The 56,538-nt window shown below is 61.0% G+C and carries 52 protein-coding genes, 4 tRNA genes and 1 pseudogene (1 of these 57 only partly in view); 33 read left to right on the top strand and 24 right to left on the bottom strand.

The window, feature by feature from the left end; translation table 11 throughout:
- The 6 genes and pseudogenes from IFT99_RS16960 to IFT99_RS16935 all read right to left on the bottom strand — a co-directional run.
- Positions 1-185, bottom strand: the start of a protein-coding gene (locus IFT99_RS16960) for a DUF2931 family protein (protein WP_192133733.1). It extends 502 nt beyond the left edge of the window; only the first 185 of its 687 coding nucleotides appear in the window; the start codon lies at positions 183-185; its stop codon lies off the left edge, out of view.
- On the bottom strand, positions 172-840 hold the full coding sequence (locus tag IFT99_RS16955) for a DUF2931 family protein (RefSeq protein WP_192133731.1): 669 nt from the start codon (positions 838-840) through the stop codon (positions 172-174). Before IFT99_RS16955 ends, IFT99_RS16960 begins: the two co-directional genes overlap by 14 nt.
- A complete protein-coding gene (locus IFT99_RS16950) occupies positions 827-2,689 on the bottom strand; it encodes a PAAR domain-containing protein (RefSeq protein ID WP_192133729.1) in 1,863 nt (620 codons plus the stop codon). Before IFT99_RS16950 ends, IFT99_RS16955 begins: the two co-directional genes overlap by 14 nt.
- A gap of 108 nt (positions 2,690-2,797) precedes the next feature.
- Complete coding sequence (locus IFT99_RS16945) at positions 2,798-3,295, bottom strand: hypothetical protein (protein ID WP_192133727.1); 498 nt, start codon at positions 3,293-3,295, stop codon at positions 2,798-2,800.
- A 244-nt stretch (positions 3,296-3,539) separates the two neighbouring features.
- A pseudogene (locus tag IFT99_RS16940) lies at positions 3,540-3,648 on the bottom strand (organic hydroperoxide resistance protein); the annotation flags it as partial.
- A gap of 86 nt (positions 3,649-3,734) precedes the next feature.
- Positions 3,735-4,208 (bottom strand): MarR family winged helix-turn-helix transcriptional regulator, encoded by a 474-nt coding sequence (locus IFT99_RS16935; protein ID WP_192133725.1) that lies wholly within the window; start codon positions 4,206-4,208, stop codon positions 3,735-3,737.
- A 239-nt stretch (positions 4,209-4,447) separates the two neighbouring features.
- Here IFT99_RS16935 and IFT99_RS16930 point away from each other — a divergent pair, with 239 nt between their 5' ends.
- Positions 4,448-5,179, top strand: coding sequence for a sulfite exporter TauE/SafE family protein (locus tag IFT99_RS16930; protein WP_197986022.1), 732 nt, complete (start codon positions 4,448-4,450; stop codon positions 5,177-5,179).
- A gap of 19 nt (positions 5,180-5,198) precedes the next feature.
- Here the strand turns inward: IFT99_RS16930 and IFT99_RS16925 are convergent, their stop codons facing one another.
- The gene (locus IFT99_RS16925) at positions 5,199-6,053 is read right to left on the bottom strand and encodes a LysR substrate-binding domain-containing protein (RefSeq protein WP_192133723.1); all 855 of its coding nucleotides are present in this window, start codon (positions 6,051-6,053) and stop codon (positions 5,199-5,201) included.
- A 96-nt stretch (positions 6,054-6,149) separates the two neighbouring features.
- Between IFT99_RS16925 and IFT99_RS16920 the strand changes: the two genes are divergently transcribed.
- Both IFT99_RS16920 and IFT99_RS16915 read left to right on the top strand, forming a co-directional pair.
- Positions 6,150-6,383 carry a DUF1127 domain-containing protein gene (locus tag IFT99_RS16920; RefSeq protein WP_244657006.1) on the top strand — a complete coding sequence of 78 codons (234 nt, stop codon included), beginning with the start codon at positions 6,150-6,152 and terminating at the stop codon, positions 6,381-6,383.
- 49 nt (positions 6,384-6,432) lie between these two features.
- Positions 6,433-7,680, top strand: coding sequence for a winged helix-turn-helix domain-containing protein (locus IFT99_RS16915; RefSeq protein ID WP_192133719.1), 1,248 nt, complete (start codon positions 6,433-6,435; stop codon positions 7,678-7,680).
- Between the two features lie 169 nt (positions 7,681-7,849).
- Here the strand turns inward: IFT99_RS16915 and IFT99_RS16910 are convergent, their stop codons facing one another.
- Positions 7,850-9,196 carry a class II 3-deoxy-7-phosphoheptulonate synthase gene (locus IFT99_RS16910; protein ID WP_065993057.1) on the bottom strand — a complete coding sequence of 449 codons (1,347 nt, stop codon included), beginning with the start codon at positions 9,194-9,196 and terminating at the stop codon, positions 7,850-7,852.
- Positions 9,197-9,424: 228 nt separating this feature from the next.
- Between IFT99_RS16910 and IFT99_RS16905 the strand changes: the two genes are divergently transcribed.
- Positions 9,425-10,180 (top strand): spermidine synthase, encoded by a 756-nt coding sequence (locus IFT99_RS16905; RefSeq protein WP_065993059.1) that lies wholly within the window; start codon positions 9,425-9,427, stop codon positions 10,178-10,180.
- Between the two features lie 40 nt (positions 10,181-10,220).
- Here IFT99_RS16905 and IFT99_RS16900 read toward each other — a convergent pair whose 3' ends face one another.
- Complete coding sequence (locus tag IFT99_RS16900) at positions 10,221-11,012, bottom strand: crotonase/enoyl-CoA hydratase family protein (protein WP_192133718.1); 792 nt, start codon at positions 11,010-11,012, stop codon at positions 10,221-10,223.
- Positions 11,013-11,427: 415 nt separating this feature from the next.
- Between IFT99_RS16900 and IFT99_RS16895 the strand changes: the two genes are divergently transcribed.
- Positions 11,428-13,104, top strand: coding sequence for a DEAD/DEAH box helicase (locus tag IFT99_RS16895; protein ID WP_065993064.1), 1,677 nt, complete (start codon positions 11,428-11,430; stop codon positions 13,102-13,104).
- Positions 13,105-13,552: 448 nt separating this feature from the next.
- On the opposite strand, the gene IFT99_RS16890 is transcribed toward IFT99_RS16895, so the two are convergent.
- Positions 13,553-14,320: a DODA-type extradiol aromatic ring-opening family dioxygenase gene (locus IFT99_RS16890; protein ID WP_192133716.1), complete on the bottom strand. Its 768-nt coding sequence runs from the start codon at positions 14,318-14,320 to the stop codon at positions 13,553-13,555.
- Positions 14,321-14,425: 105 nt separating this feature from the next.
- Here IFT99_RS16890 and IFT99_RS16885 point away from each other — a divergent pair, with 105 nt between their 5' ends.
- Positions 14,426-15,082, top strand: coding sequence for a thiopurine S-methyltransferase (locus IFT99_RS16885; protein ID WP_192133714.1), 657 nt, complete (start codon positions 14,426-14,428; stop codon positions 15,080-15,082).
- A gap of 74 nt (positions 15,083-15,156) precedes the next feature.
- Here IFT99_RS16885 and htpX read toward each other — a convergent pair whose 3' ends face one another.
- Both htpX and IFT99_RS16875 read right to left on the bottom strand, forming a co-directional pair.
- Entirely contained in the window at positions 15,157-16,044 is an 888-nt protein-coding gene (gene htpX, locus IFT99_RS16880; protein ID WP_037011815.1) for a protease HtpX, read from the bottom strand.
- 268 nt (positions 16,045-16,312) lie between these two features.
- A complete protein-coding gene (locus IFT99_RS16875; RefSeq protein ID WP_192133712.1) occupies positions 16,313-17,524 on the bottom strand; it encodes a pyridoxal phosphate-dependent aminotransferase in 1,212 nt (403 codons plus the stop codon).
- 192 nt (positions 17,525-17,716) lie between these two features.
- Here IFT99_RS16875 and msrB point away from each other — a divergent pair, with 192 nt between their 5' ends.
- Together msrB and IFT99_RS16865 are read left to right on the top strand one after the other, a co-directional pair.
- A complete protein-coding gene (gene msrB, locus IFT99_RS16870; RefSeq protein ID WP_192133709.1) occupies positions 17,717-18,115 on the top strand; it encodes a peptide-methionine (R)-S-oxide reductase MsrB in 399 nt (132 codons plus the stop codon).
- Between the two features lie 84 nt (positions 18,116-18,199).
- Positions 18,200-18,700, top strand: coding sequence for a glutathione peroxidase (locus tag IFT99_RS16865; RefSeq protein WP_192133707.1), 501 nt, complete (start codon positions 18,200-18,202; stop codon positions 18,698-18,700).
- A gap of 12 nt (positions 18,701-18,712) precedes the next feature.
- On the opposite strand, the gene IFT99_RS16860 is transcribed toward IFT99_RS16865, so the two are convergent.
- Positions 18,713-21,031, bottom strand: coding sequence for a hybrid sensor histidine kinase/response regulator (locus tag IFT99_RS16860; protein WP_192133706.1), 2,319 nt, complete (start codon positions 21,029-21,031; stop codon positions 18,713-18,715).
- Between the two features lie 87 nt (positions 21,032-21,118).
- On the opposite strand from IFT99_RS16860, the gene IFT99_RS16855 reads away from it, so the two are divergent.
- The gene (locus IFT99_RS16855; RefSeq protein WP_192133704.1) at positions 21,119-22,012 is read left to right on the top strand and encodes an ATP-binding protein; all 894 of its coding nucleotides are present in this window, start codon (positions 21,119-21,121) and stop codon (positions 22,010-22,012) included.
- The gene (locus tag IFT99_RS16850) at positions 22,009-22,491 is read left to right on the top strand and encodes a GAF domain-containing protein (protein ID WP_192133702.1); all 483 of its coding nucleotides are present in this window, start codon (positions 22,009-22,011) and stop codon (positions 22,489-22,491) included. Before IFT99_RS16855 ends, IFT99_RS16850 begins: the two co-directional genes overlap by 4 nt.
- A gap of 48 nt (positions 22,492-22,539) precedes the next feature.
- On the opposite strand, the gene IFT99_RS16845 is transcribed toward IFT99_RS16850, so the two are convergent.
- Positions 22,540-23,313 (bottom strand): hypothetical protein, encoded by a 774-nt coding sequence (locus tag IFT99_RS16845; protein WP_065993078.1) that lies wholly within the window; start codon positions 23,311-23,313, stop codon positions 22,540-22,542.
- 264 nt (positions 23,314-23,577) lie between these two features.
- Here IFT99_RS16845 and IFT99_RS16840 point away from each other — a divergent pair.
- The 4 genes from IFT99_RS16840 (at position 23,578) to IFT99_RS16825 (ending at position 23,988) form a co-directional block, all read left to right on the top strand.
- A tRNA-Glu gene (locus IFT99_RS16840) sits at positions 23,578-23,653 on the top strand.
- A gap of 2 nt (positions 23,654-23,655) precedes the next feature.
- Positions 23,656-23,731, top strand: a tRNA-Gly gene (locus tag IFT99_RS16835).
- Between the two features lie 103 nt (positions 23,732-23,834).
- Positions 23,835-23,910: transfer RNA gene (locus IFT99_RS16830), tRNA-Glu, on the top strand.
- 2 nt (positions 23,911-23,912) lie between these two features.
- A tRNA-Gly gene (locus tag IFT99_RS16825) sits at positions 23,913-23,988 on the top strand.
- Positions 23,989-24,109: 121 nt separating this feature from the next.
- Here the strand turns inward: IFT99_RS16825 and IFT99_RS16820 are convergent.
- The 3 genes from IFT99_RS16820 to IFT99_RS16810 form a co-directional block, all read right to left on the bottom strand.
- Positions 24,110-25,132 (bottom strand): ABC transporter substrate-binding protein, encoded by a 1,023-nt coding sequence (locus IFT99_RS16820; RefSeq protein ID WP_192133700.1) that lies wholly within the window; start codon positions 25,130-25,132, stop codon positions 24,110-24,112.
- Positions 25,133-25,436: 304 nt separating this feature from the next.
- Positions 25,437-27,017: a rhodanese-related sulfurtransferase gene (locus tag IFT99_RS16815; RefSeq protein WP_192133698.1), complete on the bottom strand. Its 1,581-nt coding sequence runs from the start codon at positions 27,015-27,017 to the stop codon at positions 25,437-25,439.
- Complete coding sequence (locus tag IFT99_RS16810) at positions 27,014-27,622, bottom strand: cysteine dioxygenase family protein (protein ID WP_192133696.1); 609 nt, start codon at positions 27,620-27,622, stop codon at positions 27,014-27,016. Before IFT99_RS16810 ends, IFT99_RS16815 begins: the two co-directional genes overlap by 4 nt.
- A 211-nt stretch (positions 27,623-27,833) precedes the next feature.
- Here IFT99_RS16810 and IFT99_RS16805 point away from each other — a divergent pair, with 211 nt between their 5' ends.
- Positions 27,834-28,739 carry a LysR family transcriptional regulator gene (locus tag IFT99_RS16805; RefSeq protein WP_192133694.1) on the top strand — a complete coding sequence of 302 codons (906 nt, stop codon included), beginning with the start codon at positions 27,834-27,836 and terminating at the stop codon, positions 28,737-28,739.
- Positions 28,740-28,771: 32 nt separating this feature from the next.
- On the opposite strand, the gene IFT99_RS16800 is transcribed toward IFT99_RS16805, so the two are convergent.
- A complete protein-coding gene (locus IFT99_RS16800) occupies positions 28,772-29,671 on the bottom strand; it encodes a LysR family transcriptional regulator (protein ID WP_192134041.1) in 900 nt (299 codons plus the stop codon).
- Between the two features lie 110 nt (positions 29,672-29,781).
- Between IFT99_RS16800 and IFT99_RS16795 the strand changes: the two genes are divergently transcribed.
- The 4 genes from IFT99_RS16795 (at position 29,782) to IFT99_RS26490 (ending at position 33,783) form a co-directional block, all read left to right on the top strand.
- On the top strand, positions 29,782-30,957 hold the full coding sequence (locus IFT99_RS16795) for a saccharopine dehydrogenase family protein (RefSeq protein ID WP_192133692.1): 1,176 nt from the start codon (positions 29,782-29,784) through the stop codon (positions 30,955-30,957).
- A 96-nt stretch (positions 30,958-31,053) separates the two neighbouring features.
- Entirely contained in the window at positions 31,054-32,052 is a 999-nt protein-coding gene (locus IFT99_RS16790) for an NAD(P)H-quinone oxidoreductase (RefSeq protein WP_192133690.1), read from the top strand.
- A 273-nt stretch (positions 32,053-32,325) separates the two neighbouring features.
- Positions 32,326-32,487 (top strand): hypothetical protein, encoded by a 162-nt coding sequence (locus tag IFT99_RS16785; RefSeq protein ID WP_192133688.1) that lies wholly within the window; start codon positions 32,326-32,328, stop codon positions 32,485-32,487.
- 147 nt (positions 32,488-32,634) lie between these two features.
- A complete protein-coding gene (locus IFT99_RS26490; protein WP_192133686.1) occupies positions 32,635-33,783 on the top strand; it encodes a calcium-binding protein in 1,149 nt (382 codons plus the stop codon).
- 115 nt (positions 33,784-33,898) lie between these two features.
- Here the strand turns inward: IFT99_RS26490 and IFT99_RS16775 are convergent, their stop codons facing one another.
- The 4 genes from IFT99_RS16775 to IFT99_RS16760 form a co-directional block, all read right to left on the bottom strand.
- Complete coding sequence (locus IFT99_RS16775; RefSeq protein ID WP_192133684.1) at positions 33,899-34,987, bottom strand: LLM class flavin-dependent oxidoreductase; 1,089 nt, start codon at positions 34,985-34,987, stop codon at positions 33,899-33,901.
- Positions 34,988-35,654: 667 nt separating this feature from the next.
- On the bottom strand, positions 35,655-36,065 hold the full coding sequence (locus tag IFT99_RS16770) for a PA2817 family protein (protein ID WP_065993096.1): 411 nt from the start codon (positions 36,063-36,065) through the stop codon (positions 35,655-35,657).
- 64 nt (positions 36,066-36,129) lie between these two features.
- Positions 36,130-36,333: a hypothetical protein gene (locus tag IFT99_RS16765; protein ID WP_074888180.1), complete on the bottom strand. Its 204-nt coding sequence runs from the start codon at positions 36,331-36,333 to the stop codon at positions 36,130-36,132.
- Positions 36,334-36,532: 199 nt separating this feature from the next.
- Complete coding sequence (locus tag IFT99_RS16760) at positions 36,533-38,977, bottom strand: acyl-CoA dehydrogenase (RefSeq protein WP_192133683.1); 2,445 nt, start codon at positions 38,975-38,977, stop codon at positions 36,533-36,535.
- Between the two features lie 213 nt (positions 38,978-39,190).
- Between IFT99_RS16760 and IFT99_RS16755 the strand changes: the two genes are divergently transcribed.
- The 3 genes from IFT99_RS16755 to IFT99_RS16745 all read left to right on the top strand — a co-directional run bounded on the left by IFT99_RS16755 (position 39,191) and on the right by IFT99_RS16745 (position 41,752).
- On the top strand, positions 39,191-39,814 hold the full coding sequence (locus IFT99_RS16755; RefSeq protein ID WP_192133681.1) for a glutathione S-transferase family protein: 624 nt from the start codon (positions 39,191-39,193) through the stop codon (positions 39,812-39,814).
- A 229-nt stretch (positions 39,815-40,043) separates the two neighbouring features.
- On the top strand, positions 40,044-40,976 hold the full coding sequence (locus IFT99_RS16750; RefSeq protein WP_192133679.1) for an ABC transporter ATP-binding protein: 933 nt from the start codon (positions 40,044-40,046) through the stop codon (positions 40,974-40,976).
- Positions 40,973-41,752 carry an ABC transporter permease gene (locus IFT99_RS16745; RefSeq protein ID WP_065993104.1) on the top strand — a complete coding sequence of 260 codons (780 nt, stop codon included), beginning with the start codon at positions 40,973-40,975 and terminating at the stop codon, positions 41,750-41,752. Before IFT99_RS16750 ends, IFT99_RS16745 begins: the two co-directional genes overlap by 4 nt.
- Before the next feature lie 126 nt (positions 41,753-41,878).
- On the opposite strand, the gene IFT99_RS16740 is transcribed toward IFT99_RS16745, so the two are convergent.
- Positions 41,879-42,400 carry a DUF2062 domain-containing protein gene (locus tag IFT99_RS16740; protein WP_065993106.1) on the bottom strand — a complete coding sequence of 174 codons (522 nt, stop codon included), beginning with the start codon at positions 42,398-42,400 and terminating at the stop codon, positions 41,879-41,881.
- Between the two features lie 153 nt (positions 42,401-42,553).
- Here IFT99_RS16740 and IFT99_RS16735 point away from each other — a divergent pair, with 153 nt between their 5' ends.
- The 8 genes from IFT99_RS16735 to IFT99_RS16700 all read left to right on the top strand — a co-directional run bounded on the left by IFT99_RS16735 (position 42,554) and on the right by IFT99_RS16700 (position 49,638).
- Complete coding sequence (locus IFT99_RS16735; RefSeq protein WP_192133677.1) at positions 42,554-44,770, top strand: DNA internalization-related competence protein ComEC/Rec2; 2,217 nt, start codon at positions 42,554-42,556, stop codon at positions 44,768-44,770.
- A gap of 84 nt (positions 44,771-44,854) precedes the next feature.
- The gene (locus IFT99_RS16730; RefSeq protein WP_192133675.1) at positions 44,855-45,529 is read left to right on the top strand and encodes a MotA/TolQ/ExbB proton channel family protein; all 675 of its coding nucleotides are present in this window, start codon (positions 44,855-44,857) and stop codon (positions 45,527-45,529) included.
- Positions 45,526-45,957: a biopolymer transporter ExbD gene (locus IFT99_RS16725; RefSeq protein ID WP_192133673.1), complete on the top strand. Its 432-nt coding sequence runs from the start codon at positions 45,526-45,528 to the stop codon at positions 45,955-45,957. Before IFT99_RS16730 ends, IFT99_RS16725 begins: the two co-directional genes overlap by 4 nt.
- Positions 45,957-46,952: a tetraacyldisaccharide 4'-kinase gene (lpxK, locus tag IFT99_RS16720; protein ID WP_192133671.1), complete on the top strand. Its 996-nt coding sequence runs from the start codon at positions 45,957-45,959 to the stop codon at positions 46,950-46,952. Before IFT99_RS16725 ends, lpxK begins: the two co-directional genes overlap by 1 nt.
- A 17-nt stretch (positions 46,953-46,969) precedes the next feature.
- Positions 46,970-47,155: a Trm112 family protein gene (locus IFT99_RS16715; RefSeq protein ID WP_003174668.1), complete on the top strand. Its 186-nt coding sequence runs from the start codon at positions 46,970-46,972 to the stop codon at positions 47,153-47,155.
- The gene (kdsB, locus tag IFT99_RS16710; RefSeq protein WP_192133670.1) at positions 47,152-47,916 is read left to right on the top strand and encodes a 3-deoxy-manno-octulosonate cytidylyltransferase; all 765 of its coding nucleotides are present in this window, start codon (positions 47,152-47,154) and stop codon (positions 47,914-47,916) included. The genes IFT99_RS16715 and kdsB overlap by 4 nt, the downstream gene beginning before the upstream one ends.
- 46 nt (positions 47,917-47,962) lie before the next feature.
- A complete protein-coding gene (gene murB, locus IFT99_RS16705; RefSeq protein WP_192133668.1) occupies positions 47,963-48,982 on the top strand; it encodes a UDP-N-acetylmuramate dehydrogenase in 1,020 nt (339 codons plus the stop codon).
- Between the two features lie 59 nt (positions 48,983-49,041).
- A complete protein-coding gene (locus tag IFT99_RS16700) occupies positions 49,042-49,638 on the top strand; it encodes a nucleotidyltransferase family protein (RefSeq protein ID WP_192133665.1) in 597 nt (198 codons plus the stop codon).
- 100 nt (positions 49,639-49,738) lie between these two features.
- On the opposite strand, the gene rne is transcribed toward IFT99_RS16700, so the two are convergent.
- Positions 49,739-53,068, bottom strand: a complete 3,330-nt coding sequence (gene rne, locus IFT99_RS16695) for a ribonuclease E (RefSeq protein WP_192133663.1) — start codon at positions 53,066-53,068, stop codon at positions 49,739-49,741.
- Positions 53,069-53,790: 722 nt separating this feature from the next.
- Here rne and rluC point away from each other — a divergent pair.
- Genes rluC through sppA form a run of 3 tightly spaced genes read left to right on the top strand, consistent with a single transcriptional unit; the run spans position 53,791 to position 56,420 of the window.
- Entirely contained in the window at positions 53,791-54,750 is a 960-nt protein-coding gene (rluC, locus tag IFT99_RS16690) for a 23S rRNA pseudouridine(955/2504/2580) synthase RluC (protein ID WP_065993118.1), read from the top strand.
- A complete protein-coding gene (locus IFT99_RS16685; RefSeq protein WP_065993119.1) occupies positions 54,740-55,420 on the top strand; it encodes an HAD-IIIA family hydrolase in 681 nt (226 codons plus the stop codon). The genes rluC and IFT99_RS16685 overlap by 11 nt, the downstream gene beginning before the upstream one ends.
- Positions 55,421-55,427: 7 nt before the next feature.
- Complete coding sequence (gene sppA / locus IFT99_RS16680) at positions 55,428-56,420, top strand: signal peptide peptidase SppA (RefSeq protein WP_192133661.1); 993 nt, start codon at positions 55,428-55,430, stop codon at positions 56,418-56,420.
- The last annotated feature ends 118 nt before the right edge of the window (positions 56,421-56,538 follow it).

Raw genomic sequence — 56,538 nt, 5'->3', positions numbered from 1 at the left:
TCGACGACATTGGCTGTCTCAATCCAGACTTCCATGTAGTTGGGAGCAAAGAAGCCCAGTCGCCATGCGTCATAAGGCAGCTCCACCCCGTAGTCGTTAGCGCTACTGCATCCGCTCAGGATCAGGCCCAATACGCATCCGAACAGGACGTTGATGTTTTCTGATCGGCCTTCACCAAGAGTCATAAGGGATGCCGAACTTGTCGATGTAGGCCTGCGATGCCTCATTGGGAGGGCGATAGTAATGACCGTTTGAATGGCCTTCATGAGGACCTTTCTCGACTATGTGACCCTGCACGCGGCTGACTTCAATTGCATTTAGGCAGCCTCCCTGAATCCAGGTCTTAGTCACGCCTCCCGGAGCCAAGCCCACTGTAATCAGGTCTCTATAATCGTTGATCCATTTGTTATCTGCCCTGCAATATGCGCGCTCACCTTTCAGCATGGCTTTGCGAATGCCCTCAGGTAGTTCTATGTAGGCTTGATAGGTCTTCGGTTCGGCCAGAGATTGCCAACGCACGTATATAAAGCGAGGAAGATTAGCACCCGAGACTTGTTTTCCAGCGCCTGCTCCCGGATGTTTTGGCCAGCCCTTCGGATTGCCCGTTAAATTAGGAGGCGTCTGCACGGCTGCTACGCCACTCATTGCCCGCTTGAACCATCTGTCGTTGATATCCACAGCGTCAGCGGTTTCGATCCAGACCTCCATATAGTTGGGAGCAAAGAAGCCCAATCGCCAAGAGTCGTAAGGAAGTTCTACGTCGTCATAAATTGTGCTGCACCCGCTGAAGATCAGACCCAAAACGCATCCAAGCTGCGCTTTGAACTTAACGATTGTCATGAGCGATCCGCTGGTAGTCATCGGTTGGCCGGTTGATAAACATTGGTCCGATGCTTGTTCTATTCCTGTCTTTCACCGCATTCCAACCGGCTGAAAGATGTATGTACCGTAGTAACAACAAATCCTCTTCAGCGGTGGTCAGATCAAGCGTTGTTCTCCTGCCTGTTGCATACCCCAGAATCTTCGCTGAAATGGTGGCGAGATCAGTCGGCAAGGAAAGGCGCTGGTCGTGCTCGTTGATAACATCGAGCGGGGCGCCGTGCTGTACTGCCATCTCACGCATCACCCGCAGATAAATCTTCGACAAATCTCCCTCCACCTCACGATCAAGTGTGGTGATGACGTAAACCTGCTTGTGAAGGGGGATTTGATTTTCCTGCGTGCGCTCTTCGTCTTCGGAGCGGCAATGTATATCCACCTCAAGCCCCTGATCGACCAGGCGTTTGACCAAAGGACCGACGCTTTGAATGGATTGTGAAAAGGCAAGGGACTGTTCATTAGGCGTGGTCTTTCGTTCACGACTACTTGCCGGTTTCGCGACCAGCAGCCGTTCACGCATACGAGGCCGGTAGCCGCCGCCAATGTCTGAGTGCGAGCCGGGCAGAGCGATATCGTTCTCGGTGCGGATCAGGGCGAAGTTCAATCGATGCTCATCCCGCGCCACGAACTGCACCACTTTGCGAGCGGCACCGGTTGGAAGTCCCAGGTTGAGCACCCCGTTGCGGTCATTGCCGGGGCTGAAATCCAGCATTAACGGTGTGACAATGGCCGGCACGGTATCGAAGAGGCCAATAAAGTTCAGTTGAATGTCGTGCTGAACTCGCCAGCAGAAACTCTTGGCAAATAAAGGTGAGTCCGCAGGTAATACTTTCGCTATAAGGCTGTCAGCCCCTTTGCGCAGGTCATTGGCAAAGTGACGAGCAGCAGCGGCCCCGCGACTGAAACCGAAAATATCCACTTCGATCCGTGAGATAAGTACATCCGGGTTGCTCCGGATAAACGGCCTTAAGTTCTTTAGAATTAGTTCAGAGCTCCGTTCAACCCGCGCAATAACCCCGTTTTTACCTCTCCCAGTTGCTTGCCCCCACAGATCATCCTCACCACCGCTGACAGTCCCAATACCTTCCAGATAAACCTTTAATGCCGCTTCTTCAGCATCCGGCTCGATCGAGACGTCGGAATGGTCCATGTACAAATCATAAAGCCGCGCCACATTCGAGGTGTCATTCCCAAAGCTGTTGTCTGGCGCACTCCCGTCAATCCCATAGCCAAACTCGGCACAGAACTTCTGAATTTCTTCGGCTTCATTTTCCAGCCCGACATCCCGCGCCATGCAACCTGCAACCGTTTCGCTGTTGGCCTGGTTGTTCCCGGTGCCATCAAAGAACACGCCAAGGCGCAGAGTGATCAGTTGCTCTTGCTCGACTTCTTCTTCCCCTTCTTCGAGGTCCTGCTCCATCTCCGCGTTGGCAGTACGTGCGCTGAGTGGCATCGACGTAGTTGCAACGGCAGCACCCTGCCTGTAACCAGCGGCGGAAAAAGGCCTGCCGGCTACTGCCGCCGAACTCTCCTCGTTCTCGTAGGTGGCACAGAACAGCGACGGCTCCAACCGGGCTTTACAGGGGCAACCGCTGACACTGTCCAGGGTGCCGGCCAGGCGAATGCCGTCACTGGTCATGTGGGAAATTCCGCCGCTGATACGATACGTTTTACCGTCGACACCGCACTTCACCGCGTCGCCCTCTCGCGACTGTTCAATGCCGTGCAACACCATGCGGGAGGTTGCTTGCGTGACGAATCCGCCACAGCTGGTCTTGTCGTTCAGTCGGATGTAATAACCGGTAGCCATCAGTGCTCGTTCCCTGTTCAGGTGTCGCGTCCATGCGAAAGAGTGGAGATGTGGGGAATCCACGCGAAAGCCTGATGGGCAGGTCGCGCAATGGAACCAAGTGGGGTGTTATTCGGCGTTAGCGCTGCCAACGGCAGGCAGGAAGTCGGCAGCCAAAGGGACGCCCTGGCGGGCTACGAACGGTCTGTGGGGCTGTGGCGTGTTGATGATCTCGTCGCCGTTGCACAAGCGGCTCCCCACCAACGCGACGTGACCATTGCTGTGGCCTGCGCCTGTGATGATGTGGGCGGTGGAACCATCCGGATAAAGAACGCAGTCTCCCTTGTGCGCTAAGCGCACTTGCTCGCCGTTCTCCAGGATGCAAGTGATGGTCGACTGCGTTTTTTGAACAATGCCGCCGTTGCGGGTCTGGCTGCCTTCAGTGGCAAGCCGGTAGATGCCGATGGGCGGATGGGTTAGGCAATAGGCTTCGTTTCTGCGAATAACCGCCACGGCGTCTTCGTGAAATTCAGCCATTTGCTCAGAGGTGAAGGTGGGCGCGTCGAGTGACTGAAGAAATTCGCCTGTCACTTCATTGGTGTACATCGGAGCGAGTGAGGTCGTCATGCCCAGGTCCTGAGTCGTGATCATTCTGAGAGAGGCCGTATCAATCAATGCGGAATGATTGAGCGGGTCGGACAGAAATGATGATCAGGGTCAAAGCCGGAAACCGAAGCGTCTTGCCTGCGATGATGTAGGACGGAAATGAAAAGCGCGTCGTCCATTTCTTGCAGAAAGTGTCTATTCGTACTCAGCAAAAAGCCCCTGACTCTTGCGAGTTCAGGGGCTTCACTGTGCGTGTGGGCGAGTGTCAGACAGTCATGTGCAGACGGACATCGACGTTGCCGCGCGTGGCATTGGAGTTAGGGCACTTGGCGGGCTGCATCGACCGGCGCCTGGGCTTCGGCTTGTTCAAAGCCAGCAGACTGATGTGCAGTACTGCGCTACTGCTGAGTGCGCACATTAAATTTTGAGCTTTTTGAGAATTGCCGATTACGGCAGCCGATCAGAGGCTCTCGTGCAGATTTCCACGCAGGGCGAGCAGGTCTTTCTGCAGGGCCTTGAGCTGTTCAAGGTTGATGCCGCTGGCGGCCAGAATGCATTGCGGAACGCTCTGGGCCTTTGTGTGCAACGCCTTTCCTTGGTCGGTCAGGGTCAGCAGCACGACGCGTTCATCTTCCTTGCTGCGGGTCCGGCGAATCAGGCCTTCAGCTTCCAGTCGTTTCAGCAGCGGCGTCAGCGAGCCCGGATCGGTCAGCAGGCGCGTGCTCACCTCTCCGACGGTCAGGCCGTCGCGCTCCCACAACACCAGCATCGCCAGGTATTGCGGGTAGGTCAGGTTCAGCGCCTGCAGCAGCGGCTTGTACACCTTGGTCATCATCAGCGACGTCGAGTACAGGGCGAAACACAGCTGGTTGTCCAGCAGCAGCGCGTCGCAGCTGCCAGCGCCAGCCTTTTGGGATGGCTCGTTGGCGTTCATGGGTGTCCCTCGCTCGGTCAGTAGTGGTCGGTAATTTAGTACCCAGATGTTTAATGCACCAGATAATTTCGGTAATGGCTGGGCGTGTAGCTTTCTATCGATCGGCGGCAGGCGCCGACAATGCTGTGAATCGGTGGTACACCCTGGAATCGTCAACGCGGATTTCCTCGACGGCGCTGACTGCGTAGCATGCGCGCTGAAATCGGATCAGAGGAACGCCCGTGATTGTCGACGTATTGATGTACCTGCTGCTGGGCGCCGCCATGGGCACACTGGGTGGACTGTTCGGCATTGGCGGCGGGCTGGTCGCCATTCCCGCGCTGGGCGTGTTGTTCGGGCTCGATCAGCAACTGGCCCAGGGCACGGCGTTGTTGATGGTGCTGCCCAACGTGCTGCTGGCGCTGTGGCGTTACAACCAGCGCAATCGGGTGTCGGTGCGCCATGCGCTGGCGCTCATCGTGCCCAGTTTCACGATGTCCTGGCTGACCTCACTGTGGGCGGTGCGCGTTGACCCGCAAAGCATGCGCCTGGGCTTCGTCGGGTTTCTCATCGTGCTGACGCTGTTCAACCTGATCCAGATGGTCTGGCGCAAGGGCACTGCAGGCGCCCAATTGCGCCACACCCGATGGTTGTGGCTGCTGGGCGTGGGCTCGGGCGTCACCGCCGGGCTGTTCGGCGTCGGCGGCGGGGTGATCGCGACACCCATTCTGACCGGCCTGTTTGGCGCAACGCAGGTGACGGCTCAGGGCCTGGCGCTGGCACTGGCGGCGCCGAGCACCACGATTACCCTGGCCACTTACGCCTTGCACGGGCACGTCGACTGGCTGATGGGCATTCCCCTGGCCATCGGCGGGCTGGCCAGCATCAGCTGGGGCGTCGCCTTGGCGCACAGTTTGCCGGAGCGTACGTTGCGCTCGCTGTTCTGCGGCTTTCTGGTGATCTGCGCGATCATGCTGTGCTTCAAGCTGTGATCTAACAGCCTGAGTCTTTTTACAGCCTGAACCCCTCGGCAATGTGATCGGCCAGGCACTCGGTGATCGGCGACGGGTTGTTGGGGTTGCGCAGCAGCACGATGCTCGCCGACGGCAATTGCGGCAGCCCGTGCTGTTCCCCCAGCACTTCGAGGTCCGAGGTGATCAGGCTTTGCAGCTGTGCCGTCACCGCCAGCCCGGCGCTGACCACCGCCATGATCGCTGACAGGCTCGCGCTGGTGTAGGCCACCCGGAACTCGCGGCCGGACGCCTGTAGCGCGTTGATTGCCCACTGCCGGCAAAAGCAGTCGGTGTTGAACATCGCCAGCGGCATCGGCGTTTGCTCCTGTGGGCAAAAGCCTGCGCCGACGGCCCAGACGAACCGCTCCTGGCGCAGGATCTGGCCGATTTCCTTGCCGGGCTCGCGGGTGACAATGCTCAGGTCCAGGTCCTGGCGTTGCAGCAACTGCGACGAAGACTCGCAATGCACTTCCACCTGCACCAGCGGATAGGCCTGGGCAAAACGCTGCAAAATCCCCGGCAGAAAGCGCATCACGTAATCGTCCGGCGTGCCGATCTTCACCGTGCCGACCATGTGCGGCTCGCGCAGGGTGTTGAACACTTCGCTGTGCAGTTTCAGAATCCGCCGCGCGTAGCCCAGCAGCACTTGGCCTTCCGCCGTGAAGCTGATGGTGCGGCCGTCTTTCAGAAACAACGGGCGCCGCACCACGTCCTCCTCCAGCCGTTTCATTTGCATGCTGACGGCCGACTGCGTGCGATTCACCACCTCGCCCGCCTTGGTGTAACCGCCCTCGTCGGCGATCGCGACATAGGTGCGCAGCAGTTCGCTGTCGATACTCGGGTAGGTGGTCATGCATCAATCTCCCAGATGCAGTGCATAAGAAACATTCGTTGGATTGATCTTAGGCCCGGCGAGAGAATCTGCCCATCCCCACTGGAGGGCAGGACGATGAAAGGTCAAAAAGGTTATGTACTGGTCGCAAAGCCTCTGTCGCGGGCATTCGCGCTGAAACATTGGTGGAAAGGATTTGTGGCGCAGGTTGCTCGCTGGCGCAAGCTGCATCAGCAGCGCGTCGAACTGGCCATGCTGAGCGATGATGCGCTGAAGGATCTGGGCCTGAGTCGGGCGGATGTCTACGAAGAAATGCAGCGTCCTTTCTGGGATGACCCGATGAAGCGCTGACAGGGCAGCGGATGATCGGTTAGCGTTGGGCACCGCCATGGAGGTTGCAATGCCCGCCGAACTGCCGATCCACCCGCCACTTTCCCTCAAGCACGCGCGCCGGCTGGCGCTGGCCGCCCAGGGCTTCAGCAGTCGCCAGCCGCCTGCGACGATCAAGGCAGCCCACGTCACACAGCTGATCGAACGGCTCGGCGTGCTGCAGATCGATTCGGTGAACGCGCTGGTGCGATCGCACTACTTGCCGCTCTTTTCCCGGCTCGGCCCTTACCCGCGCACGTTGCTGGAACAGGCGGCATGGGGCCAGGGTCGGCAGCGCAAGCTGTTCGAATACTGGGGCCACGAGGCGTCGTTGCTGCCCCTCGAACTGTATCCGATGATGCGCTGGCGAATGCAGCGCGCGGCCCAGGGAGAGGGCATTTATCAGCAACTGGCCAAGTTCGGCCGCGAGCAGCAAACCACCATCGCCCGGGTGTTACAGACCGTTCGCGAGCAGGGCGCGTTGGGTGCGGGCAGTATCAGCACCCGACAGGATCGCGCCGGGCCGTGGTGGGACTGGAGCGCCGAAAAGCATGCGCTGGAGTGGCTCTTTGCAGCGGGTGAGGTCACGGTCGCCGGCCGTCGCGGTTTCGAGCGGTTGTACGATTTGCCCGAGCGCGTTCTGCCGCCGGCGATCGTCTGTCACCCCGATATTGGCGAATCCGACGCACAGCGCGGCTTGCTGCTGCATGCGGTCAAAGCGCTGGGCGTCGCTACCGAAAAGGACGTGCGCGATTATTTCCGGCAGGACCCGGCCCCGGCGAAGCGCGGGTTGGCAGAGCTGGTGGAGGAGGGCGCGGTTCAGCGGGTTCAGGTGCAGGGCTGGAAGCAACCGGCGTATACGCTTCCTGGCCTGACGGTGCCGCGCAAGGTGGCGGCCAGCGCGTTGCTGTCGCCTTTCGATTCCTTGATCTGGGAGCGGGCGCGGACCGAGCGGCTGTTCGATTTCCACTACCGTCTGGAGATCTACACCCCGGCGCACAAGCGGATTTACGGCTATTACGTGCTGCCGTTTCTGCACAACGAACGCATCGCCGCGCGCATCGACCTGCGTGCTGAACGGGCGGCAGGGCGTCTGGCGGTCCATGGGGTTCACGAAGAGCAACCCGGACTGGATGACGAAGGCATGCACGCCCTGGCGATGCACCTGCGGCAACTGGCAAGCTGGCTGGAACTGCCGCACGTGCTGATCAACTGCCAGCGCGCCAGTGCGGCGCGCTTGCGGGAGGCGTTTGTGGCCAGCGGCTTCGATCACCTGTAATGAAACGTAGGACCGGGTATAGCCTGGAATGGGCCCGCGCTGGCACCCTCAATTCCAGGGTGTGACATCCGACGCTTTCCCGGCTAAAGCCAGTCCTGCAGAAAACAGCGCGCCGTTAGTAGGACCGGCTTCAGCCGGGAAGGGGCCATGGCAGTCAGACGCAGCCCCCCTACCGACGCACCTGCTTCAACGTCTCGGCGATCAAAAACGCCAGCTCCAGCGACTGATCGGCATTCATCCGCGGATCACAGTGGGTGTGGTAACGGTCCGACAAGCCATCTTCGGTAATCGGACGCGCGCCGCCGATGCATTCGGTGACGTTCTGTCCGGTCATCTCGATGTGGATGCCCCCGGCGTAGGTCCCTTCGGCCTGATGCACCTGGAAGAACTGCTTCACTTCCGCAAGGATCTGGGCGAAGTCGCGGGTCTTGTAACCGCTGCTGGCCTTGATCGTGTTGCCATGCATCGGGTCCGAACTCCACAGCACCTTCTTGCCTTCGCGCTCCACTGCACGGATCAGCCCCGGCAAATGGTCGCCGACCTTGTTGGCGCCCATGCGCGCAATCAGGTTCAAGCGTCCCGGGTCGTTGTCCGGGTTGAGGATGTCGATCAGGCGGATCAGGTCGTCGGTGTTCATGCTCGGCCCGACCTTGACGCCGATCGGGTTCTTCACGCCGCGCAGGAATTCCACATGGGCGCCGTCCAGCTGCCGTGTGCGGTCGCCGATCCACAGCATGTGTGCCGAGCAATCGTAGAAATCATTCGTCAGGCTGTCGCGACGGACGAAGGCTTCTTCGAAATTCAGCAGCAGCGCTTCGTGGGCGGTGAAGAAACTGGTTTCGCGCAATTGCGGCGAGGTGTCCATGCCGCAGGCGCGCATGAAGGCCAGGGTCTCGTCGATGCGATCGGCGAGCTGGCTGTATTTGTCCGACAGCGCCGAGTTGGCGATGAAATCCAGGTTCCACTTGTGCACTTGATGCAGGTCGGCAAAACCGCCCTGGGCGAAAGCGCGCAGCAGATTGAGGGTCGCGGTGGACTGGTGATACGCCTGCAGCAGGCGATCAGGGTCGGGCACGCGGCTCTTCTCGTCGAAGCCGATGCCGTTGACGATGTCGCCGCGGTACGCCGGCAAGGTCACGCCATCTATCGTCTCGTCGTTGGACGAGCGCGGCTTGGCGAATTGCCCGGCCATGCGCCCGACCTTGACCACCGGACAACCGGCTGCAAACGTCATGACGATCGCCATTTGCAGCAGCACCTTGAAGGTGTCGCGGATTTTCGCCGCCGAGAATTCGAAGAAGCTCTCCGCGCAATCGCCACCCTGCAGCAGGAACGCCCGGCCCTCGGTGACCTCGGCAAACTGTCGGCGCAGCTCGCGTGCTTCCCCGGCAAACACCAGCGGCGGGTAGCTGGCAAGGGTCTGTTCGACACGGCGAACGTGCTCGGCGTCCGGGTATTGAGGTTGCTGCTGGATAGGCAAGTTCCGCCAGCTGTCGGGGCTCCAGGGTTGGCTCATGTTGAACTCGAAGTCAGTGCGATCGGACAGGCATGTTAGCAGCTCGCTCCGAGAATTTGCGTGACCTGCGGGGCGTGATTCGCCGACAATCCGCGCCTTTGCGGGCCGCTTTCAGCTCCCTTTTGCACGCCAGGCCCGGTGCGCGGCTACGTCGATCGCTGAGCGCGGCGATGCTAATCCCTGCGGGCGCTATCCCGAATCACTCTGACCATGGGCACGAGAACAGCAATGACCGAGGAACGCGTAGAGCACGTGTTGGCCGAAGTTCACGACGAATTCGGCAAAATCCGCGTACTTGAAGTGGCCGATTACCGCTTCCTGGAGTTCGGTGACGCCATCGAACAGAGTTGCACGTTCACGGCCGATCCGGCCTGGCTCGAATACGACTACACCCGCGCCATGTTCATTGGCGCCCTGTGCCATCCCGCCCCGGAAAGCGCGCTGTTCATGGGGCTGGGCGCGGGCACGCTGACCCAGGCGTGCCTGAAGTTTCTCCCCCTCGACGACGTCGAAGCCATCGAACTGCGCCCCGATGTGCCGCGTCTGGCCATGGAATACATGGGCCTGCAGGACGATCCCCGGCTGTACGTGCGCATCGGCGACGCCCTCGACCTGCTGCCGACCGCCGAAGACGCTGACCTGATTTTCGTCGATCTCTACACCGACACCGGCCCTGCCGTGGGCCATCTGGCCTGGGGGTTTCTCGAAAAATGCCAACAGCGCCTCAACCCCGGCGGCTGGCTGATCATCAACCAGTGGGCGTCGGACGATGGCAAACCACTTGGGGCGGCGCTGCTGCGCGGGCTTTATCACCGGCATTACTGGGAACTGCCGGTGAAGGAGGGCAACGTCATCCTTATCGTCCCCGCTGACCTCGATCAGACGCTGGACATTGACGCCCTCACCCAGCGCGCCGAAAGCCTCGCGCCGCAGCTGGGCTATTCGCTGTTGCCGCTGATCAAGACGCTGCGGCCTGCGACGTGATCAGCATCCCCGTTCAGCCGGCTCTGTCAGCAATCTCTGATTAGCAGCCTTTGAACACCGGGGTGCGTTTTTCCAGCAGCGCCTGCAGGCCTTCCCTGGCGTCTTCGCTGTCGAGCACCCGCCGGACCAGCGCCGGCAACGCCTTCGCCGCGACGCTTTCACCCTCGAGCACTGCCTGACGCGCGGACTCCAGGGTGGTGCGGACTCCCAGGGGTGCCCGGTCGGCGATGTGCCGGGCCAAGCGCAACGCCGAGGGCAGCAGGTCTTCCGGGGCCATCACCTCCTGCACCAGGCCCATGCGGCACGCTTCGTGGGCGTCGAATTCATCGCCCGTCAGCAGCCAGCGCATGGCATTGCCCCAGCCCGCGATCTGGTGCAGCCGCAGGGTCGCGCCACCAAAGGCGAAAATGCCGCGCTGCACTTCCAGATGGGCGAAGCGGGCGTTGCTCGCGCACAGGTTGATATCAGCGGCGAGCATCAGCTCGATGCCCAGGGTCAGGCACCAGCCCTGGGCCGCGACGATCACCGGCTTGCTGACCCGCGGACCGACCGACAGACCCCAGGGATCGTAACCGCCGGGCGGGAGCGTCCAGCCTTCTCTCAGTGCCGGGCCGGCCTTGGCCAGATCGAGCCCGCCTGTGAAATGGTCGCCGTGGGCAAACACCACCGCGACCCGCGCCTGGTCGTTACGCTCGAACTCCCCGTAGGCCAGGCTCAGCTGGTTGAGCATATCCAGGTCGAAGGCGTTGCGTTTTGCGGCGCGGTCCAGGCCGATGAGCATGATTGCGCCGCGCTGTTCCCGGCTGACGTGGCCTTTGATCGAAGAGGTCATGTCGCTGTTTCCTGCAGATGAGGAGAAAGGGAGGGTGGGGTGTCGCACTGTCTGGGTGAATCGTTTAAGCTCTGCCCGCTACCGATACCGGGCACATGAAAAGTAGACACTGACGCAGCTTTGCGCAAAGCCTGTGACAGTTGGCCGCAAGGGGCTGATTCGCGAAAAAAATCCTCACTTATTTCAGCATTTCCGGTATAGTGCGCGCCGGCCTTTCATAGGGCCCTCGTCACGGTATGGGTTCGCGAAGCCATCTTCTCGAACCGGTTCGGTCACGAACCACCCATGACGATCCATTCATCAATACGTTTTCGCAAATCCCCGCCGACAAAGCAGCCAGGGTGACTCTAGGGTCTTACACGGCACGCGCAGCTTTGAAGCATGGGTCTTTGCGGATGCACTCAGAGGCAGACCCATGACCCAGGAAACCGGCGGCTTCGCCGCTCTCAACCTTCACCCGACAATTGTTGCAGCTGTAGTAGCCACCGGCTACGAAGAGCCTTCGGCCATCCAGCAGCAATCGATTCCAATCATCCTCGCCGGTCACGACATGATCGGCCAGGCGCAGACAGGTACCGGTAAAACCGCCGCCTTCGCTCTGCCCATCCTGAGCCTGATCGACCCGGCGAAACGCGAGCCGCAAGCGCTGATCCTCGCGCCGACTCGTGAGCTGGCCCTGCAAGTGGCCACCGCGTTCGAAACCTACGCCAAGCAAATGCCGGGCGTGACCGTTGTGGCTGTCTACGGCGGCGCGCCGATGGGCCCACAGCTGAAAGCCATTCGCAACGGCGCTCAGATTGTCGTCGCCACCCCGGGTCGTCTGTGTGACCACCTGCGTCGTGACGAGAAAGTCCTGGCCACCGTTAACCACCTGGTTCTCGACGAAGCCGACGAAATGCTCAAGCTGGGCTTCATGGATGACCTCGAAGTCATCTTCAAGGCCATGCCTGAAACCCGTCAGACCGTGCTGTTCTCGGCGACCCTGCCGCAGTCGATCCGCGCGATCGCCGAGCGTCACCTGAAAGACCCGAAGCACGTCAAGATCCAGAGCAAGACCCAGACCGTTACCGCGATCGAGCAGGCTCACCTGCTGGTTCACGCTGACCAGAAGACCTCTGCCGTACTGAGCCTGCTGGAAGTCGAAGATTTCGACGCCCTGATCATGTTCGTGCGCACCAAACAGGCCACTCTGGATCTGGCCAGCGCCCTTGAAGCCAAAGGCTACAAGGCTGCTGCGCTGAACGGCGACATCGCCCAGAACCAGCGTGAACGCGTCATCGACTCCCTCAAGGATGGCCGTCTGGACATCGTTGTTGCGACTGACGTTGCTGCCCGTGGTCTGGACGTTCCGCGCATCACTCACGTGTTCAACGTTGATATGCCGTACGACCCGGAAGCCTACGTTCACCGTATCGGCCGTACTGGCCGTGCCGGTCGCGAAGGTCGCGCCCTGTTGCTGGTCACCCCGCGTGAGCGTCGCATGCTGCAAGTGATCGAGCGCATGACCGGTCAGAAAATCGCCGAAGTCCGCCTGCCGGACTCCCAGGCCGTTCTCGATGCCCGCATCAAGAAACTGACCAACAGCCTGTCGCCGCTGGTCGCTGATGCCGAAGCAAGCCATGGCGAACTGCTGGACCGCCTGACTGCCGACATCGGTTGCACCCCGCGTGCCCTGGCCGCTGCTCTGCTGCGCAAGGCCACCAACGGTCAGGCGCTGACCCTTGGCGCGATCGAGAAAGAACGCCCACTGGTGCCGAACAACGCGCCACGTGGTGATCGTCCGGAGCGTCCAGCTGGCGACCGTCCTGATCGTGGCGACCGCGAACGTCGTGCCCCGGTGCCGTTGGCCGAAGGCCGTGCTCGCTGCCGTACCGCGCTGGGTGCCCGTGACGGCATCGCTGCGAAAAACCTGTTGGGCGCCATCCTCAACGAAGGTGGTCTGGCTCGTGAAGCAATCGGTCGCATCCAGGTGCGTGACAGCTTCAGCCTCGTCGAACTGCCGGAAGACGGTCTCGAGCGCCTGCTGGCCAAGCTGAAAGACACACGCGTTGCCGGCAAGCAGTTGAAGCTGCGTCGCTATCGTGAGGACTGATCTGCTCTTGAGCTGATCGTCTGAATAAAAAATCCCCGACTGGTTCGGGGATTTTTTTTGCGTGGGACTTGGGGGCTAGTGCTGCGTTTGGATGACTATTTGAAGGGGACTGATTTATTTACAACGCTTCACGACTATTTGAAGGGGACTGATTTATTTACAACGCTTCACCGTAAATTAATCTGTCCCCGTTTTGTCTCTGGCGCCGATCCCATAGACGGAGGGGGGAGGCACCAGGCCGAGTGGGTTTTGGTTGGGTAGGACCGGCTTCAGCCGGTAAGGCGTCGGTTGCCACACAACTGACCGGGGACAGATTAATTTACGATGAAGCGCTGTAAATAAATCAGTCCCCTATAAGTGAAGCGCTGTAAATAAATCAGTCCCCTATAAGTGCGCTATAAGTGCGCTTCCCGGCTGAAGCCGCTCCACGGGGACAAAACCAACCCCCTCAACCAAACCGATAGATGTCCATCCCCAACGCACCCATGGTGAAACCCTGGTGCTCGATGCTGAATTCCCCGCCCGCCGCCCGCGCAAAATACAGCGGCAGCAGGTGTTCATCGGTCGGGTGGTTGCGCGCGGCGTTGGGTGCCTGATTTCGATAGTCGTGCAGCGCTTCCAGGTCGTCCGCCGCGAGCTTTTCCACCATCCAGTCGCGGAATGCGAGGGCCCAGGGCGTGATGCTCTCAGGTCCCGCCTGCCAGTCCAGCTCGCGCAAATTGTGGGTGATGCTGCCAGAGGCGATCAGCAGAACGTTTTCCTCACGCAGCCGATTCAGCGCCTGCCCGACGCGTGTCTGCAGGGCAGGGCCCATCCGCGTGGGCAGTGAAACCTGCACGATGGGAATGTCCGCCCGCGGGTACATCAACGACAATGGCACCCAAACCCCATGGTCGAACGGTCGCTCGGTGTTCATGCGCGCCGGCAGGTCAGCCTCTGCCAGCAGCTCCAGCACGCGCTGCGTCAGCTCCGGCATGCCGGACGCCGGGTACTGCACGGCGAAGAGTGCAGGGGGGAAGCCGCCAAAGTCATGCCAGGTCTCCGGCTGTGGATTGCCGTTAACCAGCAGTTCGTTGCTTTCCCAGTGCGCCGAGACCATCACGATGGCCTTGGGGCGCGGCAGGGCGGCGGCCAGACGTGCGAGCGCCGGCCCGCTCTCGCCCGGTTCGAGGGCAAGCATGGGCGAGCCGTGGGAAATGAACAGGCTAGGCAGCATTTGCAGTGTCCTGAGCGTATAAGGTGAGTGGCATCATCGGGCAGTGCATCCATCTAAATCTAATATAAGTTTTCGTCCGTTTTGATCGGGATATCAGGAGTGTTTATGGAGCCGCGTTTTTGGCATGAGCGCTGGGCGATCAATCAGATCGGTTTCAATCAGGCGTCTGTGAATCCGCACCTGTTGCGCCTGTGGCCAGAGCTCACCGCCATGCCAGGGGAGCGCGTGCTGGTGCCTTTGTGCGGCAAAAGCATCGACATGGTCTGGCTGCTCAACCAAGGGTTTCACGTGGTGGGCGCGGAATTGTCTGAGATAGCGGTGGCCGGCTTCTTCAGCGAGAACGGCTGGCAGCCCACGATTGAAGAGCGTGGCGCGCTCAAGGTCTATCGTGGGGAGGGCTGCGAGATCTGGTGCGGCGACTTCTTTGCCCTCACGCCGGAAGACGTTGGCGACTGCACCGCATTCTACGACCGAGCCGCCCTGATCGCGCTGCCGCCGGACCTGCGCTGGCGTTACGTCAAACAGCTCAATCATCTGTTGTCGAACGATGCCTGCGGCTTGCTGGTGACGCTGGATTACGATCAGTCGTTGATTGCCGGCCCGCCGTTCTCGGTGGATGAGGACGAGGTGCTGCAGTTGCTCTCCCCGGACTGGCGGGTCAAACGCGTCGCGGATCTGGACGTGCTGGAGGAGGGCGTGAAGTTCAAGCAGGCGGGGGCAACGTCCCTGATGGAATATGCGTATCGACTGTATCGCCGATAGCGCAGCGCAAAGAAATCAGCACAAAAGAAAAGGGCGACTTCACGTCGCCCTTTCTGGATGCAGCCTCTACACAATCAACCGCGGCGACGAAGCGCCTCGATGCGCTCTTCCAGCGGCGGGTGGCTCATGAACAGCCCGGCCAGGCCGTGCTTCAAACCACCGTTGATACCGAACGCCGTCATGCTCTCGGGCATTTGCACCGGAACGCCCTGTTCCGAACGCAGACGCTGCAGAGCGCTGATCATCGCGCCCGTACCGGCCAGGCGGGCACCGGCGTCGTCGGCGCGGTATTCACGCTTGCGCGAGAACCACATGACGATGGCGCTGGCGAGGAAGCCCAGCACGATTTCAGCGAAGATGGTCGCGATGTAGAACGCGATGCCACGGCCTTCTTCGTTCTTGAAGATCACCTTGTCGACGAAGTTGCCGATGATTCGGGCGAAGAACATGACAAAGGTGTTGACCACGCCCTGGACCAGCGCCAGCGTCACCATGTCGCCGTTGGCAACGTGACCGATCTCGTGAGCCAGCACTGCTTTCACTTCATCGGGCGAAAAACGCTCCAGCAGTCCCTGGCTGACCGCGACCAGCGCGTCGTTCTTGTTCCAGCCGGTGGCAAAGGCATTGGCCTCGTAGGCAGGGAAAATACCCACTTCCGGCATCTTGATACCTGCATCGCGGGACAGTTGTTCCACGGTCTGCAGCAGCCATTGCTCATGGCGGGTGCGGGGTTGGGTGATGATCTCGGTGCCTGTGCTCATCTTCGCCATCCACTTGGAGATGAACAGCGAGAACAGCGAACCGGCGAAACCGAACACAGCGCAGAAGATCAGCAGCTGATTGAGGTTCAGATCAACCCCGTTGGCCGCCATGAACCCGTTGAAGCCAAAAAGGCTCAGGGTGATGCTGGCAATCAGCACGACCGCAAGGTTAGTGGCCAAAAACAGCAAAATGCGCATCATGGTTTAGAGTTTCTCCTCGGGAAGAATATGTAACGTACTGCGGGGGTATATAAGGTGATGTCGGGGTGTATTCAACCGGGCGATCATTTCAAACTGTGTCGTTTGCTGTCGCGCTGGCGAAAAGCCTCATCGGCAAGAGGGTGAGGGCGGTGCGACTGGCCCCCGGAACAACAGCAGCCGGCTTGGGGGCGAACCCGGTGAGTCAGACAACATCGTCGTCAATCATCACCAGCGTTCATCCAAAAGCCGGCGCTTGCAGCACGCTGCGTTACTGCTTGTAGGTCTTCAAAAAGTTGCCGATCCGGCCAATGGCCTGCTCCAGATCATCCACACGCGGCAGCGTCACCACGCGGAAATGGTCCGGCCACGGCCAATTGAACGCCGTGCCCTGAACGATCAGCAGCTTTTCCGACAGCAGCAGGTCCAGCGCAAACTTCTCGTCGTTGTGGATCGGGCAGACTTTCGGGTCGATGCGCGGGAAGGCATACAGCGCGCCCATCGGCTTCACGCAGCTCACACCCGGAATATCATTGAGCAATTCCCAAGTCCGGTTGCGCTGCTCCAGCAGACGGCCCGGCGGCAGGATCAGGTCATTGATGCTCTGATAACCACCCAGCGCGGTCTGGATCGCGTGCTGGCTCGGCACATTGGCGCACAGACGCATGTTTGCCAGGATGTCGATGCCTTCGATATAGCTGACCGCGTTGTGCTTGGGCCCGGAAATCGCGATCCAGCCCGAACGGAAGCCCGCCACGCGATAGGATTTCGACAGCCCGTTGAAAGTCAGGCACAGCAGGTCCGGTGCCAGCGAGGCGGTGCAGATATGCACGGCGTCTTCGTAGAGAATCTTGTCGTAGATCTCGTCGGAGAAGACCACCAGATTGTGCTGACGGGCAATCTCCAGCATCCCCAGCAACACTTCGCGGGAATAAACGGCGCCGGTCGGGTTGTTCGGGTTGATGATCACCATCGCTTTGGTGTTCGGCGTGATCTTGGCCTTCATGTCCTCAAGGTCAGGCCACCAGTTAGCCTGCTCGTCGCACAGATAATGCACCGGGTTGCCGCCGGACAGCGCAACGGCGGCGGTCCACAGCGGGTAGTCCGGCGCAGGAACCAGCACTTCGTCGCCGTTGTTGAGCAGGGCCTGCATCGACATCACGATCAGTTCCGAGACGCCGTTGCCCAGATAGATGTCTTCGATGCCGACACCTTCGACCTGCTTCTGCTGGTAGTACTGCATCACCGCCTTGCGCGCGCTGAACAGGCCCTTGGAATCGCTGTAACCCTGGGCCATGGGCAGGTTGCGGATGACGTCCTGCAGAATTTCGTCCGGCGCCTCGAAACCAAACGGCGCCGGGTTGCCAATGTTCAGCTTGAGGATGCGATGGCCTTCCTCTTCCAGGCGCTTGGCGTGCTTGAGCACCGGCCCGCGAATGTCGTAGCAGACGTTGGCGAGCTTGTTCGATTTGCTGAACTGCATGGTGATTGGTCCCGAAAAGAGACGGCCCGCTGTAAGAAGAAGCGCGGACCGCTGAGCATGACGCCATCAAAATGGGTTTGTACGCGAGAAACGCGGGTGACAGACTGGCGTCCAACGAAGGCGCAATCATACGTGCCACCCGATCCGTGGAAAAGACACAGATCGGGCTTTTTCATTTACGGAGGTCAACCCGTGGCTAAGCTGGATAAAACCCTTGAAGAATGGAAAGCGATGCTCGATCCCGAGCAGTACAACGTCTGCCGGCTGAAGGGCACGGAGCGTCCATTCAGCGGCAAATACAACGAGACCAAGACCGACGGCGTTTACCACTGCATTTGCTGCAACGAGCCGCTGTTCGACTCCAAGACCAAGTTCGATTCGGGCTGCGGCTGGCCGAGCTTCTACGCCCCGCTGGAAGGCAGCGCAGTGGTCGAAGTGCGCGACGTCAGTCATGGCATGATTCGCACCGAAGTGATCTGCAGCAAGTGCGACGCTCACCTCGGCCACGTGTTTCCGGATGGCCCACCGCCTACTGGTCTGCGGTACTGCATCAACTCCGTGTGCCTGGACCTGGTGCCACGCAACGCCTGATGCAGGCCTATCACCGGTAACAATGGGATAGCGCGCCAGGCAATGGCGCGCTAGCGTTGCGGTTTACTCAATCGAGGCATCGCCATGAGCGACGAATTGCTGAACATTCCGGTGCAAACGATCAAGGGCGAACAAAAGACCCTGGCTGACTTCGGCGGCAGGGCGCTACTGGTGGTGAATACCGCCAGCAAGTGCGGTTTCACGCCGCAATACAAGGGCCTTGAGGAATTGTGGCAGGGCTACAAGGATCGCGGACTTGTGGTGCTGGGCTTTCCGTGCAACCAGTTCGGCAAGCAGGAGCCGGGCAACGAAGGCTCGATTTCCGACTTTTGCGAACTGAACTACGGGGTGAGTTTTCCGCTGTTCAAGAAGATCGACGTCAACGGCAGCCATGCCCATCCGCTGTTCGTGCAGCTCAAGAAGCGCGCGCCGGGCTTGCTCGGTTCGGAAGGCATCAAGTGGAATTTCACCAAGTTTCTGGTAGGCCGCGACGGCAAGCTGGTCAAACGTTACGCCCCACTGACCAAGCCGGAAGACATCAAGGCTGACATCGAAGCGCTGTTGAAGGAGCAAGCGGCCGGCTGATCGGCGCAGCGTTTAATGCGGCTGTTCTACCGGGATCCACTGATCCAGCAACGCCATCAATTCCTCGCGACGAAAAGGCTTGGCCAGGTAGTCGCTCATGCCCGCGGCCTTGCAGTGTTCACGCTCTTCCGGCATCGCGTTGGCCGTCAGCGCGATGATCGGCAGACCCGACCAGCGCTCGTTCTCCCGGATTCGTCGCGTCGCGTCATAGCCGTTCATCACCGGCATATTGCAGTCCATCAGCACCAGATCGAAGTGATCCTGCTCAAGCTGCTGCAGGGCTTCAGCGCCATTGCTGCTGACGACCACATCGCAGCCCAGCTTGCCGAGCATGCCTTTCGCCACCAGCTGATTCACCGGGTTGTCCTCCACCAGCAGGATACGCGCCCGATGGGTGGGTGAAGGGTCGCCCTGTTCCTGGCGGATACCTGCCTGACCGTCGGCGTCCAGAATGCGCGCCAGGCTTTGATGCAACACAGTGCGCGAGAGTGGCCGGGCCTGCTGTTGCAGCGGCGCCAGGGCCGCCACCTGCTCGCCGGGCATGAAGTTGCCGTACGCCGTCACCAGCAAGACCGGCACCGTGCACGCTTCTCGGATGGCCACCAGGCATTCCGGGCAATCGCTGATCAGCAAGTCCGCACCGGCATCGGGCGCCGCGCCGTCCGCCAGCGGCTGACAGGTCACGCCCCATTCCGGCAGCAGCCGGCTGAGCATTTCCAGCAACCCGCTGTTCGCGTCACTGGCCACCAGCACTTTGCCCTTGAGCATTGGCCATTTCAGCGCCGGCGTGTGCGCCGGCAGCGGCAGGTCCACACGGAAGCGGCTGCCGACGCCCACGGCGGATTCGATACTCAATTGCCCGTTCATGGCATCGGTCAGGTTATGGGTCAGGGTCAGGCCCAAGCCGGTGCCGCCGTACTGCCGGGTGATCGCGGCTTCGGCCTGAGTAAATGGCTGAAAGATCTTCGCCTGGGCGTCCTGGGCGATGCCGATGCCGGTGTCGCACACCTCGATGCGCACGCGGTCGCCATACTGACCCAGCCGCACATCCACACGCCCGGCGCGGGTGAACTTGAGCGCGTTGGAGAGCAGGTTGCTGACGATCTGCCGCACCCGCGTCGGGTCACCCAGCACGGACGCCGGAAAGCGCGGGTCGATCAGGCAGGTCAGCTCGACGTTCGGCGCCGCGTTTTGCGACAGCAGGCTGGCGGTGTCTTCGATCAAGGCGGCCAGGTCGAACGGAATGCGCTCAAGCTCCACCTGGCCGGCGTCGAATTTCGACAGGTCGAGAATGTCATTCAGCAGTTCGACCAGCACCTTGCCCGAGTCGTGGGCAATGGACAGCTGCTGGCGCTGTTCTGCGCTGAGCGGGCCATCGAGGGACAACGCCAGCATGCCCAGCAAGCCGTTGAGCGGCGTGCGGATTTCATGGCTCATGTGGGCGAGAAACGCCGAGCGTGCGTGGGCCATGTCCAGCGCCGTGCTGCGCGCAATCTGCAGTTCTTCGTTTGACTGGCTGAGCCGGGCATTGCTGGATTCGAGCTGCTGGGTGCGCGCGGAGACGATGTCTTCCAGCTCGTTGAGGTGATCGGTCAGCCGGTTCTCAGCCTCCCGCCGCTGCGCAAATTCACTGGCAACGCTCTCGAACTGCCGATTGGTGACCGCCACCAACACGCCGATTTCGTCATCTTCGTGGCCGGGCGGGCAGGGCACCGGGGGTTGAACGGGGCTGCGCGGATCACGTTCCGACAGCGCACGGATCATGCCCGTCAGCGGTTTGGTCAACGTGAAATAGAACAGCGCCAGCAGCAGGCCGGCCAGCACCAGGCTGCGCACGAAGCCGTTGACCAGCGTGATGCCGGCGCGCTGCAGAAAATGGTTGCCGAAAGCGAACGTATCGACGTCCAGGTGCAAGGTGCCGATGGACTCATCGGGGATATGGTCCAGGTGCAGCACGTCTTCGAACTGCCGACTCCCGCCGAACAGAAAATCACTGACCATGCGGTAGGCGCTTTTCGCCAGCGGCCGTGATACCGCAGCGAGCTGAACGTTGTTGTTATCGGTCAGCCGCGCGCCGACCACGGCCGGGGAGTGCAGCAGGCCGAGGGTCAGTTCCTGGGCGAGTTCTGCATCCAGGTTGTAGGCAATGCGCGAGGCGGGGTTATGACTGATTTGCAGCAGGGAGCGAATTTCACGATCGATGGACGCGTCTTCGCTGGCATAATCGAGCGCAATTTGAGACAGACTGAGCAGCGTGCCCAATACAAAGCCGATCAGCACAGTCAATCGGGCCTGTTTGAATGACAGCCGGTGGGTGATCGCTATATCCATAAAAGGCACTGTCACTTCTTGTGTCCGTCGCGTGGCAAGCATAGCTGATCGCGGCCACGCGTTAACCCGTTAAATCAAGGAGAAACCGTGGATTCTCGATTGAACGCATTTCTGGAGCGCGCCGAGTCGGTACTGGCGCGTCTCGAACCTCTCTTGCCTGCCGTTCGGCAGCCCGTGGACTGGGAAACGACCCTGGCCGCGCGCTGGGTCCACGAAGGTCGCGGCGGTTACCTGATGCCACTGGACGTCACGCTGGACATGCGCCTGTCCGACCTCATCGGCGTTGACCGCCAGCGTGAGCAACTGGGCCGCAATACGCAGCAGTTCATCGACGGCCTGCCCGCCAACCACGCGCTGCTCTGGGGTTCACGTGGGACGGGCAAGTCGTCGCTGGTCCGGGCGTTGCTGGCCGAGCACGCGAAGGCCGGTCTGCGCCTGATCGAGATCGAGCGCGACCACTTGGGCGATCTGCCGCGCGTGGTCGAGCAACTGCAGAAGTCACCCCAGCGCTTCGTATTGTTCTGCGACGACCTGTCGTTTGAATCCGGCGAAGGCGACTACCGGGTGCTCAAGAGCGTGCTCGATGGCTCGCTGGAACAGGCGCCTGACAATGTCCTGCTGTACGCCACCTCCAACCGCCGGCATTTGGTGCCTGAGAAGGAGAGCGATAACGCTCACTGGCAGCGCGGTGACGACGGCGAGATTCACCCGAGCGAGGCCGTCGAAGACAAGATTGCGCTGTCCGACCGCTTCGGCCTTTGGCTGTCGTTCTATCCGTTCACTCAGGAGCATTTTCTGGATGTGGTGGAGCACTGGATCGGCGAGCTGGCGACCAGGGCCGGCCTGCAATGGCAGCGCGATGAAGCGCTCGAGATTCACGCCGTGCGCTGGGCAACCGGCCGTGGCAACCGCAACGGCCGTTGCGCGTATCAGTTCGCCCGTTACTGGGTTGGTTTGAAAATGCTGGAGCAAGACGCATGATCGATTTGAATTCCGCAGGGGAGGGCCTTGATGGCTACCGCCTGCTCGCTGTACAACTGGAATCCCTGCTGGCGGATGAGCGCGACTTCATCGCCAACGCCGCGCAGTTCTCGGCCTTCCTTTATACCCAGCTCGACGACCTGAACTGGGCAGGCTTCTACCTCAACCGCAACGAAGAGCTGGTGCTGGGTCCGTTTCAGGGCCAGATCGCCTGTGTGCGCATTCCGTTCGGCAGGGGCGTGTGCGGTACGGCGGCACAAAGCCGCGAAACCCAACGCGTGGTCGATGTCCATGAGTTTCCCGGCCACATCGCCTGCGACAGCGCTTCCAATAGCGAATTGGTCGTGCCACTGGTGAAGGATGGACAGCTGATCGGGGTTCTGGATCTGGACAGCCCGAGCGTCGGGCGCTTTAACGAGGAAGATCAGGCGGGGATTGAACGGCTGGCGGCGATTTTCTTGAATTCGACCGATTGCTGATGTGAAGCCCCGACGCACCGCTTGGCGCGGTGCGTCGGTGTCGAGCCATCAGTCGTAGATGGCTTTCTTTTTCCACTCTGCCTCGGCGTCCACGACGCGCAACCCTTCGGTCAGCTCGTTGTTGTCGTCTTCGGTCGGTGCAATGGTGTCCAGCACCATGGAGTTCGCCTTGGCCAATTGCCGCTCCATGGCCTGCAAGTGGCTTTTCCACGGCGCGGGTTCAGGCTGGTTTTTCAGGTACTGAACGCCACGCTCGAAGGCCAGACGCGCCTGACCGGGCTGTTCCTGACTCATCGCGTGCTGGCCCAGGTTGTTGAAGAACTCGATGTGCAGCAGCACCAGCAAGTTGCGGATCTCGCGAATCCATTGCTTGGCTTCGGACGTTTGCAGGAAACCGTCGTGGGCCGCTCGCGTCACCTGGCCGTGCATGGCTTCCAGCAGAAAGCGCACGTCCTTGGCCTTGGCTTCGGTTTGAATCGGGCTGGGCGGGTTGCTGACGGTGATCGCGTCGCCCTGCGCTACCAGGGCTTCCAGTTCAGACTGGCGCTCCTGAAGATTCGGGTTGTTCCTTTTTTCCAGGGCGAGCAGGCGCTTGACCACGTTCAGCTCCAGCCGAACCAGCAGCAGCTTCAACTGTGGCGTCATCAACTGACCGGGGAAGGTTTCGGACAGCTCGCTGCAGCGGCGTAGCCGGTCGTTGAGCTCGACCATGCTGCGCGCGCGCTCGACCTTTTTGCCTTCTGCGACATGATTCAGATAGCCCACCGCAATGAGGAGCACGATGCCTGCTACAACCAAGAAGGTGATAAAGAGTGGTGTCACCGCACAAGCCTCAATCAAGTAATTTGCGCGAGTGTAGTGGCTATCCACTATCGCGGGAAGGTGGTCCTGTCACTCCGCCTGATATTGCCCATGGCGGCTGACACGTGTGTATCGGCCGTCCTTTGCCTAAATAGAGGGCGAAGTCATTGATTTGAATATATTTTCACTGAGGGGTTGACGACCCCTATATCCATCCATAGAATGCGCGCCACTTGCAGCGTAAAGCACACAGCAGAGCGTAGCAGGGAGTGAATGTTGTAGCGTGTCCCCTTCGTCTAGTGGCCTAGGACACCGCCCTTTCACGGCGGTAACAGGGGTTCGAGTCCCCTAGGGGACGCCATTGCGGGAATAGCTCAGTTGGTAGAGCACGACCTTGCCAAGGTCGGGGTCGCGAGTTCGAGTCTCGTTTCCCGCTCCATTTTTAAGCAGCTTTGCTTTCGGGCGAAGTTGAGTGAAACCAGGAAGCGTCTTCGGATGTGTTTCTGGAACTGGAACACAACACCATGGTGTTTCCAGGCTGTGTCCCCTTCGTCTAGTGGCCTAGGACACCGCCCTTTCACGGCGGTAACAGGGGTTCGAGTCCCCTAGGGGACGCCATTGCGGGAATAGCTCAGTTGGTAGAGCACGACCTTGCCAAGGTCGGGGTCGCGAGTTCGAGTCTCGTTTCCCGCTCCAAATTCTCAAAAACGCCGCTCAACAGAGCGGCGTTTTTGTGTGTGCGGGATTTACAACGCACACGCGCCTCAAATCGATTTTGTCCCGCTCATTCCACAGGCTTCCAAATTAGCCCGCTCCCTTAGCGCGCAGCTTGGGGATTGTTCTGACTGGCAGCTTGCTCGGCTGATGGCTCGGCGGCCAAACGGATGGCATTGAAATCCGGGTCGAAGCCATGGGACACGTCGACGTGTTTGTTGAGGATGCCTTCGCGCTGGTAGATGTCCGCCGTATTCTGCAAGCCCTTGATGACGCCGTCATCGATGCTCACGCGTTCCATTTTCGTGTCCTGGTTGACGGCCAGATGCACGGCCAACGGCAGGCCGGTGACCTTGGTCTGGGCGGCGGCGTATTCGGCCGGATGGGTGTTGGCCCAGCGGTAGGAGCGGTCGAGGCGCACCACGAAATCGTCCAGTTGCACGCGCTTGTCGGCGATGGCCTTGCTGGTCGCGGCGAGATAGGAATGGTTGGTCAGCAGGTCCGGCCCGTTGGGCAGGATCCGCGCGCCGTTCTGCGTGGCGACGGTGGTGTAGGGTGCCCACGTGGCCCAGGCGTCAGCGTCGCCGTTGTCGAGGATCAGCCGCGACTCGCTGGGTAACAGGTAAACGAAGTTCACGTCGCTGGTCTTCAGGCCGGCTTCGTTCAGCGCGCGAATCGCCAGGTAATGACCAATGGAGCCGCGACCGGTGACGATGCGCTTGCCTTTGAGGTCCGCAACCGAGTGGACCGGCGAGTCGTTGCGCACAATCAGCGCAGTCGTGTAGAGCCCACTGACGTGGGTAATGCTGATGACCTTCAACGCCGCACCGGCGCCCAGCGCAAAGACATACGGCGCGTCGCCCAGCGCGCCGACGTCGACGGCCCCCGCGTTCAGGGCTTCACCTAATGGCGACGCCGAGGGGAATTCGGAAAACTTGATCTCGTAGGGTACGTCCTTCAGCTCGCCGGACACCTCCAGCAGCACCTTCAGCGCGGACTTCTGGTTGGCGACGAGCAGCGGCTGGAGTTGCTCGGCGGCCTGTGTGGTCTGGCTGAATGATAATGCGAGCAGTGCGCCGAGTATCACGTGTCGGGCGCGGAGCAGGGGAGTGAAAGGGGCGGACATGGTGCGTCTCTCCAGGCATGAAAAAGGTTCTCGGCCTCCGCCTGGAGAAGGGGTCGGCAAGGGGATTGACCATATGCCGATAAGAAATGGAATAGAAGTATCTTTTGGTTATATGCTAATTATGTACGTTTGTGATTATCTAGCTTGACTCTATAAAAACATTGCATAGATATATTGAGGCAATGCGTTTTTTGCAGGAGCGGTTGCCCGTGAGTTGGCGGGCGTGCTTGCTGAATTTTCAGCGACTGGAACGCCGTTTTCGTGAGCAAGCTCACTCCTACAAGGGGAGGGAATGCAGCGTGGCTCAGATCACATAAAACCCGTGGGTCCCGTCGCGGCTCAATTGCTCGACCAGTCCATACTCCCAGTCCAGATACGCCTGCATCGCCTCACGCGGCGCATCGGTGCCTTCATAAGGCCGGCGATAGCGATCAATACGCGGAGACGCCAGATGGCTCTCGTCGTGCTCAAGCTGGAAACCCGCCGCCACCCAACTCGCAGTGCCGTCCTTCAGCACAAACACCGGCTTGCCGGTCAGCGCTTCGACCTCGGACACCGCCAGGCGCGCGAGTTTGCTGCTACCACAGGTCAGCACGTAACGCTCGGCGGCAGGGATGTTCTGCAGCGCGCTGGCAAGGTCGGCTCGCAGCGTCCACCAGGCCCCCGGAATATGCTGCTTGACGTAGTGGGCGCTGGCAGTGAAATCCAGCACCACCACGCCACCGTCCTCGCGCCACTCACGCAACGTTTCAGCGCTGATCTCCTCAACCTGGGGCGCGGGTGGATTCGGCGCGTTCCAGGCGCCTTTTTCGCTGAAATCCTCAGGAACCAGATCGTCCACCACGAACACCTCCCAGCCCAATTGCGCCAGCCACGAAGCAGACATATTGGCGCGCACGCCGTCGTCATCCAGCAACACGATTCGTGCGCCGCGCACGCTCGCGTAATGGTCAGTCTCCTGCACCAGCTGGCCGCCGGGCGTTGAGCGCGCACCCAACACATGCCCGGCTTCGAACTCTTCCGGGGTGCGCACATCGAACAGGTACGTCGTGCGCGTAGTTTCTGCCTGCCAGCCCGGCAGATCCGCGCGGCTGCCGCGTTTCACCCGTGCCTTATCCGCCACGTTGCGCGCATCCGCCCGAGCGACTTCCCGGGTTGCATCACTGACCGGCGGGAAGCGCAGGGATTTCCCATGGTCCAGGGTCTGGCCGGCCAACAGCCAGCCAATCGTGCCATTGCGCAGGGCGGAAATCGGGTTGGGCAGGCCTGCATTCACCAGCGACTGCGTGCCAATGATGCTGCGCGTACGACCGGCGCAGTTGACGATGATTCGGGTCTTGGGATCGGGTGCCAGTTCGCGCGCGCGCAGCACCAGTTCGGCGCCGGGCACACTGACCCCGGTGGGAATGCTCATCGTCTGGTACTCATCGAACCGCCGCGCATCCAGTACCACCACGTCGGCCTTGGCGTCGAGCAACTGCTTGACCTCTTCGGCGGCCAGCGAAGGCGTCTGGCGATGGTGCTCCACCAGTTCGCCAAACGCCTTGCTCGGCACATTGACGTCGATGAACACCTCGCCGCCGGCGTCGCGCCAGCCCTGCAATCCGTCTTCAAGCAGCTTGACGTCGCTGTAACCCAGGCCCAGAAAGCGCTGTAAGGCGCGTTCGGCCAGACCCTCGCCGTTGTCGTACACCGTCACGGCGGTGTCGCGACGGGGGATGCGCGCGAGCACTTCCAGTTCCAGCTTCGACAAAGGGATGTTGGCGGCGAACAGCGGATGAGCTTCGGCGAAGGGAGCTTCTTCGCGGACATCGACCAGCGCGACTTCTTCATGGGCGAGCAGGGCGCGGCGGATGTCGGCGCAGGAACGGGTGTTATGGCTCATTGGGCTTGGTTCTCTTCGGACAGATCCCAGATGTTCGGGAGCAAGGCGTTGGAATAACCCGAGATGAACAGCTTTTCGCTGCCATCGGGCTGGTAAACGGCGCGCTTCACGGCGCCAATGTTGGCACCGTAGACATGAATGCTGACCGACACCTGATCGTCGAAGGCATTCCTGACCTGATGAATGTCGTTGCTGCGCGGCGACAAGGCCTCGACATGGCCGGGGTCCAGGCGGATCGCCGGGCCTTCCTGTTCCAATCGGCCATCGGCGCTGCGGGCGAACCCCTGGGAATACTCAGCGCCGCGCAGCATGCCGATCAAGCCCCAGACGCGGTGGTCGTGAATCGGCGTGCTCTGGCCCGGTCCCCAGACAAAGCTGACGACCGAAAACCGCTGCCGTGAGTCGGCGTGCAACAGAAACTGTTGATAGCGCAGCGGATCGGGAGCGGCGAACTCATCCGGCAGCCAGTCGTCATAACGGACCAGTTGCCCCAGCAGCTTGCCACCCCGGGAAAGCAGGTCTCCTTCCCCCGGATGGCTGTCGATCAGCTCGGCCAGCGCGCCGATAAACGCCCTGAGTCGTTCAGGGTGTCGGATGTGGGTCATGTCGGCTCCGGACACAGAAGAATGCTTAATATAAGCATAATTAAGCCGCCTAATATGCGATTCATTGATGATTAGGTTATAACCAAAACGTAGCTGATAACTGACTCACAGGTTGCTGGCCGTTCTGTGACTAAACAGAGGCTATCCACAGCCTTCTGTGGCGATTATGATTTTTGCCTATCTTGTTTCCCTTATTCCATGTGCGATCCGAATGAAAATTGATGACATCGATGCTTTCGTGGCGGTCATTCGCTGCCAGTCAATCAGCCATGCCGCTGAATCCCTGGACCTGACCCAGCCGGCCATCACGCGCCGGGTGCAGAATTTCGAGCAGGCACTGGGCGTCGAGTTGTTCGACCGTAATACCAAGCCGCTCAAGCCCACGGCAATGGGCAATCAGGTCTATCAGAAATGCCTGGCGATCCTGCGGGAAATGGACTCGTTACGCGAACTCGTTGCCAGCGACACGCCGCCCACCGGATTGCTCAGACTGGGCGTGCCGCAAACCATCGGCGACGTCGTGCTGCTGGATGCACTGAAACACCTGCGCGGCCAATTTCCCGACCTGCGCGCCCAAGTGATTACCGGCTGGGGCAGCCACCTGATTGGCAAAATCGAGAACGGCGAACTGGACGCAGCGGCGGCGCTGTTCCCTGCGGGCAAGATATTCCCCGAAGGCATCGTTGGCGAGTCCATCGGCAAGATGGAGCTGGTGGTGGTCTGCGCCAAGAGCGCGCTGCCGAAAAAGCCGGTGAAACTGGCCGACTGCTACGCGCAGGGCTGGGTGCTCAACCCCGACGGCTGCGGTTTCCGTGCCGGGCTGCAACGGACGCTGGCTGACCAGGGGTTGAGCCTGAAGGTCAATCTGGAAACCTTCGGCACCGAGCTGCAACTGGGGCTCGTCGCCGACGGCATGGGCCTGGGTCTTGTGCCGCGTCAATTGCTGGAGCGCAGCGTTCATCGCGATTCACTGGCGGTCATGCCGCTCAAGGATTTCAAGCCGGTGATGGATCTGTGGCTGATCTACCCGCGCTTCCTCGGCAACTTGCAGGCGCCGGTGGCGTCCTTCGGTCGTGTGGTGGCGCAAGCGCTGGAGCAGGAGCGGGATGCGGCTTGAGGGCTGTGACGGTTTCGGCCTGAAGGAGACAGTCAGCGGTCCGCCCGATCCCGCAGGGCTTCCAGAAGCAAACGAAAAGCCGGTTTGTGTTGGCGCCGGCTTGGGTAGTAGAGGTGATACCCGGTGACGGTCTCAGTCCAGTCCTCCAGCAACCGCACCAGGCGACCTTGTGCCAGATCCTGCTCAACCAGGTGCTCCGGGAAGTAACCCAGTCCGGCACCCGCCCTGACAAAATCACGCATGAGCCAGATGTTGTTACTCACCAGATGCCCGTCGGCGCGTACTTTGATTTCTCTCCCGTTTTTGGCGAAAGGCCAAGCCCACAATCCTCCCGAGGTGGGCTGGCGCAGGTTGATACAGGCGTGCTCGGTCAGGTCCTGTGGCGTCAGTGGTTTAGCGCGGTGTTCCAGATAGGCGGGGGCGGCCACCAAGGCCATGCGAAAATCCCCGCCGATGGGCAGGCTGATCATGTCCTGAGCCAGCTGTGCGCCCAGGCGGATACCGGCATCGAAGCGCTCGGCGACGATGTCCACCAAGGCGTAGCTGTCGTTGATCTCAACCTTGATGCCTGGATAGTCGGTCATCAATTGCAGCGCAGCCGGTGCAAGCACCAGATGGGTTGCGTGCTCCAGAGAGGTGATGCGCAGACTGCCGGCCGGCGTTCCGCTGAGTTCGCTCAGCTCGTTCAGCCCTGACTCGATCCCGTCAAAATGCGGCCCGATGCGGTCGATCAAGCGCGCCCCGGCTTCGGTCGGCGCGACGCTGCGGGTACTGCGTGTCAGGAGTTGCACGCCCAGGCGCGATTCCAGTTTGGTAATGGTGCGGCTCAGCGCAGGTTGGGAAACGCCAAGCTGCGCCGCCGCTTTGGTAAAACTGCCTTCACGGGCGACCCGCAGGAGGGCCACCAGATCAGTTACGGTGTCGCGCACAATTAATGCTCTGCGGTTATAGGTCTATTCCAACCATACCATCTAATCATTTGTAGGAAGGATGGCTAGAGTGTCGCCTTCGCTTCGCGGCGCTTTCAGGAATCATCTTTTCCATGAGTAAACAAACATTCGATGTGATCATTTTCGGCGCCACGGGTTACACCGGTCGGCTGGTCGCTGAATACCTCTTCGCTCAATGCGGCGTTGACGGCCCTGTTAAGTGGGCAATTGCCGGTCGCAGCTTGAGCAAGCTGGAAGCCATTCGGGACAGTTGGGCAAACGCCGCAGCGCTGCCGCTGATCGTGGCCGATGCCCGGGACCGTGCGTCCGTGCGCGACATGGTCGCCACGACCCGGGTGGTGATCACCACCGCAGGGCCGTTTTCGGTCTACGGCTCTGACCTGGTGGCCGCCTGCGCCGAGTCGGGGACGGACTACGTTGACCTCTCCGGGGAGATCCCCTGGATTGCCCGGATGATCGGCAGCCATCAGGCCCAAGCCCAGGCATCGGGCGCGCGACTGGTGTTCTCCTGTGGTTTCGATTCGGTGCCGTTCGACCTCGGCGTATGGTTCACCCAGCAGCAGGTCATGAAGAAGTTCGCTCGCTACGCACCTCGGATCAGGGGGCGGGTGCGCAAGATGCAAGGCGTGCTGTCGGGTGGCACGTTCCTGAGTGTCGACGCTGTGGTTGCAGCGGCGGCGCAGGATCCTGCTCTCGGTGAACTGGTGGCCGATCCATTTGCCTACACACCAGGATTCAGAGGCGTCGAGCAACCTGATGATCAGACCCCTTACAGGGATGAACTGGCGCAGACCTGGGTCGGGCCTTTCATCATGTCGGGCATCAATTCCAAGGCGGTGCATCGCACAAACTTGCTGGAAGGGCACCTGTGGGGCACGTCCTTTCAGTACGACGAAATGCTGATGCTCAGTGCGCAGCCGAGCGACGACGATGAGCCTGGTCTGGCGGGCTTCTCCTTTAATGAGGGCGGTCATCCTCAACCGGGGCAAGGACCGACACAGAATGAGCTTGAGGCGGGCTTTTATGACGTGCTGTTCATCGCTGAACTGGCCGATGGTCAGGTGCTCAAGGCATCCGTGAGTTGCGACGAGGACCCGGGCTACCTGTCGACATCCAAGATGTTGGCCGAGTCAGCGATGGCGCTGGCGTTCGATGTAACACGTGAGGAGACCCCGGGCGGTTGCTGGACGCCCGCGGCGGCGCTGAATGAAGCGCTGCTCAAGCGCCTGACGGAGAAAGCCGGGCTGAGGTTTACCGTCGAGGGTTGATTCGATGGGCCGCTAAAAAGGCTGAATGTCTTTGACGTTCAGCTTTCAGAGTCTTTAGCTCTCTCAACAATTAGCCTAGTCAACAAAAGGTGTCCCATGAATGTGCCAAACCGCATGAACTACATCGAGATCACCGAACCCGGTGGCCCCGAAGTATTGAAGATAATGCAGGCCGATGTGCCAACGCCGGGTGATCATGAGTTGCTGATCCGGGTTCACGCCGCCGGCATCAATCGTCCTGATGTCATACAGCGTTCTGGCAAGTACCCGATGAAACCCGGCATGACCCCTGTGCCCGGGCTGGAAGTGGCCGGTGAGGTCGTCGCGGTTGGCGCAAAGGTGGCCGACTTCAAGCTGGGCGACAAGGTATGTGCGCTGACCAATGGCGGTGGTTACGCCGAATACTGCGTTGTGGCAGCGACTCAATCACTACCTGTCCCGGACGGCGTGGACATGATTCAGGCCACCGCCATTCCGGAAACATTCTTCACCGTATGGGCCAATCTGTTCGAATTGGGCCAGGCCCGAAAGGGCGGCACCGTGTTGATCCATGGCGGCACCAGCGGCATCGGCACTACTGCGCTCATGCTGTGCAAGGCCTTGGGGATCAAGGCTTTTGCAACGGCCGGCAGCCAGGAAAAGTGCGACCGGATCCGCGCACTGGGTGGCGAAGCGATCAATTACCGCGAGGTGGACTTCGCTGAGGAGATCGCGCGGCAAACCCAGGACAAGGGCGTAGACGTGATTCTCGACATCATGGGCGGAAGCTATTTCGAGAACAACGTGGCGTCACTTGCACGACGTGGTCGACTGGTCGTTATCGGTTTTCTGGGCGGCAGCTCCGTCAAGGACTTCAATCTGCTGGCGTTGATGGAAAAGCAAGGCTCGGTGACAGGGTCGATGATGCGTTCGCGTAGCGCGGAGGAAAAAGCCGAGATTGCTCGCGCCGTACATACCAATGTCTGGCCGTTGCTCAAGCAAGGCGAGTGCCTGCCTATCATTGACCGGATTTTTCCTCTCGCCGACGCAGCACAAGCGCATCAGCGAATGGAACAGGGTGACCATGTCGGCAAAATCGTGCTGAAGGTGGTGTGAACGTGAATCGCCCGGTGCGTGTCATTGACTGCCCCGCCGGGCGTTGTTCATTTTTTGTTTGAGGTGCCATGGTTGGCTTGGGGCGACCGGCTTCTCTATACGCCTCAAGCTCCATGAAGAGCGACTGCGCTGGCCTCAAGCATCTTATGAAGGCCCGCAGAGCCTTTGCTCACGGAAAGTCGATACTGGCCACTGCTGGCCCGCGAACCAACTGCCCTTTTGCCTATCACAGCTGTTGCCGCCCACTCTGGCGGCAGCTCAGGGAGCGTTTCAATGGCAGATCAACAAAAGGTTTTCTGGTACGGCACCGCGGGTAAGGATGAATTTTTCAGTTCCTTCGACCTCAATGTTATCTACGGCGGTGCTGGCGACGATTACATCGAGGGTCGAGGTGACAGCGTACTGATCGGCGGGGCTGGTTCGGACAGTTTCTAAGCCTATGGAAACGCCGTACTGCGCTATGCGTCCATCAGCGACAGTAGCGGCCCGCATGTCGATTACATCGATTATTTCGATAAGGCTGATCGCCTGGACCTGACCGCGCTGGGCATTTCCGGCATTGGCGACGGCACACACGGAACCGTGCAGATCGTCAGCAATACAGATGACGGCTATTATCGGACGATCCTTAGAAGCTACGATGTCGATGAAAGCGGCAACCGGTTCGAGCTGCTCCTGAGTGGCGATTCCACCCTGACCAACGCCAACTTCCAGCGCCTGATTGCCGGCAGCGATTCGAGCGACAGCGTTGTCGGCACCTCGGCTGGCGCAGAAACCCTGATGGGCTACGAGGGTCGCGATACCTTGTCTGGCCTGGCCGGCGATGATCGTCTGGTGGGCGGCGGGGGCGGCGATACCCTGACTGGCGGCACCGGCGCCGACGAGTTCGTATTCAGTTCCGTGTCCGACAGCATCCGCACTTCGACAGGTTCTGCGCACACTGCCGGTCGGGATCTGGTCACTGATTTCAATGCAGCTGAGGGCGACCTCGTGGATGTGTCCAGCCTGGGGTTCAGCGGCCTGGGCAATGGCTTCAATGGCACTCTGAAGGTCGTCGTCAATGGCGCAGGTACGCAGACAGCCTTGAAGTCGCTGGAAGCCGATGCTGACGGCAATCAGTTTGAAATCCTGTTCAGCGGCAATCTCAGGGCCGACCTGAATCGCGACACGGTGGATTTCGGCAACACCAGCGGGCCCAAGATCGTCAATACGATGACCCGCGATAACATGGATGTGCTCGGCACCGGCGGCAATGACGTCTTGGCCGGCGGCGTGGGCGATGATCAGATGGTGGGTTTTCAGGGCAACGACATCATAAACGGGGGCGCTGGTAACGACGTCATGGCCGGTGGCATGGGCAAGGACACACTCACCGGTGGCAGCGGCCTTGATGACTTCGTTTATTACCGCATGACCGACAGCTATCGCACGGCGGACGCCAGTCATTCGGACCTTATCACCGACTTTGAAAGCGGAGACCGTCTGTTCATTCTCGATCTGGGGTTCGACCGCACGGGCGATGGACGAAATGGCACCTTGAAGCTCGACTACGACGAAGACCAGGACCGGACCTACCTGCGCTCCTTCGAAGCCGATGCAGACGGGCGTTTCTTCCAGATCGCACTGAACGGCAACCACACAAGCGTTCCGGTCCTTTATGACGGCCTTTATCTGGACGAACCGCTGATTTCCATTGTCGGCATCAATCCAGCCGAGCCTGCGCCTGTGTAACCTGTTTGCCCGACGACAGTTCAATAGGGCGGCGTCTTATCCGGCGCGTATTCAGCAGACCGGGGCCTGCTGAATACGCGGGGCGTTAGCGGGAATCGAGAGCCACGGCCGCCGTTCACGCGACCTTTTCGTTCTTCTCCTGCTCGCGCCGGGCGACCAGTTCGCGCGTCAGCGGGATCAGCTTTTTGCCGTAATCGACCGCATCTTCTAGCGGATCAAAACCTCGAATCAGGAACGTCGTGATCCCCAGGTCGTAATAATCCAGCAGCGCCTCGGCCACTTGCTCTGCGGTACCCACCAACGAGGTGGAGTTGCCTTTCGCGCCGAGCAGTCCGGCAATGCCGGTCCACAAGCGTTTGTCCAGACGCGCACCTTGGGCCGCGGCTTCCAGCAAACGCCGCGAGCCTTCATTCGGCGGCTCACGTCGCTCCAATCCCGACGCTTGGGCCAGCGCCTTCGCCCGCTCAAGAATATCGTCCGCACGCGCCCAGGCCTTTTCCTCCGTCTCCGCCAGAATCGGCCGTAACGACAAACTGAAACGTACTGTCCGGCCGTGTTTTGCGGCTTCGGCCCGCACTTGCTTGACGATGTCTCTTACTTGCTCGTAGGTCTCGCCCCACAGGGCATAGACATCGGCATGCTTACCGGCGACTTCCAGCGCAGCCTGAGAGGCACCCCCGAAATACAGCGGAATGTGAGGCTGCTGCGGCGACTTGACCAACGAATGAGCGCCCTCGAACCGGTAGTAATCACCCTGGTGATCGAACGGCTTGTCGGCCGTCCATTCCTGGCGCACCACGCCGAGGTACTCGTCCGTGCGGGCGTAACGCTCATCCTTGCCGATGAAACTGCCGTCAGCGCGCAGCTCCTGATCGTCCCCGCCGGTAATGATGTGCACCGCAATACGACCGCCAGTGAACACATCCAGCGTAGCGAATTGCCGAGCGGCGACGGTGGGGGAAATAAAGCCCGGACGATGGGCCACGAGAAACTTCAACGTACGCGTAACACTCGCCGCATAAGACGCCACGAACGCACTGTCCGGGCTGTTGGAATGGTAGGCGACCAGTGCCCGATCAAACCCCGCCTCTTCATGGGCTCGGGCGACTTTCTCCACGTACTCAGGCTGAACGGCCGGCCCGCTGCGGGGATGAATTTCCGATCCGGGCTGGGTAGCGATATAACCGATGAACTCGACGCTCATGACAACTCCTTGCACTGATGGGCCAACCGACGCGAGAGGACACGCGGGAGCAAGTCAGCAACATAGGGGCAAGCGAAGGGACTGTGAAATTCGATTTGGCGCTAAGCTAATTATAAAAAATATGCATTTAGCGGAAAGGTAAGATCAGGGAATCTTTTATAAAGTGGAAGTATCACTGCCAGTTCAGAGTGACGCGGAGCGCCAAGGGATGCATTCCCTCGCAGAGCGTGGGAACGATCAATTTGCGGCACCCGCACTGGCCTCCTCCTGGCTAAAGCCGGTCCTACAAAATGAGCGCAGTCAGTAGGACCGGCGACGCTCCCTGTAGGACCGGCTTTAGCCGGGAAGCCGTTGATCTGCTCCACGCTTTGATCTTCATACATAAATATCCCAGACACCGCTGAACGCGACTTGGGTGCAGGCCGAACGCAGACGACGCGCAGTGGGCCGAGCGGCATGGATGCCGCGAGAGCGCCGTCAGGACATGGATGTCCGTTCGGCGCGGGCCCACGGAGCGTCGTCGGAGTGAGGGTATCCCGACGGAGGAGGGACCTAGCCAGGAGCAAGCACCCTTGGTTACTTGGGGTGCTTTTCCAAGTAACTCGCCGAAGGCGAAACAGTACGCCCCCAGGCGGACGCTCTTGATGTTGATCCGGATAGCTTCAGATCAATGCTTGGACTCAGACTGCGACATCGCCAACAACTGCTTCTCCTGATTCCAGTCGAACGGCTCCTCGTTCTCCATCGCCTCAAACCGACGCTCCTCCAGCGCCGTATACAAATCAATCTCATCATCCGGCATGAAATGCAGACAATCGCCGGCGAAAAACCACAACAAATCCCGCGGCACCAAATGCGCAATCTGCGGATAACGCTGAATCACCTGACACAACAAATCCTGCCCCAGATACTGACTCTCGATCGGATCAGCCGGCAACAGCGTCAGCAACTCATCGTAACGCTCCAGAAACAGCGCATGACTTTCCTCGGGGACCTGCTCGGCCTCTCCCAGCGCGACCAGGATGCCGCGCAAATGCAACAGCTGATTCATGATGTGGTCGAGATTGGCGTCGGCCATGATGAAGCCCTCAGAGACAAAAACAGGCGCGGGAGTATAGATCCCCCCGCCGCCTGCGGCTATCTCAATGCCACAACCCGGCCAGATACCGATGGCCTGCCTCAGTGAGGGCCAGGTGGGCAAAAGTGCGGTCGGGACTGGGCAGACGGGTGACGAAGCCCATCATCAGAAGGGTTTGCAAGGTTTGTGTCGGCTTACCGCTGGAAAGATCCTCCCCCGAGGCAATTTCAGAGAGCAGGCAGCGATGGGTCAGGCGTTGGTCAATCATGGTGCGTCCCCTTGGGTTTTTCTTGTTGTTACCAAGGAGTGTAGGACAATTAGCCAGAGCAGTGTATGTAGACGTAAGTCGCGGGCTGCGATTTGTAGGAAGCGATTCGCTTGCCTGGGAAAGACGGCGCGTCAGCCAACGGTATGTTGCTGACACGCCGCGATCGCGAGCAAGCTCACGCCTACAGGGTACGCCGTGGTTAGCGTGTTTTGCCTTCGATGGCGACCAGCGCTTCCTTATCAAAATCATCCACGTCGATCACTTTGCGGCGTGCCGCCTCTGCCGCACGCAGGGTCTGCGCTTCCGCCGCCTGCAGCACGCCCGCATTGAGCGCGGCGTCGATCAGATGCTCACCCCCCGACGGCTTGACCTGACCGCTTTTCACCGCGTGATGGAGTTTGCTGCGGATAGCCTTGGCGCCGCTGAGCAAGTCGCTCGCGTGCTGCAATGCGCCGACCGGATCTTCTGCGTCAGTCGGGCGATAGCAACCGGCAAGCACTGATTCCAACGCCGGATCGCCTTTGGCGCGGCCAAGAATTTCCGCGACCTGGGCATCGAGCCTGTCCGAAGGCCCTTTGTGACGACGGCCGAACGGGAACACGATCACTCGCAGCAATCCACCGAGAATGCGGTTCGGGAAATTGCTCAGCAGCTCATCCAGCGCGCGCTCCGACTCACCCAGCGCTTCTTCCATGGACCAGCAAAACAGCGGCGCCAGCGCTTCGGGGTAATCCAGATCGTGGTAACGCTTGAGGGCGGCGGACGCCAGGTACATGTGGCTCAGCACATCACCCAGCCGCGCCGACAGACGCTCGCGGCGTTTCAGCTCGCCGCCCAGCAGCATCATGCTCAGATCAGCCAGCATCGCGAACGCCGCCGCCTGACGGTTCAGCGCGCGGAAATAACCTTGACTCAGCCGGTCGCCCGGCACGCTTTCGAAATACCCAAGGCCCAGGTTCAACACTAGCGTACTGGCCGCGTTACGCACGGCGAAACCAATGTGTTGCATTAGCAGGCCGTCGAATTCCACCACCGCCCGGTCATGATCCTGACGACCGGCGAGGGCCATTTCCTTCAGCACGAACGGATGGCAACGAATGGCGCCCTGACCAAAGATCATCAAGTTGCGCGAAAGAATGTTCGCGCCTTCCACGGTGATGAAGATCGGCGCGCCTTGCCACGAGCGACCCAGGTAATTGTTCGGGCCCATGATGATGCCCTTGCCGCCGTGCACATCCATCGCGTGAGTGATGCACTCACGGCCGCGCTCGGTCAGGTGGTATTTGAGGATCGCCGACAGCACCGAAGGCTTCTCGCCCAGGTCCACCGCGTTGGCAGTCAGGATGCGCGCGCTGTCCATCAGCCAGGCGTTGCCGCCGATGCGCGCGAGGGATTCCTGAATCCCTTCGAACGCTGCCAACGGTACGTTGAACTGCTCGCGCACCTGGGTGTACTGGCCGGTGACCAGGCTGGTGAACTTCGCAGCCCCGGTACCGACTGCAGGCAGAGAAATCGAACGCCCGACCGACAGGCAATTCATCAGCATCATCCAGCCTTTGCCGAGCATGGCCTGGCCGCCGATCAGGTACTCCAGCGGAATGAACACATCCTTGCCCGAGTTCGGGCCGTTCATGAACGCCGCGCCCAGTGGCACATGACGACGACCGATTTCCACACCGGCGGTGTCGGTTGGAATCAGCGCCAGGCTGATGCCCAAGTCTGTTTCGTCACCGAGCAGATGCTCAGGGTCGTAGGCCTTGAAGGCGAGGCCGAGCAGGGTGGCGACAGGGCCCAGGGTGATGTAGCGCTTTTCCCAGTTCAGGCGCAGGCCGATGACTTCCTCACCTTCCCACTGGCCCTTGCAGATGATCCCGGTGTCGGGCATCGCCCCTGCGTCGGAGCCGGCCAGCGGTCCGGTCAGGGCGAAGCACGGGATCTCGTCGCCTCGGGCCAGGCGTGGCAAGTAGTGATTCCGCTGCTCGTCGGTGCCGTAATGCAGCAGGAGCTCTGCCGGGCCCAGTGAATTGGGCACCATCACGGTGGAGGCCAGATCGCCGCTGCGGGTCGCCAGCTTCATCGCCACTTGCGAGTGGGCGTAGGCCGAGAAGCCTTTGCCGCCGTATTCCTTGGGAATGATCAAAGCGAAGAAGCCGTGCTCTTTTATATGCGCCCACGCTTCTGGCGGCAGGTCCATGGCCTGACCGATTTCCCAGTCGCTGACCATGGCGCAGAGTTCTTCGGTCGGGCCATCAAGGAACGCCTGCTCTTCGTCGGTCAGTTTGCTCTTTGGGTAGCTGAGCAGCGTGTTCCAGTCTGGACGGCCGCTGAACAGCTCGCCATCCCACCACACCGTGCCAGCGTCAATGGCGTCGCGCTCGGTGGCGGACATCGGCGGCAGCACTTTCTGAAACCACGAGAACATCGGCGCACTGAAGTGCTTGCGGCGCAGGTCCGGCAACGCCAGCAGCAACGCGACGCCCAGCCACAACACCCATGGAATGACCATCCAGCCATGGGCATGGCTGAACGCGCCCATTGCCAGCAGGTACACCGCGACGATGCCCAGGGCCGGGAAGGGTGCAACCCTGCGATGGGCCAGCCAGGCCACGCCAACCACCAACACTACGATCCACAGCAACAACATAAATAGCCCTCCATGATGACGGCGCGATAAGCGCAACCGGCTGCGCAGTCGACCGCTCTGGCCCGCGCATCGATAGTGACCCCGTGCTACCAAGGGAGTTCGGGGGCTGGCCGATGCGCAGGAAGTTGTGGCTTGAACACCCGCATCCCGGAGTAGACTGTGGCCCGCCGCAAACGCCACTCATCGCTCGTTGACCACACGGAGAATGACAACATGTTGAAGATCTGGGGCCGCAAGAACTCGTCCAATGTGCGCAAGGCATTGTGGATCGCCGAGGAACTGGGGCTCGGTTACGAGTCGCTGAATGCCGGCGGCGCTTTCGGTATCAACGATCAGCCCGAGTACCTGGCGAAGAACCCCAACGGCGTGGTGCCGATGATCGAAGACGGCGAGTTCGTGCTGTGGGAATCCAACACCATCGTTCGCTATCTGGCGGCGCAATACGCGCCTGACTCGTCTCTGTATCCCGGCAACCCCAAGCTACGTGCCCAGGCTGAGAAATGGATGGACTGGACCACCTCGACGCTGGCCGGTCCTTTCCGTCCGGTCTTCTGGGGCGTATTGCGTACCCCCGCCGAGCAGCAGGACTGGACGCAGATCAATGCGGCTAAAGCCGAAGTCGAGCGCCTGCTGGTCATCGTCGATGCAGCCCTGGCGCGTCAGCCGTATCTTTCGGGCGATGAATTCGGCGTGGGCGACATCCCCCTCGGCTGCTTCGCTTATCCCTGGTTCGAAATGCCGATTGAACGTCGCGAGCTGCCCCACCTCAAAGCCTGGTACGAACGTTTGCAACAGCGTCCGGCGTATCGAAAGGCCGTCATGACCGCGCTGACCTGAGTTCAGCCCGTGTCGAGTTAATACTGACTATCAATCGATGTCGCTGTACTTGGGCGGCATCGGGACGCAACATTGCGGCCACTGCATTTGAAGTGATGTGTTGCGCCTGACATTCCAGCTGCGCGGCGCCGTCAATGTCAGCGCCCCCTGTGATCGGCCCTATCGGCCCGGCAACTGCACGTTCGTGTTCGTTTATCTTCCTTTTCATTTTATTGGTGTGTGTTCAGTCATGAGTTCAGCTCTGTGCATCCGGCAGCTAACCAAGACCTACGGCAACGGTTTCCAGGCCCTCAAGGGCATTGATCTGGACGTCGCCGAGGGTGATTTCTTCGCATTGCTCGGCCCCAATGGCGCCGGCAAATCCACCACCATCGGGATCATGTCGACGCTGGTCAACAAAACCAGCGGCACCGTGAACATCTTCGGCCACGACCTTGATCGCAACCCGGCGCAGCTCAAGCGCTCGATCGGCGTGGTGCCGCAGGAATTCAATTTCAACCAGTTCGAGAAGACTTTCGACATTGTCGTGACCCAGGCGGGCTATTACGGCATTCCGCCGAAGATCGCCAAGGAACGCGCCGAGCAGTACCTGACCCAGCTGGGCTTGTGGGACAAGCGCGACTCGCCTTCACGTTCGTTGTCCGGCGGCATGAAGCGCCGTCTGATGATCGCTCGCGCGTTGATCCACGAGCCGCGTCTGTTGATCCTCGACGAGCCTACCGCGGGCGTTGATATCGAGCTGCGCCGTTCGATGTGGACCTTCCTCACCGAGCTGAACGAGAAGGGCATCACCATCATCCTCACCACCCATTACCTGGAGGAGGCTGAGCAGCTGTGCCGCAACATCGGCATCATCGACCACGGCACGATCATCGAAAACACCAGCATGAAGACGCTGCTCAACAAGCTGCACGTCGAGACTTTCCTGCTGGACCTTCGCGACCCGCTGCAGGCCGCGCCTCAGCTCAATGGCTACCCGGTGCAGATGGTGGATAACCAGACACTTGAGGTGCAGGTCGACAAGACCATCGGCATCACGTCGCTGTTTAGCCAGCTGTCGCTGCAGAACATTCAGGTGTTGAGCCTGCGCAATAAAACCAATCGCCTTGAGGAGCTGTTCGTGGGTCTGGTCGAGAAGAATCTGGCGAAGGTGGCGATATGAGCTCGGAGCTGCGCCCCAACCTGATCGCCCTGAACACCATCGTTTATCGTGAGGTCCGGCGCTTCATGCGGATCTGGCCACAGACCCTGCTGCCGCCGGCGATCACCATGGTTCTGTACTTCGTGATCTTCGGCAACCTGATCGGCCGGCAGATCGGCGACATGGGTGGCTTCACCTACATGCAGTACATCGTGCCCGGTCTGATCATGATGTCGGTCATCACCAACTCCTACGGCAATGTGGTCTCGAGCTTCTTCGGCGCCAAGTTCCAGCGTTCGGTTGAAGAGTTGATGGTTTCGCCGGTGTCGCCCCACACCATCCTGATCGGTTACACCATCGGCGGCGTGCTGCGCGGGCTGGCGGTGGGGGTGATCGTCACCATGCTGTCGATGTTCTTCACCGATCTGCAGGTGCACCACCTGGGCATCACGATCATTGTGGTGCTGCTGACCGCGACGATCTTCTCGCTGCTGGGTTTTATCAATGCCGTGTTTGCGCGCAATTTCGATGATATTTCCATCATCCCGACTTTTGTGCTGACGCCGTTGACCTATCTGGGCGGGGTGTTCTACTCGATCAACCTGCTGCCGCCGTTCTGGCAGACCGTGTCGCTGGCCAACCCGGTGCTGCACATGGTCAACGCCTTCCGCTTCGGCATTCTCGGTGTGTCGGACATCAAGATCAGCATTGCCCTGGCGTTCATGGTCGTCGCGACCATCGTGCTGTACCTGGGCTGCGCGCGGCTGCTGGTGAGCGGACGCGGGATGCGTCAGTAACGGATTTCAGAACGATCGTTCCCACGCTCCGCGTGGTAATGCCTCCCCAAACGCTCTGCGTTGACTGTAACGCGGAGCGTCAAACGGGCCATTACCACGCGGAGCGTGGGAACGATCATGCATTTTCTACACAGACTTATGCCGCCTCTGACGCGCCTTCCACTGCCGCCCCACCCACCAGCGCCAATACGCCATCGTCCCGAAATACCCCGCCACGCCCAGCACAATCCCTGCCACTACCGATCCCAGCAAAAACGGCTGCCACAAGGTCGACAGCTGTCCGCTGATCCAGTCCCAGCTCAGTTCGTCCGGGAAATGCCGCGGCGGCAAGCCCATCAACAGCGCGCCGATTTTATAGGTGCAATAGAACACCGGCGGCATCGTCAGCGGGTTGGTCAGCCAGCACAGACTGACAGCGATCGGCATGTTGGCCCGCACCCAGATCGCCAGCACAGCGGCCAGCAGCATCTGCAACGGCATCGGCATCAAGGCGGCGAACAGCCCGATCCCCATTGCGCGCGCCACGGAGTGTCGATTGAGGTGCCAGAGGTTGGGGTCGTGCAGAAGGGCGCCAAGAAAGCGTAAGGATTTGTGTTCCCGGATGCTGTTCGGATCGGGCATGTACCGCTTGATCAGGTGGCGTGGCATACGGGAATCCGGCGAGGTGGGCGGGAAATTCGGGGAAGTATGCACGGATAGTCGCAAACGCAAATTCAGACTTTGTGACAATTAATAAACGCGAGGGCCGGGGCATCAGCTAAGCCATGGAAGTCGATTTCGCCCGCAGACAAGGAAAGCCTCATGCGCACAGGGATGCTCGCGCTTGCACTCGGATTGCTGACGTTGCGTTTTTTGCCCGCATTACCGCCGGTCTGGTTGCTGCTGCTGATGCCCGTGGTCGCGCTGATGCTGCTGCCGTTTCGCACCTACCCGCTGGCGTTTTACCTGTTCGGCCTGACATGGGCCTGTGTCTCGGCCTCGTCCGCGCTGGACGATCGGCTGGCCGAGCGCCTCGACGGGCAGACACTTTGGCTGGAAGGACGCGTCGTCGGCCTGCCCCAGACCCTCGACGGCGTGGTGCGGTTTCAGCTGGAGGATCCGGTCTCACGGCGCGCGCGGCTGCCGGAGCAGATCCGCGTTGGCTGGTACGGCGGTCCGCCGATCAGCAGCGGCGAGCGCTGGCGTCTGGCCGTCAAACTCAAGCGGCCGGGCGGGCTGGTCAATCCCGGCGCGTTTGATTACCAGGCGTGGCTGCTGGCCCAGCGTATTGGCGCCACCGGCACCGTGGTGGACGGCCAGCTGCTTGAGCCGGCGCGGGACAACTGGCGCGACGGGATTCGCCAGCGCCTGCTCAGTGTGAATGCCCAGGGCCGACAGGGCGGGTTGGCCGCCTTGGTGTTGGGCGACGATTCCGGACTGAGCGCCGCCGACTGGCAGGTCCTGCAGGACACCGGCACCGTTCACCTATTGGTCATTTCCGGGACGCACATCGGCTTACTCGCCGGTTTGCTTTACGGCCTCGTCGCAGGACTGGCTCGATGGGGGGTATGGCCGCCGTTTCTGCCCTGGCTGCCCTCGGCGTGCATCGCGGCGTTCGCGGGGGCGCTGGCGTACGGCGTGCTGGCAGGCTTTGAAGTGCCGGTCCAGCGGGCCGTCATCATGCTGGGTCTGGTGCTGCTGTGGCGTCTGCGCTTCCGTCATCTGGGCACCACGTGGCCGCTGTTGCTGGCGCTGAACCTGGTGCTGATCGCCGAGCCGCTCATCACGCTACGCCCCGGCTTTTGGCTGTCGTTCCTGGCGGTGGGTATCTTGATGCTCATTTTCAGCGGGCGACTCGGGCGGTGGAGCTGGTTGCAGAGCTGGACCCGCGCACAATGGCTGATCGCGTTGGGCCTGTTGCCGGTGCTGCTGGCGCTGAGCCTGCCGGTGAGCGTGAGCGGCCCGGTCGTCAATCTGCTCGCGGTGCCGTGGGTGAGCGTGCTGATTTTGCCCCTGGCGTTGCTCGGTACGCTGCTGCTGGCGATTCCGCCACTGGGGGAAAGCCTGCTGTGGCTGGCAGGCGGCGCAATGGACGGGCTGTTTCGCTGGCTGACGTTCATGGCCGGTCTCGCTCCCGCCTGGACCGGGCCGCAGGTGCCGATGTGGGTCTGGCCGGTGAGCCTGCTCGGCGCTTTGCTGCTGTTGCTGCCCAAAGGCCTGCCGATGCGCCCGTTGGGCTGGCCCCTGCTGTTGCTGTGCATCTTCCCGCCGCAGAAATCCGTGCCCGTCGGGCAAGTCGACGTGCTGCAGCTGGACGTGGGGCAGGGCCTCGCCATTCTACTGCGTACCCGCGACCACTCATTGCTGTATGACGCGGGGCCGCGCTTCGGTGATTTCGATATCGGCGAGCGCGTGGTATTGCCGGCCATTCGGCGCGCAGGAATCAGACAGCTTGATACGCTGCTGCTCAGTCATGCCGATTCCGACCATGCCGGTGGTGCCGCCGCCGTTCGCAAAGGCCTGCCGGTTGCACGTGTGCTGACGGGTGACGTAGGGCGCATGCCTGCCGAGTTGTCGGCCGAGTCCTGTCGTAACGGGGAAACATGGACGTGGGATGAAGTCATTTTCTCCACCTGGATCTGGGAGCACGCCGCCGAGGGCAATCAGGCCTCCTGCGTGCTGAGCGTCGAGGCCAATGGCGAGCGGCTGTTGCTCACCGGAGATCTCGACGTGGCGGCAGAACGCGCGATGCTCGACGACGGCTTCAACGTCAGCGCCCACTGGCTTCAGTCCCCTCACCACGGCAGCCGCAGTTCTTCGTCACGGGCGTTTCTGCGCGCGGTGGGTGCACGCGGTGTGCTGATTTCCCGAGGCCGCAATAATGCGTTCGGTCATCCCCATCCGCTGGTGATGTCGCGTTACGCGTGGTCCGCCATGGAGGTTCACGACAGTGCCGTGCTGGGTGCCATCACCTTGCAACTGGGCGCCTACGAAGACGCCCGGGCTGAACGCAGGACACGACGCTTCTGGCGTGACTGAAAGGGAGGGTTATTCATCGACACGTTCGGCGAGGCGCTGACGCTATGTTAGAGTGGCGCCACTTTTTTTCAGGGGGTGGTCGCTGTGTGGGAGCTGGTCAAATCAGGTGGCTGGATGATGCTACCGATCATTTTGAGTTCCATTGCCGCCGTCGGAATCATCATTGAACGCCTCTGGACCCTGCGCGCGAGCCGCATCACGCCGCCGCATTTGCTCGGTCAGGTGTGGCGCTGGATTCAGGACAAACAGCTGAGCGCCGAGAAGCTCAAGGAGCTGCGCGCCGACTCGCCGCTGGGTGAAATCCTCGCCGCCGGTCTGGCCAATTCCCGCCATGGTCGCGAGATCATGAAAGAGTGCATCGAGGAAGCCGCGGCCCGGGTCATTCACGAGCTGGAACGCTATCTGGCAACACTCGGCACCATCGCTGCCATGGCGCCGTTGCTGGGTCTGCTGGGGACGGTGCTCGGCATGATCGACATCTTCAGCTCGTTCACCAGCAGCGGCATGACCGGTAACGCCGGTATGCTCGCCGGCGGTATTGCCAAGGCGCTGATCTGCACGGCCTCGGGCCTGACCGTTGCGATTCCCGCCATCTTCTTTCACCGCTATCTGCAAAGCCGCGTCGATGAGCTGGTGGTCGGCATGGAACAGGAAGCCATCAAGCTGGTGGAAGTCGTGCAGGGCGATCGTGACGTCGACCTCACCGACGCCAAGCCCGACCTCAAGGCTGCCGCGCGTGGCGAGGGCAAGAAGAAGTGAAATTCCGCCGTCGCAAGCCCAGGGAGACCATCGACATCAATCTGGTGTCGCTGATCGACGTGGTGTTCATCCTGCTGCTGTTCTTCGTCGTGACCACTACGTTCACCCGGGAAACTCAGCTGCGCGTCGACCTGCCCCAGGCGGTGACCGGCGCTTCAGCCGATGACGTCGACAAAAAACACCTCGACATCACCATCAACGCCGATGGCGTTTATTCGGTGAACAACACGCTGCTGGGCGACAGCAAGCTGGAAACCCTCATCGATGCCCTGCAAAAGGAATCCGAGGGCGACACCAGTCTGCCGCTGTCGATCAGCGCTGACGGCAAGACCCCCCATCAGGCGGTGATTACCGCCATGGATGCCGCCGGCAAACTCGGTTTCGCTCATTTGCGCATGACCACGATTGAGGCCGCATCGGCTAACTGATGGCATTCACCGACCGACTGCTCGACGCCTGGTACAACGGCCATCCGGCGCTGGTGCTGCTGCGCCCGCTCGAATGCCTGTACCGGCGCGTGGTGAACCGCAAACGCGCGCGTTTTCTCGCCGGGCAGGGCAGCATTTACAAAGCGCCTGTTCCGGTCGTGGTCGTCGGCAATATCACCATTGGCGGCACCGGCAAGACGCCGCTGATTCTGTGGATGATCGACCATTGCCGGGCCCGCGGGCTGCGCGTCGGTGTGGTCAGTCGCGGTTACGGCGCTAAACCGCCAAGCCTGCCTTGGCGCGTGCTGCCGCAACAGGCCGCTGCGCACGCGGGCGATGAACCGCTGCTGATCGTCAATCGCACTGGCGTGCCGCTGATGATCGACCCGGACCGCTCGCAGGCCGTGCGCGCCTTGCTGGCTGAAGAGCCCCTCGATCTCATTCTCTCGGACGACGGCCTGCAGCACTATCGCCTGAACCGCGACCTCGAACTGGTGCTGATCGATGCCGTCCGCGGCCTTGGCAATCGCCGTTGCCTGCCGGCGGGCCCGCTGCGCGAACCGGTCGAGCGGCTGCAAAGCGTGGATGCGCTGCTGTACAACGGCGCGGGCTCCGAACGCGAAGACGGCTTCGGGTTTCAACTCAAGCCCTCGGCGCTGGTCAACCTGGTCAGCGGTGAACGCCGGCCGGTCGATCATTTCCCGCCGGGGCAGCAGGTCCACGCGGTGGCCGGTATCGGTAATCCGCAACGTTTCTTCAACACCCTCGAAGGACTACACTGGCGGCCTGTTCCACATGCGTTCGCCGACCACGCCGTGTTCAGCGCCCAGGCCCTGTCGTTTATCCCGGCATTGCCCGTGGTCATGACCGAGAAGGACGCCGTCAAATGCGCGTCCTTTGCTGCGTCGGACTGGTGGTACCTGGCCGTGGAAGCCGTGCCTTCGCCGGCGTTCGTCAGTTGGTTTGATTCGCAGTTAACCCGTCTTTTGCCATGACTCGCTCAGGATCTCTTATGGACACCAAATTGCTCGACATTCTTGCCTGCCCGATCTGCAAAGGTCCGCTCAAGCTCAGCGCCGACAAAACCGAGCTGATCAGCAAAGGCGCCGGCCTTGCCTACCCGATCCGCGACGGCATCCCGGTGATGCTGGAGAGCGAAGCGCGCACCCTCACCACCGACGAGCGTCTGGACAAATGACCGCAGCGTTTACCGTTGTCATTCCGGCGCGCTATGGGTCGAGTCGCTTTCCCGGCAAGCCGCTGAAAACCATCGCCGGCAAGCCGATGATCCAGCACGTCTGGGAACAGGCGCGCAAAAGCAGCGCAGAGCGTGTCGTGGTTGCCACTGACGATCAGCGAATCGTCGAGGCCTGCCAGGCGTTCGGCGCCGAAGTACTGATGACACGCGACGACCACAATTCCGGGACCGATCGCCTGGCTGAAGTCGCCGCCCAGCTGGGTCTGGCCGACGACGCCATCGTGGTTAACGTCCAGGGCGACGAACCGATGATCCCGCCGGCCGTGATCGATCAGGTTGCCGACAACCTCGCCGCACACCCTGAAGCGCGCATGTCGACCCTCGCCGAGCCGATCGAGGACGTGGCATCGCTGTTCAATCCCAACGTGGTCAAGGTCTGCTCGGACCTCAACGGCCTGGCCCTGACCTTCAGCCGCGCGCCGCTGCCCTGGGCTCGCGATGCGCTGGCGAAGTCCCGCGACGTACTGCCGGAAGGCGTGCCGTACCGCCGTCACATCGGCATCTATGCCTACCGCGCCGGGTTCCTCCACGATTTCGTCAGCTGGGGTCCTTGCTGGCTGGAAAACACCGAAAACCTGGAGCAATTGCGTGCGCTCTGGCATGGCGTGCGCATCCATGTGGCCGACGCCCTTGAAGCGCCACCGGCCGGCGTCGACACCGCTGAAGACCTGGAACGCGTTCGTCGTCTGCTGGAGGTGTGATGAGCATGGGTCTGGTCGTTCTTCCACTGTTTTCGCGGATGCACCCATGACGCTGAATGTGCAGCACGACGTGCCACTCAAGCCTTACAACACGTTCGGCGTGGCGGTGCGCGCCCGGCGTTTTGCCGAGGCGTTCAGCGACGACGACGTGCGCGAGGCCTTGGCGTATTCGTCTGGCCACGACGTGCCGCTGATGGTCATTGGCGGTGGCAGTAACCTGCTGCTGACCCGTGATGTCGACGCCCTCGTGTTGCGCATGGCCAACCGTGGCATCCGCATCACCCATGAGGACTGCGGCGGCGCCATTGTTGAAGCGGAGGCGGGCGAGCCCTGGCATCCTTTCGTGCTGGACACCCTCGCCAAGGGGCTGGCCGGGCTGGAAAACCTCAGCCTGATCCCCGGCACCGTCGGCGCTGCACCGATGCAAAACATCGGCGCTTACGGCGTTGAGCTCAAGGATGTTTTCCACAGCCTGACCGCGATGGATCGACACAGCGGCGAGCTGCGGGAATTTACCCTGGCTGACTGCGAATTCGGTTATCGAGACAGCCTGTTCAAGCGTCAGCCAAACCGTTGGCTGATCCTGCGGGTTCGCTTCAAGCTCAGCTATTCTGCGAGTCTGCATCTGGACTACGGTCCGGTGCGGCAGCGGCTGGAAGAGCAGGGCATCAAAGAACCTTCGCCGATGCACGTGAGCCGGGCGATCTGCGCCATTCGCAGCGAAAAACTGCCGGACCCCGCGACGCTGGGCAATGCGGGGAGCTTCTTTAAGAACCCGCTGGTGTCCGCTGAGCAGGTTGCCGTGATCAAACTCACGCACCCTGGCGTGGTCGGCTACCCTCAGGCCGATGGCCAGGTAAAGCTGGCGGCCGGCTGGTTGATCGAGCAGGCGGGCTGGAAAGGCTTTCGTGACGGCGACGCCGGCGTCCATGCGTTGCAGTCTCTGGTGCTGGTCAACTATGGCGAAGCATCCGGCGGACAGTTGCTCGGCCTCGCGCAGCGGATTCAGGCGGACATTCTGGAGCGCTTCGGTGTTGCGCTGGAAATGGAACCCAACCTTTATTGACCGGCTGCGTCGTCTTCCGGTCTGAGCGCCACTTCGCCTGTACTCAGTGAGGGTTGAGCATGAGTGAAACCCTGTGTGCCATCGTGCTGGCAGCGGGTCTCGGCAGCCGCTACCGAGCGGTTGCCGGTCAGCACCGCAACAAGCTGCTGGCGCAATGCCTCGGGCGTGACGGCACGGAGCGTTCGGTGCTGGAGCAGGTGCTGGTCAACGTCAGCGCCCTTGCCGATAAAACCGTCCTGCTGACCCGAGCCGATTACTGCAGTGTGGCCGAGTTGGGCCTGCGCCATGGCTATGAAGTGGTGGTGCTGGATTCCCCCGGCATGGGCGACAGCATCGCCGCTGCCGTTTCCGCCGAGCCCGCCCATCGCGGCTGGTTGATTGCCTTGGGCGACATGCCCTTCATTCATGCTGACACACTCGAACGCGTGGCCCGCTCGGTGGAAGACGACGCCATCAGCGTGCCGGTCCATGCCGGACGGTATGGGCATCCCGTCGCCTTTGGTCGTGCGTTCGGGCCAGCGCTCATGGCACTGGCCGGGGAGAAGGGCGCCAAGCGGCTTTTCCAGGGTGCGCGCATCAAGGAAATCGAGGTCGACGACCCGGGTGTGTTATGGGATGTGGACGTGCCTGCGGTGTTGACCTTTCAACCGCGGTGATCTCAACCCGGCCGAACCGCCCTCCATGCCGCGGTCCTGACCGTCAAGCACAAAAAAGCCCCACCTGCTCACACAGGTGGGGCTATTTGGTCACGGCCGATTAAACGAGCGGTTTAGGCTCATCCGAGGCTTGCGCCTCTTTCTGCTGACGCTCGGCTTCCAGACGACGGCGGCGCACTTCACGAGGATCGTTCGGTGCACGGCCATTGCTGGCAACCGGCAGCGCAGGCGCCTCTTCAGCGACAGGTTCTGCAACCGGCGCCTGAGGAGGTTCGACCGCCACTGGCGCGGCGACGATCTCCGGTGCCGCGGTCTGAGCAGCTGCTTCGACGGCTGGCGCAATGACCGGTTCAGCGACCACTGGCTGCTGAGCAACGGGCTCGACGGCTTTCGGCGCTTCGATTTCCGGCGCCTTGGCGTGCTCTGGCTCTGCGGCCTGAGCCGGTTCAGTAATCTGAACAAGCTCAGGTGCCTTGGCAGGCTCGGCAGCCTGAACAGGCTCAGCCGCTTTGACAGGCTCAACGACGTGAACCGGCTCAGCGACGGCTACCTCAACCGCCTCATGCTCCAGCGCAGGAGTTGGCATAAACGCAGGGGCTTCCACAACCGCTGGCGCTTCAACAGCGACCGGGATCTCGGCACTGGCTGGCGCGTCGGTCGACTCGGCTTCAGCGGCTGCTTTCACCTGACGCTCGAACGGGCTCAACGAGGCGTCGAAGGTTGCCACTTCCACTTCCGGCATCACCGAACGCTTGGCTTCAGGCGCAGGGGTTTCGACAACCGGCGCTTCAGGCGCTGCTTCGGAGACCTGAGCGACAGGTGCCGCTTCAGTTGCGCTGGCTTCAACGGGCGTGTTCGCACGTTCAGCCTGGCGGTGGGCATCGGCTTCGGCGGTGGCGCTGATGACGCGCTCCGCTACAGCAGCAACGCTTGCACTGGCGGCAACGTTGCCACGGTCAGCGTTCGCGTGCACTTCGTCACGGGATTCATGACCCGGCTCGCTGCCTTCGCCGTGGAGTGCTTCAGAACCTTCCGAACCCTCAACGCCTTCGCTGCCTTCGATTTCATTACCGTTGGCATCACGTTGACGCTCGCGACGGTTGCTGCGACGACGCTGACCGCGTGAACGACGACGAGGGCGATCGCCTTCGGCGTGCTCCTGGTTGTCATCCTGTTGCTCTTCGGTGGTCAGCAGGGTTTCGTCTTCGGCAGCCACTGCAGCCTGCTCGTTCCGTGGTTGACGCTCTTCACGGGGTGCACGCGGCTGACGCTCTTCACGCGGGGCGCGCTCAGGGCGTTCTTCGCGGGGCAGGTTGACAGCCGGTGCTGCATCGATCGGCTCACGCAGTTCACGCACACGCTCTTCACGCGGCTTGCGGTCTTCACGCCCGGCACGTGGCTGACGCTCTTCGCGAGGAGCACGGGCTGCACGCTCTTCGCGCGGTGCAGTGGTTTCGTCACGGGCTTCACGCGGCTCGCGCGCTGCACGCTCTTCACGAGGCGCGCGCTCCTCACGTGGGGAACGTTCTTCACGGGGTGCGCGTTCTTCGCGATCGGCACGCGGCGCACGTTCTTCACGCGGCTTGCGTTCTTCGTCACGACGGCCGTTACGGCTGCGGCTCTGCTGACGGCCGTTACGGCGCTCGTCGTTGCGCGCAGGGCGCTCGGCAGCCGGTTTTTCGACCACGGCGGCAGGCGCAGGAGCAGGCTCTTCCTTGGAAGCGAACAGGCTGACCAGCGATTTCACCAGACCCTTGAACAGGCTTGGCTCATGGGCGACCGGTGCAGGCGCAGCGGCAACCGGCGCAGCGGCTTCAACCGGAACCGGTGCGTTGGCGCGGGCCGGTGCGGTTTTGACTGCGGCTTCCTGGCGAACCAGGGTGCGGGTAGCGGCGGCAGGCGGTGCAACTTCTTCCACTTCAGCAGCAGCGGCAGCGATTTCATAGCTGGTCTGCAGGCTGTGCGCTTCCGGACTGTCATCACGCAGACGCTGCACTTCGAAGTGCGGAGTTTCGAGATGATCGTTCGGCAGAATGATGATGCGCGCGCGGGTACGCAGTTCGATTTTGGTGATCGAGTTGCGCTTTTCGTTGAGCAGGAACGCAGCAACCGGGATCGGCACTTGAGCGCGCACTTCGGCAGTGCGGTCCTTCAGCGCTTCTTCTTCGATCAGGCGCAGGATGGCCAGCGACAGCGATTCAACGTCACGGATGATGCCGGTACCGTTGCAGCGCGGGCAGACAATGCCGCTGCTCTCGCCCAGGGAGGGGCGCAGACGCTGACGGGACATTTCCAGCAGGCCGAAGCGCGAGATGCGACCGACCTGAACGCGGGCACGATCGGCCTCCAGGCTTTCACGGACCTTTTCTTCCACGGCGCGCTGGTTCTTGGCCGGGGTCATGTCGATGAAGTCGATGACGATCAGGCCGCCGATGTCACGCAGACGCAGTTGACGGGCGATTTCCTCAGCCGCTTCAAGGTTGGTCTGCAGGGCGGTCTCTTCGATGTCGCTGCCTTTGGTGGCGCGCGCCGAGTTGATGTCGATGGACACCAGGGCTTCGGTTGGATCGATGACGATGGACCCACCGGAAGGCAGTTCGACGACGCGCTGGAAGGCGGTTTCGATCTGGCTTTCGATCTGGAAACGGTTGAACAGCGGAACGCTGTCTTCGTAGAGCTTGATCTTGCTGGCGTACTGCGGCATCACCTGACGGATGAACGTCAGCGCTTCTTCCTGGGCTTCGACGCTGTCGATCAGCACTTCGCCGATATCCTGGCGCAGATAGTCGCGGATGGCGCGGATGATGACGTTGCTTTCCTGATAGATCAGGAACGGCGCGGAGCGGTCGAGGGAAGCCTCTTTGATCGCGGTCCACAGCTGCAGCAGGTAATCGAGGTCCCACTGCATTTCTTCGCTGCTGCGGCCAAGGCCGGCAGTACGAACGATCAGACCCATGTCGGCAGGGGCGATCAGGCCGTTCAGCGCTTCACGCAGTTCGTTGCGCTCTTCGCCTTCGATACGACGGGAAATGCCGCCGGCGCGCGGGTTGTTCGGCATCAGGACCAGGTAACGGCCTGCGAGGCTGATGAACGTGGTCAGGGCTGCGCCCTTGTTGCCACGTTCTTCTTTCTCGACCTGAACGATGACTTCCTGGCCTTCGCTCAGGACGTCCTTGATGTTTACGCGGCCTTCAGGCGACTTCTTGAAGTATTCGCGGGAGATTTCTTTCAGCGGCAGAAAGCCGTGACGCTCGGAGCCGAAGTCGACAAACGCGGCTTCAAGGCTGGGTTCGATACGCGTGATCCGGCCTTTATAGATGTTGGCCTTCTTCTGTTCGCGGGCCCCGGATTCGATGTCCAGGTCGTAGAGGCGCTGGCCGTCTACCAGCGCAACACGCAACTCTTCGGGTTGAGTTGCGTTAATCAGCATTCTTTTCATGTAGTACCGTCGGTTTCCGGGCTGCCGGAAACGGCGTTCGGCACACACGACTTCTCACGGTCGGTGTCAGGGCACGTCAGGAGTGCTTGAACACTCCAGTGTCTAACGAGGTTCGGCCAGCGGGGCCGAGTCGCGACGACGTTCCTGCTTGCTGTGGTGACAAATGACACCCTGTCAGCAAAAGCTTTGTCAGGAGGAGGAATCAACCATCGGTAGCGGACGATATGAAGCGTCTTGAATAAAGCCTTGTGCTACACAGTCCGACGGTTGTGCGTCTCCACCCCACACGTATCCCTGATAATTCGGGTGCTGCCGCGCGCTGAATCCGCAGCGGGTTGCATTTATCGCAAGCTTCCATGGGAAGTTCGCGCGTCATGGCTCAAATAAGGCGTGGTTTCCGAAGCATTCGCCCGGTGCGACTGCCAGCGACTGCACTTTGTGAACTGGCCTTGAACGTGGGCCTCGATGGCGAGTGACTCACTCTGCGATCGGGCTTGTTTCAGGCCTCATGTCACCTGCGCTCGTTACGCTTGCATATCTTCCGTTGTCACCGAAAGCCCCGTAGGACGGCCTCGCGCCCTCGTGAATTGCGTTGGGCAGGGCCGGCTGTCATACCGTTTGTCCGCTGTCCAGGCCGCTTTTGGCGGCGTTCGCGACTATAGCAGCAATCATTAAGTGCTTCAAATCCATAAAAAATTGTTATGATTTGCGCCATGACAAATCTCACCCCCCCAACCCCCGGCGTCCGGCTGGTAGAGGTTGCGCCGGAATTTGCCGGTCAACGCATCGATAACTTTCTGATCACGTACCTCAAGGGCGTTCCCAAGACCTTGATTTACCGCATTTTGCGCAAAGGCGAAGTGCGTGTGAACAAGGGGCGGATCAAGCCCGAGTACAAGCTTCAGGCAGGCGATGTCGTGCGCGTGCCACCCGTTCGCGTGCCTGAGCGCGACGAGCCTGTGCCGGTTGCCCAGGGTCTGCTGCAGCGCCTCGAGGCCGCCATTGTCCACGAAGACAAAGGCCTGATCGTCCTCAACAAGCCTGCTGGCATCGCGGTTCACGGCGGCAGCGGCTTGAGTTTTGGCGTCATCGAAGCCTTCCGTCAGCTGCGGCCCGATGCCAAGGAGCTGGAGCTGGTCCACCGCCTGGACCGTGACACCTCCGGGCTGCTGATGATCGCCAAGAAACGCAGCATGTTGCGTCACCTCCATGAGCAGTTGCGCGGCGACGGCGTGGACAAGCGCTACATGGCGCTGGTCCGCGGAAACTGGCCGACCGCCCAGAAGCAGGTCCGTGCGCCGTTGCTCAAGAGCAACCTTCGCTCTGGCGAGCGCATGGTCGAGGTCAATGATGAAGGCAAGGAGGCGCTGACCCTGTTCAAGGTGCTGCGTCGCTTCGGAGACTTCGCCACCATGGTCGAAGCCCGGCCCATCACTGGCCGTACCCACCAGATTCGCGTTCACGCTTTGCATGCCGGCCACTGTATTGCCGGTGACCCCAAATACGGTGACGAGGATTTCAGTCGCGAAATCCGTGACCTCGGCGGCAAGCGCCTGTTTCTGCATGCGTATGCCCTGACGGTGCCGCTGCCGGATGGCGGCGAGCTGAAGCTCGAAGCGCCCGTCGACGAGATGTGGGCCAAGACCGTGGAGCGACTGCTGCTTGCGCCCTGATTACGAACTGCTGATCTTCGACTGGGACGGCACACTGTCCGATTCCGTCGGTCGTATCGTCGATTCGATGCAGGCCGCCGCGCGCCTTGCCGGTCGTCCGGTGCGTGATGATGACGCAATCAAGGGCATCATCGGACTGGGTTTGCCGGAGGCGATTCGCACGCTGTACCCGGACATCACCGACAGCGACCTGATCGTTTTCCGCCAGCACTACGCTGACGGTTACATGGCCATGGACGTTGAGCCTTCGAAGCTGTTCGACGGGGTGCGTGAGTCGCTGGAGGTGTTTCGTGCCGAGGGCTATCGCCTGGCGGTCGCCACCGGCAAGGCCCGGCGTGGTCTGGATCGGGTCCTCAAGGCCCACGGCTGGCTCGACTTCTTCGACGCCACGCGCGCAGCGGACGAAACGGCCAGCAAGCCCGATCCGCTGATGCTCAATGAAATCCTGCAGCATTGCGGCGTCAGGCCCGAAAGGGCGCTGATGGTTGGCGATGCTTCGTTCGATCTGCTCATGGCGCGCAACGCCGGGATGGATTCGGTGGCGGTTGGGTATGGCGCGCAAGCCCTTGGCTCGCTGCTTCAATACCGGCCGCGTCTGGCGATCGAACACTTTTCCGAATTGCGCACCTGGTTGGGTGCGCGGACTGCTGAAACTTCGTTGTTGGGGTAACTGATCTATGTCGGACGAATGGAAATCTCCGTCTTCGCCAGAGCGCGACGACGCAGGGGATGCAAAGAGCTGGAAACTGCTGGAAAAGACCCTGCTCGCCAGCGTGCAGGAGCAGCGTCGGTCGCGGCGCTGGGGGATCTTCTTCAAATCCCTGACCTTTCTTTATCTGTTCGGCGCGCTGGCGTTGTTCTCGCCGCTGATGGATTTCGGCAAGGGCGCTTCACGCAGCACCAGCCACACCGCGCTGATCGAAGTGAAGGGCATGATCGCCGACACCGAGGCCGCCAGTGCCGACAATATCGTTGGCAGCCTGCGGGCCGCGTTCGAAGACGAAAAAACCAAGGGCGTGATTCTGCGCATCAACAGCCCGGGCGGCAGTCCGGTGCAGTCCGGCTACATCTACGATGAAATCCGCCGTCTGCGTGCGCAGAAGCCGAACATCAAGGTATATGCGGTGATCACTGATCTTGGCGCGTCTGGTGCGTATTACATCGCCAGCGCCGCCGACCAGATCTACGCGGACAAGGCCAGTCTGGTGGGCTCGATCGGTGTCACGGCTGCCGGTTTCGGTTTTGTCGGCACGATGGAGAAGCTGGGTGTTGACCGTCGTACCTACACCTCGGGCGAGCACAAGGCCTTCCTTGACCCGTTCCAGCCGCCGAAGCCTGACGAGACCGCTTTCTGGCAGGGTGTCCTGGACACCACCCACAACCAGTTCATCGCCAGCGTAAAAGCGGGCCGCGGTGATCGCCTGAAAGATAAGGACCATCCGGAGCTGTTCTCGGGCCTGGTCTGGACCGGTGAGCAGGCAGCCGGCCTGGGGCTGGTCGATGGTCTTGGCAGTGCCAGCTATGTGGCGCGCGACATCATTGGCGAGAAAGAGATGGTCGATTACACGGTTAAAGAGTCGCCATTCGATCGCTTCTCGAAAAAGATGGGCGCCAGCGTCGCTGAGCAGATCGCGATGTGGGCAGGCTTCAAAGGGCCGTCCCTGCGCTGATCGCTACAGTGTTGATGTGATGAAAAGCCCGGCCATTGGTCGTAATGCTGTTCACTTAAGCATTTGAACCACAGCCGGGGTTCTTAGAAAATCCGATGCCAGATACCTGGCATCGGAT

This window comes from Pseudomonas sp. CFBP 8772 (assembly GCF_014841665.1).
Lineage (GTDB): Bacteria > Pseudomonadota > Gammaproteobacteria > Pseudomonadales > Pseudomonadaceae > Aquipseudomonas > Aquipseudomonas graminis_B.
This window is presented reverse-complemented; position numbering and strand designations above follow the sequence as displayed.

Coding starts and splice junctions, on each gene's coding strand:
- IFT99_RS16890 (WP_192133716.1), bottom strand. CDS start 14,320: ATGCTGCCTAGCCTGTTCATTTCCCACGGCTCGCCCATGCTTGCCCTC.
- IFT99_RS16820 (WP_192133700.1), bottom strand. CDS start 25,132: ATGTCCGCCCCTTTCACTCCCCTGCTCCGCGCCCGACACGTGATACTC.
- IFT99_RS16715 (WP_003174668.1), top strand. CDS start 46,970: ATGGACACCAAATTGCTCGACATTCTTGCCTGCCCGATCTGCAAAGGT.
- IFT99_RS16955 (WP_192133731.1), bottom strand. CDS start 840: ATGACAATCGTTAAGTTCAAAGCGCAGCTTGGATGCGTTTTGGGTCTG.
- IFT99_RS16760 (WP_192133683.1), bottom strand. CDS start 38,977: ATGTTGTTGCTGTGGATCGTAGTGTTGGTGGTTGGCGTGGCCTGGCTG.
- IFT99_RS16945 (WP_192133727.1), bottom strand. CDS start 3,295: ATGACGACCTCACTCGCTCCGATGTACACCAATGAAGTGACAGGCGAA.
- IFT99_RS16860 (WP_192133706.1), bottom strand. CDS start 21,031: ATGGATATAGCGATCACCCACCGGCTGTCATTCAAACAGGCCCGATTG.
- IFT99_RS16875 (WP_192133712.1), bottom strand. CDS start 17,524: ATGCAGTTCAGCAAATCGAACAAGCTCGCCAACGTCTGCTACGACATT.
- IFT99_RS16895 (WP_065993064.1), top strand. CDS start 11,428: ATGACCCAGGAAACCGGCGGCTTCGCCGCTCTCAACCTTCACCCGACA.
- htpX (WP_037011815.1), bottom strand. CDS start 16,044: ATGATGCGCATTTTGCTGTTTTTGGCCACTAACCTTGCGGTCGTGCTG.
- IFT99_RS16885 (WP_192133714.1), top strand. CDS start 14,426: ATGGAGCCGCGTTTTTGGCATGAGCGCTGGGCGATCAATCAGATCGGT.
- IFT99_RS16915 (WP_192133719.1), top strand. CDS start 6,433: ATGCCCGCCGAACTGCCGATCCACCCGCCACTTTCCCTCAAGCACGCG.
- sppA (WP_192133661.1), top strand. CDS start 55,428: ATGTCGGACGAATGGAAATCTCCGTCTTCGCCAGAGCGCGACGACGCA.
- IFT99_RS16770 (WP_065993096.1), bottom strand. CDS start 36,065: ATGGCCGACGCCAATCTCGACCACATCATGAATCAGCTGTTGCATTTG.
- IFT99_RS16795 (WP_192133692.1), top strand. CDS start 29,782: ATGAGTAAACAAACATTCGATGTGATCATTTTCGGCGCCACGGGTTAC.
- IFT99_RS16750 (WP_192133679.1), top strand. CDS start 40,044: ATGAGTTCAGCTCTGTGCATCCGGCAGCTAACCAAGACCTACGGCAAC.
- IFT99_RS16745 (WP_065993104.1), top strand. CDS start 40,973: ATGAGCTCGGAGCTGCGCCCCAACCTGATCGCCCTGAACACCATCGTT.
- rne (WP_192133663.1), bottom strand. CDS start 53,068: ATGCTGATTAACGCAACTCAACCCGAAGAGTTGCGTGTTGCGCTGGTA.
- IFT99_RS16765 (WP_074888180.1), bottom strand. CDS start 36,333: ATGATTGACCAACGCCTGACCCATCGCTGCCTGCTCTCTGAAATTGCC.
- IFT99_RS16850 (WP_192133702.1), top strand. CDS start 22,009: ATGATCGATTTGAATTCCGCAGGGGAGGGCCTTGATGGCTACCGCCTG.
- IFT99_RS16810 (WP_192133696.1), bottom strand. CDS start 27,622: ATGACCCACATCCGACACCCTGAACGACTCAGGGCGTTTATCGGCGCG.
- IFT99_RS16755 (WP_192133681.1), top strand. CDS start 39,191: ATGTTGAAGATCTGGGGCCGCAAGAACTCGTCCAATGTGCGCAAGGCA.
- IFT99_RS16785 (WP_192133688.1), top strand. CDS start 32,326: ATGGCAGATCAACAAAAGGTTTTCTGGTACGGCACCGCGGGTAAGGAT.
- IFT99_RS16865 (WP_192133707.1), top strand. CDS start 18,200: ATGAGCGACGAATTGCTGAACATTCCGGTGCAAACGATCAAGGGCGAA.
- IFT99_RS16805 (WP_192133694.1), top strand. CDS start 27,834: ATGAAAATTGATGACATCGATGCTTTCGTGGCGGTCATTCGCTGCCAG.
- kdsB (WP_192133670.1), top strand. CDS start 47,152: ATGACCGCAGCGTTTACCGTTGTCATTCCGGCGCGCTATGGGTCGAGT.
- IFT99_RS16925 (WP_192133723.1), bottom strand. CDS start 6,053: ATGACCACCTACCCGAGTATCGACAGCGAACTGCTGCGCACCTATGTC.
- lpxK (WP_192133671.1), top strand. CDS start 45,957: ATGGCATTCACCGACCGACTGCTCGACGCCTGGTACAACGGCCATCCG.
- IFT99_RS16920 (WP_244657006.1), top strand. CDS start 6,150: ATGAAAGGTCAAAAAGGTTATGTACTGGTCGCAAAGCCTCTGTCGCGG.
- IFT99_RS16905 (WP_065993059.1), top strand. CDS start 9,425: ATGACCGAGGAACGCGTAGAGCACGTGTTGGCCGAAGTTCACGACGAA.
- IFT99_RS16740 (WP_065993106.1), bottom strand. CDS start 42,400: ATGCCACGCCACCTGATCAAGCGGTACATGCCCGATCCGAACAGCATC.
- IFT99_RS16950 (WP_192133729.1), bottom strand. CDS start 2,689: ATGGCTACCGGTTATTACATCCGACTGAACGACAAGACCAGCTGTGGC.
- rluC (WP_065993118.1), top strand. CDS start 53,791: ATGACAAATCTCACCCCCCCAACCCCCGGCGTCCGGCTGGTAGAGGTT.
- IFT99_RS16900 (WP_192133718.1), bottom strand. CDS start 11,012: ATGACCTCTTCGATCAAAGGCCACGTCAGCCGGGAACAGCGCGGCGCA.
- IFT99_RS16775 (WP_192133684.1), bottom strand. CDS start 34,987: ATGAGCGTCGAGTTCATCGGTTATATCGCTACCCAGCCCGGATCGGAA.
- murB (WP_192133668.1), top strand. CDS start 47,963: ATGACGCTGAATGTGCAGCACGACGTGCCACTCAAGCCTTACAACACG.
- IFT99_RS16935 (WP_192133725.1), bottom strand. CDS start 4,208: ATGAACGCCAACGAGCCATCCCAAAAGGCTGGCGCTGGCAGCTGCGAC.
- IFT99_RS16930 (WP_197986022.1), top strand. CDS start 4,448: ATGTACCTGCTGCTGGGCGCCGCCATGGGCACACTGGGTGGACTGTTC.
- IFT99_RS16815 (WP_192133698.1), bottom strand. CDS start 27,017: ATGAGCCATAACACCCGTTCCTGCGCCGACATCCGCCGCGCCCTGCTC.
- IFT99_RS16735 (WP_192133677.1), top strand. CDS start 42,554: ATGCGCACAGGGATGCTCGCGCTTGCACTCGGATTGCTGACGTTGCGT.
- IFT99_RS16700 (WP_192133665.1), top strand. CDS start 49,042: ATGAGTGAAACCCTGTGTGCCATCGTGCTGGCAGCGGGTCTCGGCAGC.
- IFT99_RS16790 (WP_192133690.1), top strand. CDS start 31,054: ATGAATGTGCCAAACCGCATGAACTACATCGAGATCACCGAACCCGGT.
- IFT99_RS16910 (WP_065993057.1), bottom strand. CDS start 9,196: ATGAGCCAACCCTGGAGCCCCGACAGCTGGCGGAACTTGCCTATCCAG.